We start from the raw sequence: 57,671 nt of genomic DNA on the forward strand, positions 1-57,671 counted from the left end.
CGAATACTACAACAACGACCGGATAAAACTGCGCCTAAAAGGAATGAGCCCGGTACAATACCGGACTCATAACTCAATTTTATCCTAACTTTAAACTGTCCAACTTTCGGGGTTCGGTTCATTGCTACCGGCGGTTCTTTTTTATGTGGAGTGGAGGAGTCTTATTTATAAATTCTCTTTCTGCTGTTTATGTTCTTCAACATTACCGCAAGGTTTAAGATGGCGGTAAACGACGGGATGCCCTGAAATACTGTCGATAGATAGCAGGCGGGAGGATTCGGATACGGCCACACCGAATGATTCCGATTGCCCCGTGAATAGGCTATTGATGTATCCCATGTCGTTCTCCTATATATTCAAGTTTTTCAAATATTGCGAGAGTTCCATGTTCGCAGAATAATCCACCGGACATTCGATTATGCTCGGTACATTCTGACGGAACGCCTCTCTCAACGTACGAGGCAAATCTTCGGTGCGTTCGATGCGGTAGCCCTTCAGATGCATGGATTCGGCGTACTTGACGTAATCCGGGTTCGTGAATTCCACTGCAAAACTATCGCCATAGCGTTCTTCCTGTTTCCACTTGATGAGGCCGTAACCACCATCGGTGAAGATAAGTGTCACGAACGGGATGTGTTCGCGGTAAGCCGTTTCAAGTTCCTGGCTGTTCATCATAAAGCCACCATCACCCGTTACAGCCAAGATTTTCTTCTTTGGATTCAGAAGTTTAGCCGCAATCGCCCCGGGCACAGCAATACCCATCGTGGCAAAACCATTAGAGATAATGCAAGTATTCGGATGGTAACAATTGTACTGACGAGCAATCCACATCTTGTGTGCACCCACATCCGAAATCAAGATATCATCTTCATCCATGACCAAACGGATGTCATGCAACACCTTTTGCGGTGTCGGCGGAAAAGTCGTGTCATGATCGTAACGCGAATGATCAGCATTCATCATCTGGCGAATTTGCAAAGCCCATTCGGGTTCCCAAGTGTTAGGACAAACGCTGCTAAGAGCATCCAAGGATGCAGAAATATCACCAATGATTTCTTCGTCGGGCTGATAGAATTTGTTCACATGGTTCGGCGTTTCGTCAATGTGGATAATCATCTTGTCACCATTCGGGTTCCACTTGGCGGGCGCATATTCCACGACATCATACCCCACAGCAATCACGAGATCCGCTTGTTCCATGACGATGTTCGGAAAATCCCTTTGCGGCATTCCGATGCACCCCATGAAATACTTGTTATCGCAAGACACTACGCCTTTAGCCATCATGGTACACACCACGGGAATCTTCGAGGAACAAGCAAACGCGCTTAGCGCCTCAGAAGCATGGTTACGGACGGCGGAATGCCCCACAAGAATCACCGGATGCTTTGCCGTTGCAAATACACCACCCGCAGCAAGAATCGCATCGGTGCTTGCATACACCGTATTTTCGCGATGGTGCTTTAACGGCATTTGAGCCACCTCGCCTTCTACGTCCATTGCGGCAATATTGCAAGGCAAGTCAATGTGGCACGCACCAGGCTTTTCCATTTCAGCATACTTGAAAGCAATACGAACAATCTCGTTCACCGTATCCGGGCGAACAACCTGCTTACTGCGCTTGGTAATCGGCGTAAACATGTTCACCAAATCCAAATATTGATGGCTCGTCAAGTGCATACGCTCTGTACCCACCTGCCCCGTAATTGCAATCAGCGGAGCACCATCGGAGTTCGCATCGGCAACACCTGTAACAAGGTTTGTAGCGCCAGGGCCAAGAGTCGAAAGGCAGACGCCCGCCTTCCCCGTCAAACGGCCATAGACATCAGCCATAAAAGCGGCACCCTGTTCATGACGCACCGTAATAAACTTGATTGACGATTTTTTTATCGCTTCCATCAATTCCAAAGTTTCTTCACCAGGGATTCCAAAAATGTACTTGACGCCTTCACTTTCTAAGGACTTGATCAAAACTTCAGCAGTATTCATAATTTTAAATGTCTCCGCCAATGTTTTGCAAAAATCGTGCCAAAGAGTATTTTTAACGTAAAAAAGCCAAATTTTGAAAGAAATATGGCTCTGGAGAGCATTTTTAGGGCGATTTTGGGGTTTTGGCAAATACAAAACCATCAATTATACAAATAATGGAATGCACTTTTACATAACAATTTCTGTAATATCCACAAGAAATGTAATAGATAGATTATAAAAACACGCGTTTTAAGCCTATATAAGCCTTGGCACATTTTTTGCGACTAAATGAACATGGAATGTGTAGAGACAGAAGATACTTTTATCAAATCCATTTCGGCATTATCGAAAGTGGAGTTCGAGCACCGCTGCAGGCGTTTGCATAACGTTCTTGACGAGAACGATCTTTCGTCGAGTATGGGAGGCAACCACAAGGGCACAGACCCCATCCCTCTCGTGATTACGGCCGAAGAATGGAAAACGCTAGAAGCGGGTGTGGCGCAAAGGGCTAGGCTTTTTAACGCACTCGCAAAAGACATTTATGGCGAACAAAGTCTTTGGAAAAAAGGCAAGTTGCCCGCCGCGCTATTGTTTGCGAACCCGGATTTTTTGCAGGTTGTATGGAAAGTGCACCCGGTTGGCGATGTTTTTGTGAACTTGACATCCACCGATGTGGCAAGGCTCAAAGACGGAAATTTCGTGGCGGTATCGGACCATTTGCAAGTACCCGATGGCTTGGGACGTGCGCTAGAGAACCGCATTGGCGTAAGCCGTGCATTCCCGGAACTTTTCCGTAGCATGCAAACGGAACGGTTGGCAGGATTTTTCAAGAAGCTGATGGATGGCCTAGACGCCATGCACAAGAACATAGGAGGTGAAGGTGAAACCAGCAAGGTGGTACTTTTGGCATCGAGTCCGGACAATCCGCGGCGAGCAGAAGACGCCGTAATTGCCCGTTACCTCGGGATCCCGCTTGTCGAAAACGATGACCTCGCGATTCGAAACATGCAGGTGTACATGAAGACGCTTATGGGGCTCAAGAAGATTGGGACCATATTCCGCCGAGTGGAAGATGGCATGTGCGACCCGCTGGAATTGCGAATTGACAGCGGCGAAGGGGCTGTTGGCTTAATCAGTTCCGTCCGTGCAGGGAACGTGGCGATTGCGAACTTTCTCGGGACAGGTGTTTTGGAAACGCCCGTGTTCAAGCCCTTTTTGCCTGAGATTTGCCGCGAGCTTTTGGGCGAAGAACTGCTGTTGCGCGATGTGGAAACGCTTTGGCTCGGGAATGCAGATGATGCGGAACGCGTTTTGGCAGAGCCCGAAAAATGGATTTTCAAAAAAGCATTCCGCGACGAAGGAAGCTTCAAGGAGGCAGAACCCAAGACTTATGCGACCATGACAACAACGGCTCAGCTCGCGTTGTTGCAAGCAGTTGAGAATGCGCCCGAGCAATGGGTGGCCGAAAGATCGATGGAAGTTTCGACGGTTTACGCTTACCGAGGTGAGTTCACGCCGGCGGTTTCGCTGATGCGGTTCTTTGCGGTGAATACCGCGAACGGAACTTCGGTGATGCCAGGCGGCCTCGGGATTTTGGACAACGGACTTGGTGAAAAAGACATCTGGGTGCTTTCGGAAAGGCCCGTAGCAAACTTTTCATTGCTCGCTCCTGCCGGCCAGTCAATCACGCCGTCGAGAGCTGGAGGCGACTTGCCTAGCCGTGCGGCCGAGAACTTGTTCCGGCTGGGGCGAGCATTGTCATCATCAAACATGATGGCCCGTATTGCAAGAGGAATCGCAGTGAGGCTTTCGGACGAATCCTGGATGGACATGCCGGAACTGCCGTGGATACTGAAGGCCGGGCTTACTGATGAAACGCAGTCGAGGCTTGCGCAAGATCCCGAAAACGCACTCCGTTACTTTATTTTGCGCAAGGACAACAAGAACGGCATGCAATGCGTGCTGACGGAAATTCGAGAACTCGGCATGCAGTTGCGCGACCGCATTTCGGAGGATTTATGGCTTTATCTGAACGGATTTGGCATTGCAGAAGTACCGGCAGGAACAGGTGCGGCAGCGCTGTTGCCCTACCTAAAGGAGGTCCTGTCGGACAGCGCTGCGGTGGCCGGGCTTGCAGCAGATTCCATGACGCGCGGCCACGAATGGCGCTTTTTGGAACTCGGTCGTGAAATCGAGTGCGCCATCCGCACCTTGCTACTGGTCAAAAGTCTGCTGTACACAGCCTCTACCGACGAGATGACGAACTTGCGCTTATTGCAAGCGGTGCTTGAAATCGGCGACGGACTTATGACATACCACCGCCGCTATGGCGGCCGTTTGCAAGTTGTCCCCGTCATCGACTTGCTTTTGTCAGACGAATCCAACCCGCGAAGCGTCGCCTACCAGGTGGCAAAACTGCGGAAAGCCGCAAAGCACTTACCAGGAAACGACCAGAGCGAAGCGACATTCTCGCCGCTGGACCGCGAACTGATGCGCGTGCTCGCCGAGCTCCGCCTCGCGAACATTGAACAACTTGCAGAAACTGTAGATAACAAAAGGGAGAACCTCATAAAACTCGTAGAAACACAGATAAATTCTATTGAACGGATTGCCGAAATCGTAAACAGGCTCTACTTAAGCCACGCCCCTCGCGCAGGAGTTTTCCACGCGACAACCACGGATGTGTCGGAGGTTTAAGATGCCCATTTATCAAGTTGATCACGAGACCGTTTATGATTACCGACTCCCCGTTCTTTACAGTAACCACCTCGCCCACATGCTCCCGCGAACAGTCGACCGACAGAACTGGCTCAGCCACAGCATCGAAGTGGATCCGAACCCGACAATTCAGCAAGAACGTATCGACATTTTCGGTAACAGGGTGTTGGCATTCAGCATCGAGCAGGAACACACGCACTTTAGATTCAAGACGACCGGCATCGTAGATGTTCAGGGAGAAGAACCGCCTAAACAAGGTGAAACGATGAAATGGGAAGATGTCGCAAAGCTTTTGGAACGCCCAACAAGCGACGAGACGCTAGACGCCGCGATGTACGCCTACGCCTCCCCTTTCGCCAAGTTTGACGAATCGGTTCGCAATTACGCGCTCGAAAGTTTTGAGCAGGGCCGCCCCATTTTTGACGCCGCCTACGAGCTAATGACGCGAATCTATACGGATTGCAAGTACACACCAGGAGCGACGAGAATCGGGGCGCAACCGCAGGAAATCTTACGCGGGCGAAAAGGCGTCTGCCAGGACTTTGCACACCTGATGATCGGCTGTCTGCGTTCACTGCATTTGCCATGCCGTTATGTGAGCGGTTACCTCCGCACGCACCCTTGCGAAGGGCAGCCCAAGCTTGTCGGGGCCGACGCGACCCACGCCTGGGTCAGCACTTACATTCCCGGCCACGGCTGGGTAGAACTGGACCCCACCAACAATGTGCTTGGAGGTAACGAGCACATTATACTCGCCTGGGGTAGAGACTTCGGGGACGTGAGCCCGTTAAAGGGCGTCATCACCGGAGGTGGCGAGCATACCTTGAAAGTGTCCGTAAACGTGGACCTTAGGGATGAATGAGAAGAAAACCTAAAAGCATAAGGAAACAAAACATGCGATTTGGAAATTACGACACCGAAGGCTTTTACGATGAGCTTTGCTTACCGGATGGGACTCCCCGCCCGGCCGCAGAGCCGTTGTTTACGAAAATCAACGAGCTTCCCGAAGGAGAACTGCAACGCCGCCAGACCATTGCAGAATCCGCATTTTACGATAACGGAATTACATTCGCGGTTTACGGCAACAAGGACGGTAAGGACAAAATAATCCCCTTTGACGTCATCCCGCGTATTGTAAGCGCAGCCGACTGGAAGCACCTCGAAGCGGGCCTCAAACAGCGTACAGAAGCGCTGAACTGCTTTTTGACGGACATCTACAACGACCGCAAGATTTTGCGTGACAAGGTCGTCCCCGAAAGCCTCATCAACACCTGCACCGCTTACAGAGCGCAGATGGAAGGCTTTGTGCCGCCCAAGGGAATCTGGGCGCACATTACAGGCACAGACCTTGTGCGCGATACCGACGGCACATTCTACGTGCTTGAAGACAACATGCGTTGTCCGAGTGGAGTCTCGTACGTGTTGCAGAACCGCCAAATTCTCAAGAGGACCTTCCCGCAGGTATTCTCCAACTGTTCCATTCGCCCGGTAGACGAATACTGCACCCGCCTGCGCCACGCATTGGAATACTTGGCTGATTCAACAGCATCGCCCAAGGTGGTGGTGTTGACTCCCGGTATCTACAATTCGGCGTACTACGAACATTCCTATTTGGCACAGCAGATGGGCGTGGACCTCGTGACCGGCGACGACCTCGTCGTGCAAGACAAGAAAGTCTACGCACGCACAACGCGCGGCCTCAAGCAGGTTCATGTAATTTACCGCCGTGTCGATGACGAATTCTTGGATCCGAAGGTTTTCCGCCCAGATTCTTGCCTCGGCGTGCCCGGATTGATCGAAGCGTACAAGGCAGGTAACGTAGCGCTTGCGAATGCGCCCGGTTGCGGAGTCGCTGACGACAAGGCGATTTACACCTATGTGCCGCAGATTATCAAGTACTATCTCGGCGAAGAGGCAATCATCCCGAATGTGCCGACATTCGTTTGCGAGAACCCGAAGCACATGCAGCATGTTTTGGACCACATCAAAAACATGGTCGTCAAAGCCGCCAGCGAATCCGGTGGCTACGGAATGCTCGTCGGTCCAAAATCGACAAAGGAGGAATGCGAGGCGTTCAAGAGCAAGATTATCGCGAACCCGCGTAACTACATTGCGCAGCCCATGATTTCGCTCAGCCGCGTGCCTTGCATTGTCGATGGCGGTTTCGAAGGTCGCCATGTGGATTTGCGCCCCTACATTGTGCAAGGGCGAGAGACTTACATCCTCCCCGGCGGCCTCACTCGTGTGGCGCTCCGCAAGGGTTCCATCGTGGTGAACAGTTCACAGGGCGGCGGATGCAAGGACACTTGGGTCATCGCCGAAAACGAAAAGGCTCCGGAACTCGGACAAGCTAAACTCTGGATGGAACAACAACAGCAACAACAATAGGAATTTAGAAGTAGGAAGTACAATATGTTAAGTAGAGTCGCAAATTCCATTTATTGGCTTGCCCGCTATATTGAACGTGCCGAGAACGTCGCGCGAAGCATCGATGTGAACCTCCAGCTGCAACTGGACTTGCCCGGCGAAGAACGCCCTTGGGAACCGGTGATTCAAATTGCCGGCAATGCCGATGACTTCTTCAAGAAATATGCCCATGTTTCCATTGAGAACGCGCTCATGTTCTTGACGTTCGACAAGGAAAATCCGAACAGCATCATTTCGTGCGTCGGGGCCGCCCGTGAAAACGCCCGCTGCGTCCGCGAAAGAATTTCTTCGGAACTGTGGATTGCCATCAACCAGTTTTACTTGAAACTAAACGACCCCGAAATGCCTAAAGAAGCATTGGCTGGTCCGCACGCCTTTTACAACAGCGTCAAGGAATTCAGCCAACTCACCGCAGGCATCATCCAGGGCACGATGAACCACGATGTCGCTTGGAACTTCACGCATCTCGGCACATTGCTCGAACGCGCCGACCAGACTTCGCGTATTTTGGATGTCAAGTACTACATCTTGCTCCCGAACGTGAGCATGGTAGGCATGGCGCTCGATACAGTGCAGTGGAACGCCGTTCTCAAGAGTGTCGGTGCATACGAAATGTTCCACCGCCGCAATTCGAATGTGACACCGCATAACGTCGCGGAATTTCTCCTGCTCTCCGAAGACTTTCCGCGTTCCTTGCGCTACTGCCTTGAAAAAGCGGAGCAGTGCCTTAAGAACATCGCCTACCCTGTCAAAAGCAAGGCGGAATCCATCCGCCTTTTGGGAAAGCTGCGTTCCGACATCGCCTTTACCACTATCGAAGAAATTATCGACCAAGGGCTTCACGAACATATCGAAAAAGTACAGATTCGCCTAAACGAGCTCGGCAACCAGATCTGGAAAGATTTCTTCTGCTAAAAAATTCCATTACACCTAAATAAAAAACAATGGCGGGTTTCGGCACGCCATTTCTTTTGTATATTCCGAACATGGCGTTTTCTAAGGAATATCTCAAAGATTACGAACGCAAGATTCGTGAGCTCCCTGTCGAGGAGCTCTACGATATTTTAAGCCAAATTCGCGATCATGCATTTCAGGCAGATGATTCTCCAGAACGGATCCGAATTGTCGAAAAACGCATAATCGAACTCACCGGCAACAAAGATGACATTTTGCCATTGCCACAGTATACACAAAGTCTCAATGAAAAATATCAAAACAGAATGACGCCAGGCTCTATTGTATTTAAAGTCATTGGCATAACCTTAATCTTTGCGGGTTTCTGCTTTATCGATAATCAGACAAAGCAATACACATCTTTTAACTTTATTATAAGCGGACTAGGATTTTTAACATTTGTAATAGGCTGTACATTTGATGGCCAAATAAGACTGTGCTTAAAAGAATTTACCGTCATCAGAACAAGAAAAGATCACCCAAAAGAATTTAAACTCATTACAGGCATTCTTGACTTTATCGGCTTTGGACTGATCATTTACGGTCTTTTTGCTTTTTAAATTTCTATTTTTGCAAAGCGAGCCTTTAACTCGCTTTTTGGAGCTTTTATGAAAACTTGCAGAATTTGTGGCGAAACATCCGAAGCAAAATCTTACTTTGCAAAGGAAATGATGTATTTAAACGCAGGACGTTTTGAATACTTTGAATGCCCACACTGCAAGTGTTTGCAAATCGATAGCGTTCCCGAAAACTTGAGCGAATACTACGGCCCCAATTATTACAGCTACAACAAACCCGCCGACACGGTCACCCGCGCAAAGACGCAGTACAACAAGCGCGTACTCGACGTGGGTTGTGGCGCAGGCGCATTGCTCTGCAGCATGGCGGCAACATCAGGAATCGAGAGCCTTACCGGTTGCGATCCGTTTATCGAGAACGACATCTCGTACGAAAACGGAGTTCAAATTTTCAAGAAGACAGTCCACGAAATGACGGGCGAATACGACGTCATCATGCTCAACGATTCGTTCGAGCACATGACCGATCCGCACGAAACCATGGACAGCCTCAAGCGCCTTTTGGCAAATGGCGGAACCATCAAGATGACACTCCCCATCTACCCCAATATTGCGTTTGAAAAATACAAAGAGAACTGGTACCAGCTCGACGCTCCTCGCCATATCTTTTTGCACTCCATCAACAGCCTGAAACTACTCGCCAATCAACATGGTTTCAAAATTGTGCAGATGATTTTCGACTCCAATAACTCCGCCATTTTGAGGAGCTACCTGTACACCAAAGGCATTACGTTCTGGAAACAGGATCCGAAGGATATTTTCAAGTATTTCACCAAAAGCGAGATCATCGACATCGATAAAAAAATGGCCGAGGCAAACAAAAAAGGCTACGGCGATCACGCCACAGTCTTCTTCATGCACAAGTAAAATATTTCTGCAAACATTGTATTATCACATTTTTGAAAGTGTTCCGTAAGCACGGAACATTTTTTTGTGCTATTTCGTATCAACCGATTTAACAAACATCACAATTTTCACAACACTTAAGAAAAAAAAACAATAAAATCCATCCTATATATAGAAAACCGCTATATATTCTTAATATATACGTGTGGGTTTAGAGTTTTTAAGGGATGAGATATGCAAAAAAAACTCGTGGTTTGGTCTCTCGCTTTTGCGAGTGTGTACTTTTGCGGTTGCACCGATGACAATGCGGCGGCTCCGTTCAACGATATTCCTCAAATCAGTGAAGAATCATCTTCATCTGCCGAGCAAAGTAATCACAACGATTCGAATTCATCTACTCCGGCAATAAAATCTTCTTCATCCAAAGTTCAATCCAACGAATCCTCGCAAACATCACCAAATTCAGAATCACCTAACGAAGAAACTCCAAAAACATCTTCCTCGTCCGCACCCATTTCAAGTTCAGCAATTGCACCAGCAAGCAGTTCGGTAATAGCCCAGCTTCCAGCATTTTCATCTAGTTCCTATGCTATTTCGTATGCTTCTGTAGCAAGCAGCTCTTCTACAGCAATTGTCGCATCATCTTCTAGCGGGCTAAAAGATTACGACGATAATCACAAGCCCAAGGACAGTTTCCTTCCGGCTGCTGGATTCTATTCCAACCTCACCATCAATCCGCTTTCGCCACAAAAAGGTGGTGAAATCCGTTGTACGTTCGACGGTTCATTCCCTACCGCACAATCCGAACAAATTACAGAAGCAAAAGCAATCACCGAAAATATGGTTATACGTTGTTCTGAATTTGTAAACGGACAGCCCATGGATACAACTACGCAGACGTATTTCATCAACGAAAATGTATCGATGCCGGTCGTTGCTATTACCGTTAACCACCATGACATGTTCGACTCTACAGACGGACTCTATGCAACTGGTAATGTTGGCGGTGCCGCGGGCGGTATGGGCAATTGGGGCAACATGGGTGGCGGAGGGAGCAACGTAACCGACAACAACAACCCGAAATGCACAGAACCCTGCAAGGGCGCAAACTTTTGGCGCGATGACGAACTCCCCGCTCACGTAGAATATTTCGAAAACGGAAGTTCATCCAAGAGCAAAGCTTGGGAAATTGATGCAGGTATTTCCATCATCGGAAATTGGAGTCGTTACAAGCCCAAAAAGAGCGTTGCGATTAAGATGGACAACGACATCTACGGAGACAAGGTCCTCAAATATTCCTTGTTCAAGACACGCTCTAATGCAAAAAAATTCAAGGCATTCAACTTGCGCAACAACGGTAACCGTTTCTGGAGCGACTATGTTGGCGATGCCATGATGACAGCCCTTTTAGAAGGCACCGATGTTGATTACCAGCGCAGCCGCCAAGTGGTTGTGTTCTACAACGGCGAATACTTCGGCATTCACGACATGCGCGAACGCCTCAACAGAAACTTTGTCGAAACAAATTACGGCATTGATTCCAAGTCCATCAACATGATAAAGATTACGGGAACAGGACTGGAAGCTAGCGGCACCAACGGCGCATCTACAACGGAATACCAGCAACTTTACAACGAAATCAGCAGCGCAAATTATGCAGGCGAGAACAACGCTCAATATGAGCAAGTAAAGACTAAGCTCAATGTGAACAGTTTTGCACAATACATGTTCGCTGAAATGTATTTCCATAACGGTGACTGGCCCACCAACAATGTGCGCGCCTGGGGTGGCAATGGTCATCCGTTCAAGTTCGTCGCTTTCGATACCGACCACGGCTTCGGATTTTCGCCGGGCATTAGCGGTTTCGATGTCGACAACCAGAACATGTTCGATTGGGTGCTCGGCGCAAAGCAGAACTCTACAGGAAACCAAGGCAATCAGGGCAACCAAGGAGGCATGTGGGGCGGCTTCGGTGGAGGCGGATTTGGAGGCTTTGGCGGTTTTGGCGGAGGTGGCGCAAGCGCAGGCCCCGGCACCATGCTCAGCAAACTTCTCAACAACCCAGACTTCAAGCGACTCTTCATCAACAACGCTTGCATTTTGTTGAACAGCTACTTGACATACGAAAAAGTGCAAAAGACCGTACAATCCATGATGGCCACCATTCCCTCTTCGGAACAGCAACGTGACCAACAAAGATGGCCGAGAAACCAGACTAACTTCAAGTGGGATCCGAACGGAAACAACTTGATTGCTTACGCCAAGAATCGCAGCGAAACCATCAAGAAAGAAATGGTCGAACGTTTTGACCTCGAAAACGAAGTTTCTGTAACAATTGGCGCAAGTGGAAATGGTTCCGTTCTTGTAGACAACATGAAACTTCCGAACAACAATTACCAATGCAAGTTCTTCAACAATAACGAGTTGTTGTTGACTGCAGTGGCAAGCTCTGGTGCAGTATTCACGGGATGGTCTGATGGTTCCACCGAAAATCCGCGCAAGGTTACACCAAGAGAAGGCTTGACCATCACAGCACAGTTCAAATAAAATATTTATATTCTATTCTCCTCCCCGCAAATAAGTAATGCGGGGATTTTTTATATTAAGAGCATGTCCAGAGCAGCCAAAAGACGCAGAAAAGCAATGATGATGGAGAGTCAACCTCTCCCACCCTCCGAAGAAGGGCCGATAAATCCCGCCCCAAAAAATTCACTAAGAAAGAAGGCACTAATTATTTTATTCATACTAGAGGCTTGTTTCATTATAGCATTTTTCCTTCTAAAAGCAAAAACAAATTCGTTCCATCTCGGATATTTCATCGACGAAACTTTTTTGAACAAGCTTGTAGAACGAGAGCAATACAGTACATTACTTAGAATTTCATTAGCCTTCTTTATAAGCTTTGGTTTGGGCATTATTTTACATATCTTTAAAGTATTGCCTCCAAGAAAAGACAACAAAGAACCAACTTTAAACAAATTTATTTTTGAATTTGTTATTCTAGTATTACTCGCCATTGGCGTTTCTATCCCGCAAGTTATCGAAATCCCAGCAAGATTCACGCAAAAGCCGACACTCCAAAAAGAAATCCTTATCGACAAAGATACATGGACATCGAGATCTGGGATGCATTACGACCTTATTTTCAGCAGCAAATCGAGCATAACTGTAAGCAAACGCACTTATATGGCAGCGCATACCGGAACTGAATATTATACTGTTTATCAAGGGTCATTTCTTATAGATTATTTCCCTACGGATAGATATTTTTTGAGAAAAGAATGAAGAAACTCGAAGAAATACAATTGATACAGTCATATCATTTGGTAAAGTAAAAATCAATTTCTTATTTATATTGAATAGTTATATTAGGGACATATCCCCCAAACAACAAAAATCTCCGTAACACTAGTGTTGCGGAGATTTTTTACTAAAAAATGCGCGGAGTAGTCAGATTGCTCTCATCACTATTCGGCTACGCCGATGCATACGCATCGCGGGATAGCCAGTTTGGCTGCGCTGGCTTCCCAATTGAGCATCGGGGTAGCCAGATTGGCTGCACTGGCTTCGGTTTCGCTTCGCTCACTTCCCTGCTTGCCCTTCGGGCTTCACCTTCGGTGAAGCTGATCTGGCTACCTATGATACGAAAAAAGGACCCACGAGGGGTCCTTTTTCGTATCGGGGTAGCCAGATTCGAACTGACGACATTCTGCTCCCAAAGCAGACGCTCTACCAGGCTGAGCTACACCCCGAAGTGACTGCAAATATAGCAAAGATTGCTGTAAATATGAACAAAACGACTAAAAAATTTCATCTATAACAAATTTTTTCATAAAAACTTCACTTTTGTGCACTGAAAATATTGACAATTGCCCAGTTGTGCATTATATTTATATTGTATAAATTCCAGAACCCTTTATGACGAGAGGCAAAAAATGGAAAACAACAACGAAAAACGCAAAGAAATGACGGCCAGACAAGAGGAAATCTACGAATACATTAAGAAGTATTCTAAGGAAAACCACATGCCGCCAACGGTTCGCGAAATCGGCAACCACTTCGATATTTCTTCTACGAACGGTGTGCGTTCCATTCTCGCAGCCCTCATCAAGAAAGGTTACATCAACCGCTCTCCGCGCCTCAGCCGCGGTATCGAAATTTTAAGCGACGATAAAGAATCTAACAAGGAAGTTGCAAGCAACACGATTGAAATTCCAATTGTCGGTCGAGTTGCCGCTGGTACGCCGATTCTTGCAGTACAGAATCTCGAAGGCACTGTTACGATTGATAGAGACTTCCTCGCCTGCCGTAGCGATGTTTTCGCGCTGCGCGTCAAGGGTGACTCCATGATCAACGCCGGTATTTTCGATGGCGACTTGATTTTCGCTCGTCAGCAAAAGACTGCCGATCTTGGCGAAATTGTTGTTGCACAGATCGATAACGAAGCAACGGTCAAGTACTACCACCCGAGCGCAGATCATGTTGAACTACGTCCGGCAAACCCGAAGTACAAGCCGATTATTGTGAACAACAAAAAAGACTTTTCGATTGCAGGCCGCGTCATCGGCGTGATGAGAAAGGTTAATTAATTTATTTAAATTAATCCAGAAAGACAAAAATAAAAACCGAGGTTCAACGCCTCGGCTTTTTTATTAAGTGAATGGGGCAAGCACCAACCTCTTTGGCTCGGTCGCAACGCTCCAGAATAACGACAAATTAATCGTCGAAATCGGCGAGTTCTTCTTCAGCTTCCTTCAAAGCTGCTGCGTCCGGTCCTTCGATATCATCGTCCTCCACTTCATCGAGAGAGTCACCGCCCATTGCGCCCAACTGGTATTCCACCTTGCGGGCTTCCTTGGACTGACCCAAGTGCAAAATAGCTGCACATTCTTCGCAATAGCCGAGATGCTTATCGACCCAGAATTCCGGAGACACGAGATTCTTGTTGCAACGCGTACAAATTTGCGTTGCAGCTTCACGCGTGAATGCGGCATTCTGTTCTTCAAGTTCCTTCAAGATACGTTCCGTCAATTCTTCCTGCGTTTCTTCAGCAAGAGAAATCTTGTGGCGGATTGCAGAAGTCGGCTTCTTTTCGAGGTTCTTCATTTCAGAAGTAACCTTTTTCTTGTTGGCGCGTTCTTCCTGTTCGTCAATTTCAACAAACATGATGAACTTGCAAGGCTTCTTGCCGCCTTCAAGCAAAACTGCATACGGATAATCAGACTTCACAGACGCCTTCTTCACTTCAACTTTCTCGGGAGCATCAACTTTCGGTTTTTCAGAAACTTTTTCAGGAGCCTTTTCAGCTGCTTTTTCAACAACTTCCTTAACAGGTTCCTTCACGACTTTCTTTTCGACTTCCTTTGCAACTTCTTTTTCGGGAGCCTTCTTGGGAGCTGCAGGAGCCTTAGCCACGACTGCCGGTTCAACCTTTTTTGCCGGAGCGGGTTTCTTGGAAGTTTCGGCAACAGACTTTGCAGCCGGCTTTTTTTCAGGAGCCGGAGCCGCCTTTACCGCTTTAACAGGTTCCTTTTTTGCAGGAACTTCCTTCTTTGCGACGGGCTTCTTGGCCGGAGCAGCCTTAGCAGGTGCTGCCTTTGCCGGAGCTTTTTTGGCCGGAGCGGGAGCAGCCTTGGCAGCAGGCTTCTTGGCAGGAGCAGGCTTTGCAGGAGCCTTAGCAGGTGCAGCCTTCGCCGGAGCCTTTTTTGCCGGAACAGCAGCCTTGGCAGCAGGCTTCTTGGCCGGAGCAGATTTCTTTTCAGAAGCACTCGCCTTTGCAGGCGCTTTAGATGTCGCTTTTTTGGAACTCATATTTACTTCTTTTCCACAATTGTAATGTTCAAAATCGGATCATTCGGGTCAATGCGGCATACGACGTCGTGTCCTTTAATGACCTTGCCAAACACCGTGTGCTTGCCGTCCAAATGCGGCTGCGGCAGGTGCGTAATGAAAAATTGCGAGCCACCGGTATTCGGGCCTCTGTTTGCCATCGAAATCACGCCGGTTTCATGCTTGAGATCATTCTTTTCATCGTCGATGGTGTAACCGGGACCACCCGTTCCATCGGCATTCGGGTCACCACCCTGGATCATGAATCCCTGGATGACACGGTGAAAAACAAGCCCGTTGTAAAAACCAGAATTGGCGAGATCAATAAAGTTGGCTACGGTATTGGGTGCCGCCTTGAAATTCAGGTCCACCTCAATTACCCCTTCATGAGTTTTAATCAGGGCAAGAATCTGGGTCGTCCCCGTATAATCCTTGTTAAAAACTTTACCCGCGGCAAAAGCGTTTGCGGCAAGGCACAAAGCACTGCAAATAATGAACTTTTTAAACAAAGCAATCTTCCGTTGTTATCGTTCTAAAAGAACAAATTGTTCAACTAGAATATAGTTTTTTTTTAAAGGGTTCACAGCGAGTACCAATAAACAGGCACAAGATTTCTATATTTACGCAAAAACTCTTCAACATCTTAATATGCCGCAAAACAACAATATTCGCAATTTTAGTATTATCGCCCACATCGATCACGGCAAATCCACCTTGGCCGACAGAATGATTGAATTGACCAAGACGGTCTCCAAAAACGAAATGATGAACCAGCTCCTGGACGACATGGACCTGGAACGCGAACGCGGCATTACGATTAAAGCTCACGCCATCCGCATGGTTTACGAAAAGGACGGCGAAGAATACATCTTGAACATGATCGACACGCCGGGGCATGTGGACTTCACTTACGAAGTCAGCCGTTCCCTCGCCGCTTGCGAAGGCGCCATCCTCGTGGTTGATGCTAGCCAAGGCATCGAAGCACAGACGCTTTCGAACCTCTACCTTGCAATCGAAAACGATCTCACGATTATTCCGGTTTTGAACAAAGTAGACCTTCCGGGTGCACAGCCCGACCATGTGGCACAACTCGTCGGTGACTTACTCGGCTATGATCCGGACCAAATTCCGCGCATTTCTGCAAAGACTGGCCTCAACGTAGAACAGGTGCTCGACAAGATTGTCGACGAAATCCCAGCCCCGAAGGGTGATGCAGGCAAGCCGCTCAAGGCTCTTATCTTTGACTCCGTTTACGATTCCTACCGCGGCGTGATCAACTACATCCGCATTGTCGAAGGCACGCTCAAAGCAGGTATGAAAATCCGCATGATGAAGACGGGCGGCGAATATGTCGTCACGGAAGTCGGTACATTCAGCATGCGCCGCGATCCGCGCCCGGAACTGACCGAAGGCATGGTCGGTTACGTGCTTGCAAACGTCAAGACCATCAGCGACGTGAAAATCGGTGACACGCTCACGGATGCAGCAAACCCTGCCGCAGAACCGCTCCCGGGTTACAAGGACGTGCTCCCGATGATTTACTCGGGTATCTACCCCATCGACCCGGAAGACTACAAAGATTTGCGCGAAGCCCTCGAAAAGCTCCGCCTCAACGACTCCGCCCTCTGCTGGGAACCGGAAACTTCCGAAGCGCTCGGCTTTGGCTTCCGCACGGGCTTCCTCGGACTTTTGCACATGGAAATCGTGCAAGAACGCTTGGACCGAGAATTCAACGTGGACATCATTACGACCGTGCCGAACGTGGAATACCACGTTTACATGAGCGATGGCTCCATGGTGAAAATCGAAAGCCCCTCCAAGCTCCCCGATGCAAGCCGCTACGACTATATCGAAGAGCCTTACGTGAAAGCACAAATCTTTACGCCTAAGGAATACGTGGGCGCCATGATGACGCTCTGCGAAGAAAAGCGCGGCACGTTCGAGACCATGGAATACATCGACGAAACGAAGGTCATCCTCAAGTACGACCTTCCGCTTGCCGAAATCATGTTCGACTTCTACGACCGTCTCAAGTCTTTAAGCCGCGGTTACGCTGGCCTCGACTACACGCCGAGCGAATACAAGCGCAACAACCTCGTCAAGCTCGACATTCTCTTGAACGGCGACCCGGTTGACGCTTTCTCCGTGATTATCCACCGCGACAAGGCAAACACCTACGCAAACGCCATCTGCGTAAAGCTCAAGGACCTCATTCCGCGCCAACAGTTCGACGTTGCCATCCAGGGTGCTATCGGCGGAAAGATTATCAGCCGTTCGACCGTGAAGGCTGTGCGTAAGGACGTGCTTGCCAAGTGCTACGGCGGTGACATCACCCGTAAGCGCAAACTTCTCGAAAAGCAGAAGGAAGGCAAGAAGCGCATGAAGAGCATCGGCTCTGTGGAAGTGCCGCAAAAGGCATTCCTCGCCGTGCTTTCGCTCAGCGACGATTCCACCAGCGGCAACGATTAATTGTAGTTTGTAAAGCAATGTCAGCACTCGATCGTAAAGTCAGGTCACTACAACGACGCCACTCCAGGGCGCACGTGTTTTTCTTGGTCTTTATACTCGGTGTTGTCCTTGCCATCATGATCGGCGTTCGCCATTACGTTATAGAGCCGGTTCGAGTCCAAGACAATTCCCTGTACCCCAAATTCAAAAAGAACGGTATTTTGTGGATGTGCAAGCTCCCCCGCTGCACCGAAAATATCAAGGACGGGGATTTTGTTTGGGGCATCATGCGCAACCAAGACAACATGGTACGCAGAGTTCTAGGCGTTCCTGGCGATTCCATCACCATCACGAATAACGGCAAGGTCTATACGCCTCACCGCAATTTCAAGTGGAATGGCGAAGACGCCTTTATTGAAACGCGCAGCATTTATGTTCCGCGCAAAGGCGATACGCTCTTTTTCAACAAGTTAAACGATGTGGAACAGGACTACCTGATTTCGCTTATGCACGAGCAGAACGAAAAAATCTACATCAAGTCGAGCCTTTGGCAAGGCAATCGTGAAATGCCTCTTGAACGCATAGGCTCCACCAAACTCGGGAATCGCCTTGTAAGCCTGCAAGAAATCGATTACATGCCTTGGCAAGACCGCTTCCTTGTAGAACTGCAGATATTCCTTGCAGAACCGGGAAACACACCCATCCGCATCAAGCGCGAACTGTACAACGCCAAAGACTCTTCCAAGATTTCATTCTACGTCGTCCCCGAAGACTGCTACTATCTCGTCTGTGAAAAGTCTAGCCACTGCGCCGACTCCAGAGAAATCGGCTATTTTACGCAAAACAGAATCCTTGGCCGAGCAAACAAAGTTGCAAACAAATTCCAAAAGCGAATTGACACTCGCATCGAGCAAGCCAAAAAAGCTATAAAAATGCTCCTGAAGGATTTATCCCCCAAGGATAAACCCAAACAAGACAAAAAGCCAAAGACAAAAAATAGCAAGACTACCAAAACTTAAAGTTTTGTAGTTTCCATAGAATTGTCAAGCGCAACAAATTCAGTACTTCATACAATCTACTGTTTTTAACTTTTGCCATTTCCACACACCATAAAAATGCCGGTATAAAAGTTAACTTTTCTAGCATTTCTAAAGCAAATAAGTGCCACATTTTGCAAACAATGGATTGCAAAATCACAAAAATAAAATATTTACGAAAGAAACCGACTAAAAGGAAACGAATTAAATTCCGGTTGAGCCAAAGCCACCACGATCAGCGCCATCAAGCGCGCCTTCCACAAACGTAAGCGTCGGCTGGATTTCCATAATACGGAACTGGGCAATGCGACTTCCCTTTTCGATTACCACATCGCGAGTAGCATACACAGGCATTTTCCACCAGTCGTTTGCACCGCAGTAGCTCGAATCGACCACGCCCACAGAATTCGCCTGCAAGATACCAAAATTCTTGAACGTGGAACTGCGCGGTGCAATATGCGCCTCGTAGCCTTCAGGCAACTTCATCGCAACACCTAGATGAATCAAGCGGAACTCCCCCGCCTTCAGCGTCACGGTCTCTGCCGCAGCAAGGTCAATCCAATCGGACTTGCCGCCGATATAAGTGAGTTTCGGGATAGATTCGTCGAGGTACTGAATTTTGATTGTCTTCGTGGTCATGATGCAAATATAAAAATAGTTGACAAAAAGCTGCAGTTAAAGAAAAAGCCCCCGGCTCTTTCGAGACCGAGGACTTTTTAGAGTGGTAATTTCCTTCGGAAATTACACCGCGCCCTGCCACTTCATGGCATCGGCAACCTTGAGGAAGCCAGCGATGTTTGCACCCATGACGAGGTTCTTCTTGTCGCCGTACTTGGCAGCAGCGCCAGATGCAGCAGCGTAGATGCTCTTCATGATGCCTTCGAGCTTCTTGTCCACTTCTTCGAATGTCCAAGAGAGACGTTCGGAGTTCTGAGACATTTCGAGACCAGAGGTAGCAACGCCACCAGCGTTAGCAGCCTTAGCCGGTCCAAAGAGAACGCCAGCCTTCTGGAAAGCTTCGATAGCTTCCGGAGTAGACGGCATGTTAGCACCTTCAGCAACAGCCTTCACGCCGTTAGCGATAAGAGCCTTTGCACCTTCGAGGTCGAGTTCGTTCTGAGTTGCGCACGGAAGAGCGATGTCGCACTTGACCGTCCAAACGCCCTTAGAACCTTCGTGGTATTCAGAACCCGGAACGAGCTTAGCGTATTCGCTGATACGAGCGCGCTTGTTGTTCTTGAGGTCGAGAACGACGTCGAGGTTGATGCCGTTCGGGTCGTAGATGTAGCCGTTGGAGTCAGAAACGGTCACAACCTTAGCACCGAGCTGCGTTGCCTTCTGGCAAGCGAACTGAGCAACGTTACCAGAACCGGAGATCACGACAGTCTTGCCCTGGAAGGAGTCGTTAGCGAGGTCCTTGAGCATTTCGCGAGTGAAGTAGCAGAGGCCGTAACCGGTAGCTTCGGTACGAGCGAGAGAACCACCGTAGGAGAGGCCCTTACCCGTGAGAACGCCAACCCATTCGTTGCGAATGCGCTTGTACTGACCGAACATGTAACCGATTTCGCGAGCGCCAGTACCCTGGTCACCAGCCGGCACGTCCGTGTCTGCACCGATGTGCTTGCAGAGTTCAGTCATGAAAGACTGGCAGAAGCGCATCACTTCGTTGTCGCTCTTACCCTTCGGATCGAAGTCAGAACCACCCTTGCCACCACCCATCGGGAGCGTGGTCAAGCTGTTCTTGAAAATCTGTTCGAAGCCGAGGAACTTGAGCATGGAAAGAGTAACTTCGTTACGGAGACGGATACCGCCCTTGTAAGGACCGATAGCGGAGTTGAACTGAACACGGTAGCCACGGTTGACCTGAACGTTACCCTTGTCATCGAGCCAAGGTACGCGGAAAGTGATCACGCGTTCCGGTTCGACGAGGCGGTCGATCACGCCGTTGGTTTCCCAAGACTTGTCCTGTTCGAGGACTGGGTCGAGGGATTCGAGGAATTCACGGACAGCCTGGTGGAAGAGGGCCTGATCCGGATCACGTGCGACGACCTTTTCATAAACCTTCTGAAGGTAAGCATTCTTGATTGCCATTTTATATATCTCCGTTGAGAGTTAGATTGTTAATGTTTTAACGGTTGTAAAGATAGTAAAGGGTGCTCCCAAAAAGTGAAAAAGGAGCAAAAATCTTCATTTTCTTACATTTTTGTAAGTTAGTTTTTCAGTAGTTTTAACAATTGCTTTTTTTCGCTAAAAAACGAGGGTCTACAATGCAAACACTTACATTTTTGTAAGTTTATGTATTTTGCAATTTTCAGTAAATAAAGTTTTACATTCATAATAATGTTTTTTGTTATTCGAGATGGCGATCCCGGTACAGAGACCGGGGTGACAAGGTAAAAAATAATGGATCCTATCGCTACGCTCCAGGATGACAGCAAAAAAATACCCGGCTCGGTGGCCGGGTGACATTGCAAAAAAGCCTGCGCAGTGGCAGACTTTTCAATACTAGAAATGACTGGGTGGGGCAAGCCCCAACCTCTTAGGCTCGGTTATATCCATGCAAGCATGGCTGCAACGCTCGCCTTTTGAGGTAGTCTTTCCGCCTTCGGCGTCAGGATGACGTGCGTCTACTAGATTTCCATAAAGTTTTTGAGGTCGTTCATGCGACGCTTGGCGTATTCAAGCCCCATGTTATAGGATTCGTCAAGCTCATTACGGTCTGTTGCAAAAAGATCGCAAACTTCTTTTTCCGGGCGGAAAATCAAAAGCTTGCCTGCTTTTTCGAGTTTTTCCATCTCGGCAAACATTTTTTCGTAGCGCTTGTAACGCAACATGAGCGCACGGAAAAAATCCGGATACTTGCGCTTGAACATCGGGTTCAAAATCACGCGGTACTTGCGGAAGTCCGTCACTATCTCGCCCGGATAATGCGTCGAGACCACAACGACCTTGTCGCAGCCCTTTTCAAAAGCGCGCTGGTACGGAATCGGAGAAGTCACGCAGCCATCCGCATAATGCTTGCCGTCAATCTGGGCAATCGGGAATAACATCGGGAGAGCGCTACTCGCATTCACGATATCGAGCAAACGCTTTTCGCTCATGTATTCCTGGAAAAATTCCGAACGCCCCGTTTCCAAACAGGTAAGGCCAAATTCACATTCCACACCCGAACCAAAGAACAGGTGGAAATCAAACGGCATATCGCCATACGCTGCATTGTAATGGAGCGCATAACATTCTTTCTGGATGCCATCAAAAATGCGATGAGCTTTATCCCTACCCTGCTGAATTTTAGTCGGCTGGATAATGTAGCGGAAACGGCCACGCTGGCGCGTGACAAAGTTCATGGCAGCATGGCAACCAGCACTTACTCCCGAAATATACGGGAAATAAACACCTTCATCGAGCCAAGCGTCCAAAACGCCTGCCGAAAAAATGGTCTGACGCGACCCACCCTCTAGAGCCAAGCCTATTTTCACTACTTGCTCTCCTCGGAAATTTCAGCCGGAGTTTCAGCAGCGACAGGGAGAATTGCCCCTTGCTGTCCCAAAGCGATTTGCTTCAAGTTCCAGACCTTCTGGCGGAAATATTCGCTACGTTCGGCGAGATGCTTGGAAGACGGAATGCCCTTCACGCGTTCAATCGTTTCAGGTTCGTCCACCACAATCTGCGTACGGTGACCAATCTTATAAATACCATCAATGCCGAGAGAAAGAACCGGATAACCCGTACTGCGAGCGAGGAATGCAAAACCAGTCTTGAATTCGTTCAAGAGGCCATCATAACGGCACTTGCCTTCCGGGAAAATAATAACGGAATTGCCCTTTTCGAGTTCCTTCTTGGCAAGGAGCGCCCATTCAGTATCGAGGTTAAAACGATCGCAAGGAATCACGTTCTTGAAACGCTTCAAAGCCCAGCTAAAATGCGGGTCTTCCACCTGGTCCTTGGCAACAACGATACTGCGCTTATGGAAAAACAAGGACTGTACCATCAACGGATCAAGCATACTCGTGTGGTTTGCGATAATCACCATCGGTTGCTTCAAATCAGTAGACTTGACAGACCCTAAGAACTTCATCTTGGGACGATAAACTACTAACAAGTAAGTGCGCACCCCGTAAACAACAGCGAGGAGCACTAACTTCCAGAACAAATCAGCAATTATATTTTTCGCTTTTTCAATCATCAACAATGCAATACTTCGCTTTTAGGAGATGCCCGAACAAGTCGGGCATGACATTTCAAGCAACGCCGGCCCTTCGACGACGCTCAGGGCAGGCTCCGGCCGGAATGACTCAGCCATCTAGACTACTTGCCCAAACTTTCCTTGGGGATGCTCGTAAACGTAAGAGAGCCCTTGGCGTGGACATTGCCGTTCACCTTGACAACGCAGTCAAAGCCAACGATAACTCCACCACCCTTCGTCTTGTTGACGGTGATTTCGAGCTGGTCGCCCGGAATTACCGGCTTCACGAACTTGAATCCGTCAATCTTCAAAAGAACGTACAAGTTCTTTTCGAGATCTCCGGCCGGCTTTTCGATTACGAGCGAGCAGAGCTGAGCGCAAGCTTCGCAAATGAGAACGCCCGGCATAATCGGGGTACCCGGGAAGTGGCCCATGAAGTACGGTTCGTTCACGGAGACATTCTTGATGCCCGTTGCAGATTCGTTCGGAACGAGTTCCGTGACCTTTTCGATCATCTGGAACGGCGGACGCTGGGCTATCTTTTCACTGATCTGGAAAATGTTCATCACAGGGAAAGACCTCCATCCAATACGATGACCTGACCTGTCACATAAGCGAACTGGTCAGAAGCGAGAGCAGAAACAACGTTTGCAACTTCGTCAGCAGAAGCAAAGCGCTTGAGGGGCACCTTTTCGAGGTAGCCCTTGCGGGTTTCTTCCGGAATGGCTTCGATCATTTCGGTAGCAACAAAGCCCGGAGCGACAGCGTTCACACGAATGCCGTAGCCGCCAAGTTCCTTGGCGAGCGTCTGCGTAAAGGAGTTCACGGCGCCCTTCGTGGCACTGTAAACTGCCTGACCAGCAAGAGCAAACTTGGAAGAAACAGAAGACATGTTGATAATGACACCGGACTTCTGCTTGTACATCTTGACGGCCACCTGCTGGGCGCAATAGAAGTAACCCTTCACATTCAAGTCAAAGCACTTATCGAGCGTATCCGGGTTCATCATGAGGAGGTATTCATCGCGGACGATGCCAGCATTGTTCACGAGAACGTCGATGCGGCCGTAAGCCTTGAAAACATCGCGAACCATCTGCTTGACTTCGGCAAGCACGGCAACGTTAGCCTTGTAAATCATGCCGTCGCCACCTTCGGACTTGATTTGGTCCAAAGTTTCCTGAGCAGCAGCATCAGAGCTAGAATAGTTTACGACGACCGTGTAGCCGTCACGAGCGAGGCGCAAGGCGCAAGCCTTGCCAATCCCCTTAGAAGAACCAGTAACGATTGCAACTTTCATTATAAATTCTCCTTCAAAAATTTATTTTCCGAGAACTACAGCGTTGTAAGAACCGCCCGTAGCAAAGGAAGTCACCAAAATTTTCTTGAAGCCGGATGTTGCGACCTTCTTCTTGGAAACGCTACCGTCATTTGCAACAAAATAGGCGTTTTCTTCGGTAAGTTCGCCACCGAGCATAAGAGCGGCTTCGGCTGCAGCAAGTGCGGCAGAAGCGGCACGGCCTTCACCCACGCGTTCCTTCACCTGGAAGAGCGGGAGGTTAGCAAGCTTATCTCCAAACACGCGTGCGTATGCAGCCTTTTCAATATCGTCGAGTTTCTTGAGACCGTTAGCAAAACCACAGACAGCGTCAATTTCGTTTGCAGAAACGCCCGCGTCCTTGAGGGCTGCGTTAATGGCGATATCGAGAGCTTCGTCGGAACCGGAGATGTGGCCGAACTTCACGTTCTTACGGCCATTGCCATAACCAAGAGCGTAGCAGTAAACCTTAGCACCGCGAGCATTGGCGTAATCTTCGTTTTCGATGATGATAGAAACAGAACCATCGCCAACCACAAAGCCGTTGGAGTTGGAATACGGTTCCACCACCTTATCAGCAGCGACGTTCAGCTTCTGGCAGAATTCCGTGATAATCGGGAGGTTTTCATCCGTACCCGTAGCCATCATGACCTGTTCCTGACCGTCATGAATAACGTTCATGGAGTAGCCAATGCTATCGAGCCCCGAGAGCGGGCCCGTCGTGATGGTGACGCCGTAGCCCTTGATTCCAGAAAGAATCGAAAGGTAACCACCGGCGGCATTATAAACTGTATGAGGGAACTTGAAGGCACTACCGCCAGCGTTGCCGGCTTCAGTGATGAGTTCCTGGAAATCATAAGTAGCACCGAGACCGCCTTCGCTAGTACCCACAATGATACCAATCTGCTTTGCGTTGTCTTCGGTGACTGTGAGGTTTGCATCCTTGAGGGCGCGCATGCCGGAAACAGTCTGGAGCTGTCCCAGATTATCAAGCTTGCGGTAGAAAGCCATCTTGATGCCGAGTTCCTTGTAATCGTCGTTCGTAACGGTCGAGCAAATGGAAGCAGATTCCGGAAGCTTGCCGTTCTTGATCGATTCAAGGAATGCTTCTTTGCTGTTGCCGAGCGGGCTTACAATGCCAACGCCAGTCACAGCGATTTTCTTATCCTTGGCGACCTGGCTCTGCACGTCACCCGGCTTCTTGCTGAACACGATACTTGCGTTCGTGCCACCGAAAGCAACGTTGTTGCTCATGACACATTCGAGTTCTTTTGCACGCGGAGTGTTCTGCACATAGTCCATCTGACCGACCTTAGCCTTGAGGGCTTCGGAATCTTCGGCAGTGTAGTGGAGCGTCGGGAGAACGGTGTTCGTCGTAAGAGCCTTGATGCTGAACACAGCTTCGATTGCACCCGCGGCACCGAGGCAGTGACCGGTCATCACCTTGGTCGAACTAACACTCAAGGTTGGATTTTCTTCGTCAAAGAACTTGTGGAATGCATTGATTTCGGCATTGTCGTTCTTGCCGGTACCCGTACCATGAGCATTGAGGTAACCGATGTCCGTTTTCTTGATACCAGAATTCTTGACGGCGCGGTCCATAGCTTCGAGGAGGCAAATGCCATCTTCGCGCGGGGCCGTAATGTGGTGAGCATCGCTTGTGACGCCAGCGCCGAGAATTTCGCAGTAACGCTTGGCGTTACGCTTTTCGGCATGTTCCAAAGATTCAACAATCACAATGCCAGCGCCTTCACCGAGGGTGATGCCGTTGCAGTGGTTGAACGGAGAGCAACCGTTTTCGTCCAAGGCATGGAGAGAAAGGAAGCCGGAGTACGGAACAGAAGCAAAGGAGTCGGAACCACCAGCGATAACGACATCGGCTTTACCTGCGCGGATAAGGTCGCAAGCAAGAGCGATGGAAATCGTACCGGCAGCACAAGCGTTACCCACGTTTGTCACAATGCCACCCGCATGGCAAGATTCAGCCACTTGGGAAGCGATTGCAGCAATGGGCATTTTTGGAATTTCGTTGGCATCCTTACCGCCGCAATGGTATTTTTCGATGCTGAGGACACCCCCCACGCAGCTACCGATAATGACGCTTACACGGCTACTATCAGCAAAGTCACCGAGACCAGCATCATTGAGGGCTTCTTTTGCAGCCTTGATGCAGAGCTTGGAGGCGCGGTCCTTTTCGTCCGGACATTCAATCTCATCGAGTGTATCACAGTTCACTTCGGCAGCTAAGTCTGCATAGCAGTTCTTGGTATCGAGAGAAGTGGTCTTGTGAATACCGGAGACGGAATTCAGGGCATTTTTCCAGGTTTCTTCAACATTGTTGCCTACAGCGCAAATAACGCCAAGGCCCGAAACAACACAGCGACAATTATTAGATGTCATAGATATTCCAAACAATACTCAAATAAAAAGGCTTGATTAAGCCTTGTTCTTTTCAATGAATGCAGCGATAGTATCGATGCTCTGGAAGTTTTCCTTAGCAACGCCAGTCATGGAAACGCCGAAGTTATCATCGACGAAGGAGATGATTTCAAGGGAGTCCACGGAGTCAAGACCGATTTCTTCGCCGAAAAGCGGAGTATCGTAATTCAGGACATCGCCGTCTACACCGAGATCGGACATAAAGAATGCCTTGAGTTTGCTCTTGATTTCTTCGTTAGCCATATTATTGTATCCTCTTTTGATAAAATTTTAGCACAAAGATAGAAAAATATTCTTTCGTAAATTGCCGTTTTCACAAAAAACGTACAAAATGCAGTTTTTAGGGATAAAAGGTAAACACTTATCACACCTATATTAGTTAGTGTGTTTAGGGCAAAACGCATATTGTAAACTTTTTTAAAAAGTATGTTTTCTGTAATATATAAATACCATTTACAGTAATATTATTTACTAAATTTGAGCCATGATTTCATACGTATTTCCCGGTCAGGGCTCTCAGTTCCCAGGAATGGGCAAAGATTTATTCGAGTCGAACGCCGACGTAAAGTCGATGTTCTTAAAGGCAAACGAAATTCTCGGCTTCAACATTACGGATGTAATGTTCAACGGCACCGCAGAAGACCTCAAGCAGACGAAAGTCACGCAGCCAGCAGTGTTCCTGCTCTCTGTTGCTATGGCTAAGGTCCAAGGTGGCAAGCCGGATATGGCCGCTGGGCACTCGCTCGGCGAATTCTCCGCACTTACCGCTACGGGCGCCATTACGTTCGAAGCAGGCCTCAAGCTTGTTGCAAAGCGTGCCGAAGCCATGCAGAAGGCTTGCGAACTCCGTCCGGGCACAATGGCAGCTGTTCTTGGCGGTTCTGATGAACTCGTCGAAGAAGCTTGCGCACAGGTCAAGGACGCAGCAGTTGTTCCGGCAAACTTCAACAGCCCGGGACAGGTTGTTATTTCTGGCGAAAAGGCCGGCATTGACGAAGTTGCCGCCTACCTCACCGGCAAGGTGAAGCGCGTCGTTCCGCTGCAGGTCGGTGGTGCATTCCACTCCCCGCTCATGGAAAGCGCCCGTGCAGAACTTGCAAAGGCTATCGAAGAAACTGAATTTTCGACTCCGGTCTGCCCGGTCTACCAGAACGTGGACGCCAAGCCGCACACGGATCCGAACGAAATTAAGGCAAACCTTCTCACTCAGCTCACCTCCCCCGTCCGTTGGACACAGACGGTCAAGAACATGATTGCAGACGGTGCCACAGAATTTAAGGAACTTGGCCCCGGCGAAGTCCTTACCAACCTTATCAAGCGCATTCAGAAGTAAGCGCAAACACACAGGATTACTATGTGGGATAAATCGTATTTAGAAAAGTTGAGCGAACGCAACGCCAAGGCTCAGGCCGGTGGCGGCGCCGCTCGTGTAGAAAAGCAGCATTCCCAGGGCAAGCTCACCGCTCGCGAACGCCTTGAGATCCTTTTTGACAAGGGTACATTCAAGGAAATCGGTGCTATGCGCCTTTCCCAGAGCATCGAGCTCCCGGAATCCAAGCGCATTTACGGTGACGGTGTCGTGACGGGTTACGGCAAGATCAATGGCCGCCCGGTTTACGCTTGCTCCCAGGACTTCACGGTGAGCGGCGGTTCTCTCGGTTCCGCACACGCCAAGAAGATTTGCCACGTGATGGACCTCGCCCTTGATTCCATGGTGCCGTTCATCAGCATTAACGACGGCGGTGGCGCACGTATCGAAGAAGGCGTTAGCTCCCTCGACGGTTACAGTGGCATTTTTGCCCGTAACACTTGGGCAAGCGGCGTGATTCCGCAGATTTCCGTGATTCTCGGACCGTGCGCAGGTGGTGCTTGCTACTCCCCGGCTATTACAGACTTTATTTTCATGACTGAAAAGACGAGCCAGATGTTCATCACGGGCCCGGCTGTCGTGAAGGCTGTGACTGCTGAAGTCGTGACTCCGGACCAGCTCGGTGGCGCAGGCGTTCATTCTTCCAAGTCCGGTGTTGCACACTTTGTGTATAAGGACGACAAGGAATGCCTCGAAGGCGTCCGTAACTTGCTCAAGTACCTCCCGCAGAGCAACGTCGACAAGTCCGTTGCTGAAGCCGGTACGATCGTGGACAAGTCCGCCGACATCGAAGAAATCATTCCGGACAACTTCAAGCGCGCTTACGATGTTCGCGACGTGCTCAACTGCTTTGCCGACAAGGATTCCTTCCTCGAAATTCAGCCGGAATTTGCAAAGAACGTTGTCATCGGCTTTATCCGCCTCGACGGTAACGTGATTGGCGTTGTCGCTAACCAGCCGAAGTACCTCGCCGGTTCTTTGGACGTAGACGCTAGCGATAAGGCTGCACGCTTTGTCCGCTTCTGCGACAGCTTCAACATTCCTATCCTTACGCTCGAAGACGTTCCAGGTTACATGCCGGGTACGAAGCAGGAACACAACGGCATTATCCGCCACGGCGCAAAGCTCCTCTTTGCTTACGCCGAAGCAACTGTGCCGCGCGTGACGCTCATCCTCCGCAAGGCATACGGTGGCGCTTACATCGCCATGAACAGCAAGAACCTCGGTGCAGACTGCGTGTTCGCCCTCCCGATCGCTCAGATTGCCGTGATGGGTGCTGAAGGCGCTGTCGACATTCTCCGCAGAAAGGAAATTGCCGCTTCTGCAGAACCGGCCAAGGTCCGTGAACAGTACATCGCTCAGTACGAAGAAAAGTACTTGAACCCGTACATTGCCGCTGGCAACGGATTCATTGACGAAGTCATTGAACCGAAGAGCGTTCGCGACCGCCTTGTTTCTGCGTTCGAAAACTTGAAGAACAAGAAGAAGGCTGTGCTTTGGAAGAAGCACGGAAATATTCCGCTGTAATTAGTTATTAGTCATTGGTCAATAGTCATTGGCCAATGCTAAAAGCTGTTAGAAAATGAAAGATCCCGGTTCCGTCGCAGGAATCGGGATCTTTTTTATACGAGAAATTATGGATGGGGCAAGCCCCAACCTCTTAGGCTCGGTTATATCTATGCAAGCATAGCTGCAACGCTCGCCTTTTGAGGTTGTCTTATCGGCACATCGTGCCTCCAGGATGACGAATGTTTTTCGTCAAATCCAGTAAAGGTTCGGCTAGCGCCTATTGCAAAGTTTTCACGAGGGTGTCGTGTAAAAGGCCGTTGGTAAAGATAACCTGTTCGGCGTCGACGAACTGCATGGGAGTGCCATCGATGTGCGTGGACTTGCCACCCGCTTCTTCGACGAGGAGCGCAATTGCCGCAATGTCCCACGGGTAGCTCATGGTCATTACAAAGCAATCAATGCGGCCGCAGGCCGTGAAGCAGCCTTCAATCACAGCAGAGCCCAAGCACTTCACGCGTTCGAACGTTTCGGCTTCGCGGGCAAAGTTGTGCGAATTCTGCGCATTAATTTTTGCAGCATCACCAACGTTAAAGTCTCCATTCGAAACAATGGCATGCGTTGCATTAGATTCGCGGCTCACGTGAATTTGTTTGTTATTCATGAACGCACCCATGCCTTTTGCTGCGGTGTAGAGTTCACCGAGTTTGGGCAAATTAACAACCGCCACCAGCGGTTTGCCTTCAAAATGCAAGGCAATCGAAATTCCCCACAGCGGAATGCCGCGGCTAAAATTCACCGTTCCGTCGACGGGGTCGATAATCCAACGGTAGCGCGGGTCCGAGCCTTCGATAATGCCAGCTTCTTCGGTGCGGATGGAGTGCGTCGGAAATGCCGCACGAAGCCCTTCGACAATAAGCTTTTCACTGCTGACATCGGCAATGGTCACAACGTCTTTGACGGATTTGTAGCGCACATCGCCAAGGTTGTTCTGGAGTTCAAGGCAAAGGTTGCCCGCTTTAAGAGCAAGGTCCTTTGCGACATTCAAAAAGTCTTCTGTATTCATTTCTTTCATTTTTTAAAAGGCGATCCCGGCATAAAGCCGGGATGACATTGTAAATAGAACTGCGCCAAAGGCCGCGCTCTATTTTTTATATGCGCAGCAGCGGAAGCCAATGGTCGGAGATTTGTAGAATGACGAAGCTTCTCGGTAATAGCGCTTTTCGCCTGTCAGGAACACCGGTTCCTTGCGAGACGGTTTGTACGTAAGACCATTCGCTAAAGAGTCAAGCCAAGTCTTGCCACCTTTTTGGTATTCGGAATAAAGCGAGTAATCCGTTCCAATAACCTTACCCTTGGAATCAACGACATCATAGAACTGGAGCGTATCCTTGAAGTCGCTCTTTGTCAATATTTTGTACAACGTTCTCGTCGTATCGGCGGCATAAACCGTATCGACCTGCGTACCTTCACGGTAGAGATACACCGTATCTTGCGTGTACGCCGGACGCGTATAGAACGGGAAGGCACGGTTGGTGCAGTATGCAATAGACTCGCGATCGAGGCCTTCAAAAATCTTGTAGCTAGAGCCCTTCAAAACGGCAATGGTATCTTCGGATCGACCCATCACCCACTCTTGGTACTGGCCCGGTAAATCCCTCACGCCCATCGGGTTCATGCAACCCGCATCGCGCTTAGCAATATCGGCAGCAATCGTAGAATCATTCGTGCTCACATTGCACACGCGGAAGAGATAATCAGAAGCATCGGTATCATCTTCTTCAATCACGCCGTACGAAAGCGAGCCACCCGACAAGCAAGCCAGTTCCCAATCGCGTTCACGGCAAAGAGAAACTTCAAAGCCACTTGCAGAAATAGCTTCACATGCAGCAACAGCTTCGGAATGCAATACGTTTGTCACAAATTTTCCATCTGCATCTTGATGTTCTAATCGCTCCATGCAGAACGACGTGGTGTCGGATGTAGAAACAGCCACAAAGCCAACTGGGCATTTCAGTTCATAACCGAGCTTACCCGGCGAAACAAACACCGTATCCAGCAAAGCATCAGATTTATAGCCGGAATTATCTACAGCCAAAATTCGCAGAATAATCGTATCGCCAGGAGCAACCCTGCGGATTGTGTCGCCTACAAACGAGCCTGTATCCAAGACATCCAATTTAAACGTTCCATCATCTTCTTTGATATAGTGCGCCCCAAAGCGATCCTCGGCTTCAGCATTACGCTTCCAAGACTTGTCTACTTTATTGTAATACTCGACAATGTATTTCGAGACTTTTTCATAACATTCGTGAACATGGCAGTTCTTCGGAATAACAAGTTCCGAATCAATTGTAATACCATGCTTGAACGTAATCGGGTCAACACTTCGATTCCAATAAATACGGACTCGGTTATTGCTATCCAACTTTGCATATCCCGGGAACAGAGAATCTTCCTCGACAAAAATCTTGCTCGGCATTAACGGAGCAATGGAATCCGTCGTCATAATCCCTTTCCAGTTTTTGGGATCGACCTGAACGTCCCCTTGAGAACCGCTGCGGTTGCCAACGATATCCCAAGACGAGAACCCCACCTTGTATTCATAGTTATCGGTATTGGACCTCGTGCGGAGCCCTTCGATAATCATGCGGAAATGGTTTTTCACCGGATTAGAGGCATCATACCCTTGACCATCAAAAACAACAAGGCGAAGATAATTCTTGTCCTTATCGTTTCGTTCGAGTTCCTTAACATACACGGAATCATTGGTATGGACAATCTGAGCATTGCGCTTGTAAATCGTGCCACCCGTATAATCAGTGCCTGCAGGAGATTGAACAGAAACCTTCAAGTCGCGAATATCTTCGTTCGGGCGGTCAATAGCATAAATAACGACATTATATCCGTAAATTTTGCCCGAACCGGCACCAATCATATGGAAACTCGTCTGGTCTGTGGGGCGATCCCATGAAAGCAGCACTCCATTGGACCAAACAGAATCATCAGGCACAACAATCGCAGGGTCAAAATTGTCCTTAAAATGCAAAAATAAACGCTGTACAGCACCTGGGTCGCCTCCATCCGTATATTCGCTGAACAACGCAACCTGAAGAGAATCATAACCGTCTTTGATAAACGGCGCAACCATTTTAGACACATCGATTGTGTCGTAATAACGCCCCGACTTCTTGTACTCGTGGAAATAAGTTTCCTCATTTGAGGTATCGTGAGCAAGTCGAATCTGCTTATCGCTTACCGCCTTAGAAGTGTCGTTAACAATTGTCGTATCGAACCAAAGGCACAGCCCCGCATAATCGTCAAGACGGTACGGATAGCGGTAACGGATTTTAAAACAGGAACTGCTATCTGCATCACCTGTTTCACAATCGTAAAGAACAGAATATTCCGAAATTTCCCTGTCGAACATGTATTCCGGACCTTCATCGTCATCGGAGCAGGCGAAGAGAAATAGAGCGACAAGAGATAAGAAATAAAGTTTTAATAAGCGCATAGAATTCACACTAACAATGTAGAAAAAACGCAAATAATAAAACTAGTACTTCAGCTCAAACTTTCCAATTTCATCGCGCAAAATAACGCGATCGTTCTTGATGGCGACAACTATAACTTCCCAAATCTTCTGCCCGACGCTCACGACCGCAGATTCCCCACGGAATTTGAGAATTACGACAGGATTATTACCCGGTAAAATAGCATCGAGATGGATCCGAGCAAACGCGCCCTCGTAGGATTCAGCACAATCATCGGGGAATAAAAGTTTGTTTATACAAAAAAAACCGGGCGCTTTCGCGTCCGGCTTTTAAAAGCTAACCAAAGTTATTAGGCTTCTTCAGAATAGACAGAGACCTTCTGGCGCTTTGCATCGAGGCGTTCGAACTTCACCTTGCCATCAATGAGGGAGAACAAGGTAAAGTCCTTGCCCATACCGACATTGTTGCCCTTGTGGAAGTGAGAACCGCGCTGACGAACGATGATGTTGCCAGCCTTGACGGTTTCGCCCGCATACTTCTTAACACCAAGATACTTGGCGTTACTGTCGCGGCCGTTACGTACTGAACCTTGACCTTTCTTATGTGCCATGGATTAAGCCTCCTTAGCCTTACGCAGAGAGTTCTTCTTGACCTTAGCCGGCTTCGGAAGTCCCTGAGCGATCTTTTCCTTGCGAGTGAGCGGCTTGTTCTGAGCCTTCTGCTTAGCAAGGGCAGCCACGCGAGCGCGGTTGCGGGTAATAACTTGAGGGTCTACGACTGCAGATTCAGCGCCAGAGCGGAGTTCCGTGACGAGCACCTCGGTATAGCCCTGACGATGACCGTTACGACGTTCGTAACGAGTACGACGCTTCTTCTTGAACACGATGATCGTGTCTTCCTTGCCATGGGCGAGAATTTCGACCTTGACAGAAGCATCATTCAGGACAGGGGTGCCGACTTGCACTTCTTTTCCGGAGAAAAGAAGGACGGACTTGAGCTCCAGTTCAGAACCAACAGCGGCGTCGATCAACGGGAGCTTGTAGGCCTTGCCGAGCTCGACTTTATACTGGAAACCACCTGCTTCAACAATAGAATACATTTTGTAATCCTTTTTAGGTTGCTATTGGGACCACAAATTTAGTAATAGTGCACAGAAAATCAAAGGGATGGAGCCAAAATAGTTACTAGAAATCGCACAAAAACCTTCTTTTTTAGCAAAAAAAGTAAAAATTCAAGTCAAACCACCCCCACTAGATGCCCCATTCTGATTCGGCACTGATTAGCCACACAAAAAAAAGCTTAAAACGGACAAGTTTCGGTTTCAATTTAACGAGAAAATCATGAAATTCATCCATATATATGATACAGCAATGACACACCGCAACTTCCGATCGTAAAGTCAATTTTTACAAAACTTCACAATACGTTCCAAACCCTTATATTTCATATAAATACACAATATTTCAAATAAAGAATTACAAATAAGAAAAATTTATTTCATACAAACAAACACAAAATGTGTTATAATTTATGACATAAAATTTATTCGATAAATTTCATACACACTAACAAGAAGGATAAAAAAAATGAAACACATATCGCTAATATTAGCATCATGCGTTGCAGCCACAGCAAGCGCAGCAACATTCAACGCTCAGGGAAAAATAATCGACAGCAAGGATGCCAAAAATCCAGGCATCGTAAAATTCGAAAAGAGCAAAGTTGCAGCAGCAAAGAACAACATTAACAAGTCTGCAGCACTAGCAAAAACGTATACTCCGGCATGGGTCCAAACAAGAAAAGCAACCTACAATCAAGATGCAAGAACTTACACTTTCAACGACGACAACATCAACGAAGAAGCTTACCTAAACTCAACAGACTATCTGGAACGATACGACAATATTAGAGCCAATGATTGGTCAAACAGCTATACAGATTACAACCTGCACTCCCTCCCTAACAAAACAGGCAACAACTGCAGTCGTATAAGCGGTCATTTTTCATTGGACTTTGATTATACATCAGCCACAATGACGTCAACAATGACATCTAGTAACAACGCAATTCCTTACGCTCTTGGAACATACGATAACGCATACAACTACAACATGCTTGGTAAAATGAACACTTCCGACGTTTCATGGCGTTGTCTCGGATTCGGAGCCTACAATTACACATGCGGTAAAGACATACACATTTACAACATTGTTGGAGACGATGCGGTTTCTTTTAACGGAAACAGTTGTGCAGATTCCCGAACAAAAAACTACAAGGAAGGTATCAAACATTACTACGCAATTAAATTCATAAACTTTCTTGCAGAAAACGCATATATACACTCCTACAAGGACCGAAATGGGAACAAGTTCGCCCAGCATCCCAGCGATCCGTACAATCATAACATGCACATCGGTAATGTCATTTCATCGCCGTACAAAAACCAAACATCCTACAATAAGGAAGCAGCAGCATTAGACGACTACATTTACAACAACCGAGTTATCGAATTTGCCCCTTACACAAATGAAAACGGAAGAACCGGTGCAGGCCTAGCATTAAACGCCATTACAGTTGCAGGAGCCACCGGCAAATGGTACACGGGTACCAATAGCAGCGACCAGTCAAATCAGGTAGGTCACAAAACCTTAGAAAACACCCCGACACTTCCGCTTCTCAAATACGGAAATAGCAGTTCAAAATACAATAAACCAGAAGTATACGCTGTTTCAAACGGTTTATTCACAGATGATTATAAAATCAAACACGATAACAATGAATACGAATATGAAGGTATTATAGGAGCTTGGGGTGCATCAACAGTCGCAGCAGCCATGACGGCAGACCTCCTTCAGAAGCATCCTTTCTACAAGTGGCATCCTGAAGTTGTAAAAGCACTTTGGGTCTCTGCAAAATCAAAAAAAGCAGATAACCAGGGTCAAAAACGCGCAGAAGTTTACCGTAGGGAATCTTCAAGCAAGGCTAGCACACTTACCACGTTTGACGATTTATTATACGGCAACAACTCTCGCTACTGGTACGGAAATAACACAGATTACCTGAGCAACAACAAGATTACCTTCACCGAAAGCGTTGAACCAGGTCAACATTACGCATTCGCCATCGCATGGCTCGTTCGTGGCGACTATGCTTTAAACGAATACAATTTGTCTAGCAACTTCCAATTGACAATATCATACAAACTCCCGTCCGGCAGTACAAAGACATACTCTTCTGCTGATGGAGGCATTCAGCGTCCGGCAACCTACAGATCACTCCAAGCGATTAACATTCCATCAGGAGTCACTAAAGTCACTGTCACAATCGAACGCATCAGAGACACTGGCGATCGTCTCATTTTGGGCTACAACATGCACAAGATGGCGCAGTAATAGACTTCTCTCCCAACCAAAGGAGCCGTTCTCAACCGAACGGCTCTTTTTCATTAGCAAATAAAATCAAAAAGTCCTCAAGCGCCATCACTTGTTAAAATATTTTTACATAAAATTATTAATTTATCGTAAGTTGTTACATTTCATATAAATACACACTTTTACAAAAAAAAATTACAGATAACAGAAATAAACAACACATATAAATCACACAACATTTTGTAGTTTATCCAACAGAATTTATTCAATAAATTCAAAACATCTTAACACAAAAAAAAGGATAAAAATGAAACAGATATCGCTAATATTAGCATCATGCGTTGCAGCTACAGCAAGTGCAGCTACATTTAACGCACAGGGAAAAGCAATCGATAGCAAGGACGCTAAAAATCCAGGCATCGTAAAGTTCGAAAAGAGTAAAGTTGCAGCCACAAAGAGCAACCTTAACAAATCAAAATCCTTAGCAAAGACCTACACAGTCGACCACATAGCAACACCTCTTATCGGTTTTTTCGATTCAGACGCAAACGATGGTAGATACATTACGCTAAACGACCACAATTATTACGAAAGTGATTATTTAGGCGTAATAGGCAACTACGAAAGAAACGATGCTCCTAGAAGTAGCTATAACAGCAAGAAAAAGAATTACTATAACAGCGCAGCCCCTTATCCAAGCAATAGTGGCTATGAGTGCAAAAAAGTTTCATCAATATATGCACCCGACCCATACGAAAACACATTCTATTACACATTCGCCAATATCAATGACAATAATTTTTTGACAAATCTTGGGCTTTACACATCTAGTAGCCGATGCTACAACAGCGGTTGGCAACAAAATACTTGCGGGGCAGGAGTCAACCTGTACAATGTAGTAGGAGATAATCCTATAGCATTCAATAATAATAGTTGTACAAATTCCACTTCACGCGATTACACATTAGGAATAAATCACTTTTACGCCAACAGAGTCATAAAAGCAATATTACCCGAAATTAACAATACTATACCATCAAGTCAAAGTATAATTAACGAAGGAACTGCTAGACAAAATCATCAATTCGCTGTATATAGCAAATATCCGAGCTCACCATATGCACAAAATGTTCAAGTAATCAATACAATTGCATCTTCTACAAAAGACGTCAATACATACGGTCAAGAAGCAGCAGGAATAGACGATTACATTTATTACAATCGAGTTATCGAATTCGTTCCTTACACCGAGAATGGACAAAAAACGGGCGCAGGATTATCCATGAATGCCATTAGCGTCAACGAAGCTGATGAAATAGGAATAATTCATACGTACGGAATAAACAATCCTTATCTTAAAGAATCCGATTCAAGATCAAGATACCTCAAGCCTGATATCTATCAATTATCCTATATCCGCGACGAAGGCAACTACATAAAACTAAGTAAAAACAACCAAACAGACTACAAAATAATGGGTATCGCAGATGGTTGGGGTGGTTCTACCGTTGCAGCAGCAATGACTGCAGGTTTAATTTCAAAATACCCCTTCTACAGATGGCATCCGGAAGTTGTGAAAGCTCTTTGGATTTCAGCGCAAAAAGACATGAATAATGTTAAAGATATTTATCGATTCACCGGTGGTTTCTATTCGACTGGAAGACCTGAAGCTGTGACAACAGGAGCCCACATGGCAAAAATGTACCCTTTAATAAAGGGCAACCGTTCAAGATATTGGTACGGCAACAATGGCGACTTTTTCAATGACAATAAGATTACATTCACTGAAAATGTAGAACCAGGGAAAAATTACACTCTTGCTATAGCTTGGCTTGTAAGCGGAGATTATACACTAAACGAAAAATCTTTGCAATCGAACTATAAAATGACCATTAGATACAAAAATTACTCCACTCACAGTGGCTACACCTCCCCCACAACATCTACGATAAGCCCATCCACTTACAGACTGCTCAGCGTAACTATACCTTCAACAGTAACTCAAATTGAAGTTGTTATCGAACGAGTCAAAAACACAGGTGATAGAGTCGTTCTCGGTTACAACATTCATAAAAACAACTAAAAAACAAATCATTTAAATACAAACTCACATTCCCATTCCTCGGGAATGTGTTTTTATTATTACAGCATTCGCTTAATCCATACCAATTTAAAGTTAGACACCACTAGATTTTTCACGATTCATGTTTAGAATGGCGTTTTCCACCACATTCCAAACCACAAATTCCTATTTTAGCATCGACTTCAAACATACCACTATCTACTGTCTACCTGAAATTTTCTAAATTGTCTTCGGAATTTTATAAAGGATTCTTTTAATGAGCAAAATTATAAGCCTTGATGGCGACTGGCAGATGATCTGGGACACAGAAGATACCGGCATCTCCAATCGTTGGTATGCAACGTATCCTGAAAAGACTCAGACTGTTAGCGTTCCCCACATTTGGGAAAGAGCATTTGACAAGCTTTTGATGGCACAGGACTGCGCTTTTTATTTCAAGAGATTCACGATTGACGACGAAAAGCAAGTCACGAAGCGTATTTTCCTCCGTTTTGAAAAGATTGCTACACATGCAACTATTTGGCTGAACGGTAAGCTTCTTGGCGACCACTTTGGTGCCTACACGTCCTTTGTCGTTGAAACACAAAAGGCTATCAAGCTCGGCGAAGAAAACATCCTTTGCATCCGCGTGGCAAACATGGGTGCAACAAACAGCCGCATTGACTTCGGTCGCGAGAGCAAGGAAGGCGCAAACGACCGCTACGCTCACCCAGGCGAAATGCCGGTGGGCCTCCCCTGGTCGCAGTATCCATACGGCGGTATCTGCGGTCACGTCGATTTGATTCTCGGTAATGCAGCGTTCATCTCGGACATTCACGTCGAACCGGACATGGACCAGGAACGTGTTTCTGTCGAAGCGTTCTTCAACAATCCGCGCGGTTACCAGTCCCGCCTCCGCATCCTCATGAAGAACCCGAACGGCGACGTTTACGAATTCTTCAAGGACATCAAGCTCGAAAAGGAAAATGCAACGCAGAAGTTCCTGCTCGGCATCAAGGACTGGAAGAGAGACAAGTGCGTCTGGAGTCCGGAACATCCAAACTTGTTCGCCATCGAAATGCAGCTCGAAATCAAGGGCGCAAAGGGCAAGGCTCCGGAATACACCTTCCCTGTCGTGAAGACTTTCGGTTTCCGCAAGTTCGACTGTCTCAAGGGCGACTACTACATCAACGATTCCATCGTGAAGCTCATGGGCGTGAGCTACAACCAGCAATGGAGCGAAGGTGGTCTTTGGACGGACCAGAACCCGGCTTTGGAAAAGGACTTGAACGCAGTCAAGGCAGCTGGCTTCAACGTCATCCGTTCTTGCGGCGCTCCGCTCAGCAGCACGGCTCTTGATATTTGCGACAAGATTGGTCTTTTCGTATTCCAGGAATTCCCGATCCACACGATGCGTTCTACCGCACAGGGTCTCGAAATCACGAAGAAGCTCATTAACGACATGGTGCGTGACCAGCACAACCATCCGTGTATCGCTGCCTGGATTCTCGGTTCCGAAAACGGAACATTCATGCTCCAGAACGGAAACAAGCTTTTGAACGCCATTAGCCCGATCGACACATGCCGCCCAGCTATCAGCAACTTCAACAGTATTTATCTCGACAACGAAGCAAACTTCCACAAGGACACGGGTAAGATTATCCCGGTTTCTATCGACCGCATTTCGCAGTATGCCACGATGCGTGTGAACCCGCGTGAAAATCCGAGTGCAGCTTACACGCACTACCTCGCCCACATGTTCGACAAGGAAGACTTGGAACTCATGGTTCCGGATACGGGTCTTGGCGACAGCCACTTCCAGGACGAAGAAGAACCAATTTTGAACGACATCGAAAACAAGGTTCTCGTCACGCTCAAGAACAACACGCTCTTCCCGAAGCGCGCAACCACCATTGCCGGTCCTCGCAGCATCAAGAGCCAGAAGGCTATCAAGAACGAATTTAAGTCTGTGGAAACGTTCGTTACCGACAGCAAACTTTCGATTTGGCCGAACTTCGAATCGTTCAATGCCGACGTTTATCGCATTGCGCTCAAGAGCAAGTACGACCAGATTACCGCATTCCAGAGCAACCCGCAGATTTCAGGTTTCTTCTTGGACCAGTGGGCCGACAACGGAACCGACTTTAGCGGTATCACGGACGAAAACAGAAAGTCTAAGGGCTTGCAGAATTTTGCTCGTGAAATCACGGCCCCGAGCCGCGTGCTCATCAGCGAATTGGAACACGTCGTTGCTCCGCAGAGCGAAGTCAGCTTCCAGCTTACGCTTTTGAACAACAGCCGTCTTGAAGATGTCGAAATCGAAGTGACGCTTCTTGACAGCAAGGAAAAGGTTCTCAACACGCAGAAGGTTCTCCCCGAAGAACCGGCCGACAAGAAGACCCTTACGCAGCTTGGCATTTGCACGCTCATGGCTCCGCGCAGCACGGGCTTGTACAAAATTAAGCTTACGCTCAAGGACAATGGCAAGGAAATTCACTCCAGCTTCGAAGACTTGATTGTCATCGAACAGACGGATGTGAAGGAAGCCATGAGCAAGGTTTGCTTCCTCGACAACTACGATGAATCGAGCGACGCACTTGCCGCCTTGGATGGTTCCGAACAAATTATCTTCACTGCAAACTTGAGTTCTTGGCCGGATGAAATTTTGGACAAGATCATCGATGTTACGAAGAACGGCGGCAAGACGCTGTTGCTCTCAGACATGACGACTGAAGATATTGATCTTTTGAACCAGAGTCATCACTTTGAACACAACATCGAAGCACACTGGACAACGGGAGCAAACGAATTCAGCTTGCACTATTTGCCGAAGGATTCTCCGCTCCTCGCTGTGTTCGGCGGCAACGGCGTTCTCGACCACAACTCTGCATCGGCAATGCCGGGCATTTCGTTGAACGAGCTCGCTGGAGCAAAGGTTTATGCACGTTCTGTAACGCTCAAGGATGGCGAAATCAAGACGGGTGTAGACTTGCAGCTTGTGCCGTTTGGCAATGGCCAGATTATGTTCAACCAGTTCAGCGTGATTGAAGGTTTGGAAACAAACGCACTTTCGGATGCGCTGTTCACGGCTATCGTGAACTTGCTGTAATTGGTTCGGCTTTATCACCAATTCGAGAGTCCCGCCCTAGTGCGGGACTTTTTGCATTAAGTCATGTAATACAAGAAGGCGATCCCGGCATCCCGGAACTTGTCCGGGACAGGCTCAAGCCGGGATGACAGCAAAAAAAGTTTCTATATTTTTAGTATGACACAGAATAACGTTAATTTGGAAAAATACTCTGATGAGCTCGCCAACAACGCAAAGAACGCGAGCAAGAAAATTCGTACATTGAGCGCTGAAAAGCGCGCAGCCGTGCTCGCACGTGTTGCAGAAATCCTCCGCGCAAAGAAGCCGGAAATTCTCGCCGCCAACAAGCTTGACCTCGAAGCCGCCGCCGGCAAACTCGACGATTCCAAGATGGATCGCCTGACTTTGAACGACGCCCGCATCGAATCGATGGCTAAGGGTGCCGAAGAAATCGCTGCATTTACCGACCCGCTTGGTCGCATTCTTGAATCTCGTGAACTCAAGAACGGCATCAAGATTAGCCGTGTTGCCGTGCCGATAGGTTCTGTGTTCTTTATTTTTGAAAGCCGCCCGAACGTGACGATTGATGGAGCTTGCCTTTGCTTTAAGGCTGGCAATGCCGTAATTCTCCGTGGCGGAAAAGAATCGCTCAACTCCGCAAAATGCCTCGCCGGAATTTTCCATCAGGCTCTTGAAGAAAATGGCGTCGACAAGGACGCTGTGCAACTCGTGACCGAAACGAGCCATGACCTTGTGGGCATGCTCTTGCAGCGCAACGATTGCCTCGACCTCGTGATTCCTCGCGGTGGCGAACGCTTGATCCGCACAGTCGTGGAACAGAGCAAGATTCCTGTCATCAAGCACTTCAACGGCATCTGCCATGTGTACGTGGACAAGTCTGCTGACATGGAAAAAGCTGTAAACATCTTGATTAACGCCAAGACGCAGCGCACCGGCGTGTGCAACGCCATGGAATGTGTAATCATTGACCGCCATATCGACGATGCCAACGTGAAAAAACTCATTGATTGCCTCGCCGACCGTGGCGTGGAACTCTTTGGCAACAAAGATGCTCAAAGTCACGACAGCCGCATCAAGGACATCGGCGACGACAGCAACTACCATCACGAATACCTCGCTCTCAAATCAAGCGTCAAGTTTGTCGATAACGTCGAAGAAGCCTGCGACCACATCGAAAAGAACAGCAGCCGCCACACGGAAGCTGTCGTTGCAGAAGATGCAAGCGTTCAGGACTACTTCGTTGCAAATGTCGATAGCAGCAGCGTCATGGTAAACGCCAGCACGCGCTTTGCAGACGGTGGCGAATACGGTCTCGGTGCCGAAGTGGGTATTTCCACCGACAAGCTCCATGCTCGCGGTCCGATGGGAGTCGAAAGCCTCTGCAGCTACAAGTGGATTCTCCGTGGCAACGGACAAATTAGAGGATAGAACGCCACTACGTGGCTACAGACGAGAGACGAGAGAAATGAAATTTGAAGATTTAATCAAAGAAGTAAAATTCGAAGTGGAATTCGGTGGCGTAAAACTCGCACCGGCAATCGTTCAAGATGCCGACAAAGGTGACGTACTGATGATGGCATGGATGAACGAAGAAGCACTCCGCCGCACACATGAATGTGGCGAAATGGTTTTCTGGAGCCGTAGCCGCAAGGAATACTGGCACAAGGGCGACACAAGCGGAAACGTGATGACGGTCGTCGAATGGGCTGCCGACTGCGATTCTGACGCACTGCTTTTCAAGGTGCGAATGAAGGGGCCACAGGTCGCTTGCCACACAGGCGCTCGCAGCTGCTTCTTTAAAACATGCGATAAGTAAAATTCAGCTCGGCTAAAAGCCGAGCTTTTTTATTACCAATCTCCTAAGCCCAAACCAAGGGCAAACGTATGTCGAACAGTTCCAAACTTTTTATTGTTCCCAATGCCTTCCTGCTTAAAGGAATCGAACTGAACCATATACTTAAAGCGCAATAAACAAGAAAAGGTCAAATAGCTGAAAGCGTTTCCCGGAGTTGTTGACCAGAATCGATAATCGACATTTGTTCCCAACGCAAATTCATCCGAAGATTCAGCATTTACCGCACTCTCAAAACTTGTCCTCGAATAACCTAAAAATGGTTCAACGCGAATATATCGAGAATCAAATGCGGTAAAGCCCAAATTCAAGCCATAAGTAACATCTTCCTCGCTATCGCCATCAGAAGTACCTTTAAATTCTGGCTTTAAATAAGTAATCAAGCCATAAGAATAGTAGCCGTTCAAACTGATTCTCCAAGAACGTAGCGACAATTCAATCATGAACGACGTTCCCATTTTACTATTCAAATAGTCCGTACCTTCCCCACTCAAAGTACCAAGCCACTTGTACACATACAAATTACTTCCACCCGTATAATATTTATGCGCAAACGGATCCTTGCGATACAAGCGATGTTTATTCATTATCTTTTGAACAAACGGAATTATCTGGTTCTTTAAATAAGAAGAATGTTTTGAAGAAGGATAATCTTGAACAAAATTTTGAGCCGCAATTAAAAATGCCTCGGCACAGGTCGTATCCTTGATATAATATATGTAACGAACAGAATCCGAGGAACTAGAGCGTAGGGTTTTATAACCCAACAGAATTTCGGAATAGAGCAAGGTCCTGTACAAATCTTTAGATTCCTGCTTGATGTCTGAAGAATCTACGCGAGCAATCAACGAATCCGCTATAGGCTTTTCAAACGGCGAAAGATGCCTATACAAATAGAGATTCAAGCCATCGTCTTCCCTAAAGCGCATCTCAAATTTCTTCGAGTATGCAGAATCCATGAATGCGCGCCTGCCATCCGCATAAATCGAGATTGCATCATCGAAACGCTTGAGTTCCATATTCACTAGATATTCTTCAAATATTTCCAGCGGAGCGCCAACGCGGACATTTTCCTTGAGGTAATCAAAAGCGGTCGCAGCGCGTTCATAGTCCTCATTTTTTAAGGATTCATGCAACGCCTCGCGAGCACGCAAGAATAAAGATTTCTTGGAAACCATTTGCGATTCTTGAGCCCAAAGGCTTGCCGCAAATCCAAGCATCATTACGAAAAACAAACAACGTATTTTCATAATTTACCAAAGTTCCGCACCGATGCCAAATGCAAAAGAATGCCTAACTGCGCTAAAATCCTTGCCATTGTTACAGCAATGTTCTTTAACAGAGCCTACATGCAACATGTACCTAAAGCGCAACAAGAACGAGTAAGACATATTCCCTACAGAAGAAGGCTGGGCTGCATAAAAGCGAAAATCGACATTATTGCCCAACATAAATTCAGGAACAAGCGTTGTACTTGCAAGGTGATCATACATCAAGCTAGATATACCGGCAAAAGGTTCTACACGCAAATATCTAGAATCGTAAGCGACAAAACCAAGACTGGCGCCAACCGCCCATGAGCCTTCACGTCCAAAGACATTCGCTCCCTGCGATGACATCCGCTTCAAATCAACATCGCACTTATTAAAATTATATCCGGTAATATAACCAAACGACCAGAACAAGCTCAAATCAAATCGTTTTACACGAAAATCCAAGCCAATTATAATGGGTGAATCCGTTTCATACTTTAGATAATCACTCGCCTCGCCTGTCATAAAACCAAAGCCCGTGTACAAATAAAATCCAAATCCACCCGTATAATACTTTTGTCCCCAAGGATCCTGTTTAAACTGTTTTTGCTCATCCAAATATTTTTGGTAAGGCTCAACAAACAAATCCTTCAAATACTTAGCATGATCCGAATAAGGATACTCCTCAATATATTTTTTCATTAACGCTAGGAATTCCTCAATAGATGACAATTCCTCATTATAGTTCAATACAACGATATCGTTCCCGTTCTGCGTCGTAGAGGAATGAGCGGTAACAAAATCCAAATAAACAAGAGTTTTGTGCAAAAGTTTGTACTCTTGCCTTTCTTCCGAAGCATCTATACGAACACATAATGAATCGATATTTTGTTTTTCCATTTGATTTGTTCGTAACAAATAACGATTTAACAAATCTTCAGTTTCAATACGACTTACAACAGGGCGCGTATAATTTTTATCGAAGATATCCCGATGAATTTCACCGTAGAAAATAAGAGCATCCTCAAAACGACCCAATTCGAGATTCACCAAATACTCTTCAACTTCCGAAAGCGGAGCGCCATTCTCTACATTCGTTTTCAAGTAGTCCAAAGCTTCACCGGCGCGATCCAAGTCGCGACTTTCCAAAGACTTTCGAAGAACATCTCGAGCACGGTCATACAACTCTTTCTTGGATGGCTGCGAGAAGGCAACAACACTAAACAAAAATAAAAGAAAAAGAATTCGCAACTTCATAATTTACCACAAATAAATTCCAAGTCCGAGGTTAAAGAAGAAGCTAGTCGTTTCACCCTTAACATATTTATGATCAAACTCAATATTCGAAAAGCCAAGTTTGCCTACAAGAGAAAAACTTGCAAACGCGCGATCGGCATAAAAGAGATACGCCGTAATGAACTTAAAATCTACGTTCACGGCCGCAGTAAAAGTCATCGGGCCAGAATCATTGCCATAAGCCACCCACTCGTCATCTTTCGGGCGCATTTCCATGAACGATTTACCCCAAGCAAGATAGGGACGCACTTTAAGATAGCGACTGTCAAACGCCACAAAGCCAAGCCCAAACTCATAAGTATGGCATCCCGTCATTCCATTATTGACAAGTTCACCTAAAATTGCAAAGCGCATAATTTGAGCATACAGTTCAATGTTGATAGGCAAATTTTCAGCTTCAAAACGATCCTTGTTATAAAAATTCTTGGAACCAGACGCACCACCCAATGAGATAAAGAGCGCATTCACACCGAATCCGCCAGAATACAATTTTTCCTGTATGACATTCTCTTTTTGCTCTTTACGCCTTTGCAACATGAATTCCGTAGGATCCATTCTTGAGAGAGGCAAATAAATGCAATTCTTTATCCACGGAACATCAGGATCATTCGAAGGATCTGCAATAAGCGATTCCGCCAAATGCAGAACAATCGTTCCATACTTTTCGCTCTTGTACGCTTCAGGGAGCAAGAGCAACATTTTGAGTTTATCACGTTTGCGTTTCGGGAGCTTTTTTAAGACTTCTTCATTCAGTGAATAAAATTCATTTTTAAACGCAGTGCGTTCACGCATCCGTTGTTGCAGATAAATTTCTAGACCATCTTGCGATGCGAATACAACATTTTGTTCGTAGCGTGACGTATCATAAACACCTCGATAAAATTCAACGAGATAATCAAGCAATTTATCATATTTTTGAATTTCAATATAAATCACTTCCTTTTCAATAGAGCTCAATGGAATGACCATACGAGATTCCATCGTCGAAAGCGTATCCATAAGTTTTAAGACTTGGGGATAGTCCTTGCCTTTCAAGGATTCGAGAAGATTATCACGAACCTTGTAAATCGGCTCCATATCCGACGATTCAGCCATCAGGCTCTGTTCAAATTTGCTAAGACTCGGTTGTTCCTTTTCTGTCGGAGCATTGAGCATCAGGCTTTTTTCAAATTCGTCAAAATTTTTATTCGACGAGGCCCCCGCAAATGCGACTATCGTCCATAACAATATCAAAAGGCAAAATTGTTTCATTTGTGAGCCTCTTCCGGAAGATAGTACAAGTCAACTACAGACGCAGTAGCGCCATAATACTCGCCAGTCTTTTTTACAAAAACAAAGTTGGCACCTTGTTTTCTAGCCACAGTTTTAAAGCCTTCCTCGTTACTGGATGCAGATCCAGACAACAGAAGCGTATTCACATGTTCAGCCTTTTCAGGAATTATCGGAATTATAGACGCCGGTATAATAGAGACTTCGACAGATTCATCAAGCGGCTGTCGATGCAGGGATTGCGGCGTCCCATTTTGATTTGAACCAGCGCAGCCCGCAAAAGACAATGCGAGCAATGCAATAGAAATTTTCTGCCCAACCAATCTCATTTTTTCCTTCTCAAATTTTATTCGCAATCGAGGCAAGTCCATTCGACAACGCCATCGCCATTGCCATCAAAACGTTCACGCGTATATTTTTCAATGTCGATGAGGAATCCTATTTCGCCGGCATTTTCGGTGCAGCAACCATCGCAATCGCTATCGGAGCACATGTCATAAACAACGGCGTCAATCGTCGAACCGTTCATTCGCAACCGGAACGTTTTTAACTTGTACTTCTCCCAATCCTTTTCATGAACGGCAATGATGTTGTGCTGGCTCACCCATTCTTCGGTCATTTGACCTTCAACACCGGCAAAATAGCCCGCCCATGTGCAGCCATTGTATTCGATACATTCTTCGCTACCCGGTTCCGGCCAAGACGTATACCATGTTAAATTTGCCTGATGCCAAACAGTGTCTGCGCTCAGCGCACTTGATGAAGAAAACACGCTAGATGACAATTCCGCAGAGTTCCATACCTGAGAAGCATTTTCATCCGTACAAGCGACAATTGCAAGTACACCAACAACAGCCAACAACTTCAATTTTTTCATCAATGCACGTCCATCTTTGAGAACAAGTTCAACACAACAACTCCCGAAACAATCAGGAGTAAGCCTATATAAGCCCCAATATCGGGAACCTGCTTAAAGGCTACAATTCCGATTATAGTAATAAATGCAACCCCGAGAGCAGACCAAATCGCATAAGCGACCGCAATCGGAATAGCTTTTAAGCACACGCTCAAAAAATAGAGCGCAGCTATATAGCAAACGAGCGAAGCAACCGTTGGCACAATACGTGTAAACTGTTCCGAGAATTTTAAAAGCGTAGTCCCCGCCGTTTCGCAGACAATCGCAAGCAAAAGCATCAAATAATACAATTTCGCACCTCCATCTATTACAAAATAATAAATTTCAGTAGAAATTATTCAAAAAAGAAACTATTTCATGATGCAACGTACATAAAGTTCAGATTCTTTTCCCATTTTTGTAACAACAGCATATTTTCCATTGACATCATAACAAAATGCGTTTCGAAAATTTGCATTTTCGTCTGATTGTAAAAAGAAACAAGCTTTATCCATCAAGTAAACCAAATTACCTTCAAAATTTTTGTCATATACCCCACTATCAACTTGAAAAGAAAAACTATAAATATTATCATTTTTTGAAGAATCTTGATTATTCACAAACAACGGTACTTCATAATAACGAATTTCACCAGGAATTTCACCACATATATCCCTGGTATATGAAATTTCAACTTTGCTACCTACAGAACGCATCAATTTTTCGACATCAACACTTGTAGGCAAACGATAATCACCAGAACAAACTTTTTGAGCCTTATCATAAGACATCAATGAACCAAACCAAGAACTAAATCTTTTTCAGACGAACTAGAATTACCAACTTCAACAGAATTTGCATTAAACGAGTCGCTTGCATTAGAAGATTCGCCACAAGCGACAAATAAAAAGGAAGATAATGCAAGAGTCAAGATTTTCTTATTCATGGTCGTACCTGATTCATTTAATCAATATATATTTATCGAAACACCATGTTTTATTTTACTTGTAAATTATAGACAACAACAAATCATTACACAGCAAATAATTTTCATTAAAAATTCGAACAAAAAAAAGAACCCGCAATGAACGGATTCTTTTTTAAGCTTTTTGGGGCGTCTGATTAGCAGCCGAGCTTTTCGAAGAGGTAAGCTTCGAGCTTATCGATAGCGACGAGTTCCTGCTTCATGGAGTCGCGTTCGCGAACAGTCACGTAGCCGAGCTTTGCCGGATCGGATTCACCCTCGCCAACAGTGTCGAAGTCAACAGTCACGCAGAACGGCGTGCCGAGTTCGTCCTGACGGCGGTAGCGCTTACCGATGGACTGAGTTTCGTCGTATTCGACGTTCCAACGGTTGAGGAGCTTCTGGTAAAGTTCTTCAGCCTTTTCCTTGACCTTGCCCTTCTTCACGAGCGGAAGCACGGCAACCTTGACCGGAGCAACCTTCGGATCGAAGTGGAGCACGGTACGTTCGTCGTTTTCGAGCTTTTCAACTTCGTAAGCGTTGCAGAGAAGCACGAGGAGCAAACGTTCCACACCGAGAGACGGTTCGACAACGTACGGGATGTAGCGCTTGTTCTGGACCGGGTCGATGTATTCCTGCTTGACCTTGGATTCGTTCTGGTGCTGCGTGAGGTCGTAGTTCGTACGAGAAGCAATACCCCAGAGTTCGCCCCAACCGAACGGGAATTCGTATTCGACGTCGGTGGTACCGTTGGAGTAGTGAGAAAGTTCTTCCTTGGCATGTTCGCGGAGGCGGAGTTTTTCACGCTTCACGCCGAGATCGTTCACGAGCCATTCGAAGCAGTACTTACGCCAGAAGTTGTACCAATCGAGTTCAGTACCCGGTTCGCAGAAGAATTCAAGTTCCATCTGTTCGAATTCGCGAGTACGGAAGATGAAGTTACCCGGAGTAATTTCGTTACGGAAAGACTTACCGATCTGACCGACACCGAACGGGATGCGCGGGCGGACGTTGTCAACGATGTTGCGGAAGTCCACGAAGATACCCTGAGCGGTTTCCGGACGGAGATAAACCTTGTTGCCTTCGCCTTCAATCACGCCGATTTCAGTCTGGAACATCAGGTTGAAAGCACGCGGCTTTGTCCAATCGGTCTTGCCGCAAGTCGGGCATTCGATCTTATTGTCCACCATCATCTGGTGAACTTCGTCAAAATTCTTGCCAGCGCAGCAGCCTTCGCCGAGCTTTTCTTCGAGGAGCTGGTCAGCGCGGAAACGTTCGTGGCAAGCGAGGCAGTCCACGAGCGGGTCAGAGAAGTTACCCACGTGGCCAGAAGCCTTCCAAACGCGGGGGTTCAAAAGAATAGAGCTATCGAGACCAAGCACATCGTGGCGGGAAGTCACGAACTTCTTCCACCAGAGATTCTTGATGTTGCGCTTGAGTTCCACGCCATACGGACCGTAGTCCCAAGTATTGGCGAGGCCATCGTAAATTTCGGAGCCGGGGAAAATGAAGCCGCGGCGTTTGCAGAGGGAGATGATGTCCTTGAGGGCATCCTGAACTTTCTTTGCCATTATATATCCTTTATCGGCCGAGCCCGAGGGGCGTGTTTTGGCCGGACTAGGAACCTACCTGGATGATAGGCCCTGACGGGTGCAAAGATAGTAACTTTTGCAAAAAGGCGAGCGAAGCGGGGGTGCTTGCACACCCATTTCCGAGCCCAGCAAAAGGCGTACAAAGTACGCCAAAAAGACCCCACTTGCGCAGGGTCCCGTTTATCTTAACTTTACGTTTTATCGGATATTCACGACTTTCTGAAGCGTACCGACGCGGAGCAAGTAAGAACCGCTGCGAGGTACATTCATCGAGAAATTCGCGGCATTGGCAAGACTACTGTAAATCACGCGGCCCTGCATATCGAACAAACTTACCAGCGAACCAACCTTTGCACCAGAAATTTGAAGGCTACGGCCATTAGCAACAGCAGAGAACTTCGGAGCAAACGCAATTATCGGTAAAGCGTTAGGACCAGGATTGTAGCGGGTCCACATTCTGCTATGGCAAACGAAAACAGCCTTAAGAGTAGAAACGTAATACGTCATGTTTTCGCGCTTGACGGTGCAGCTCGGCAAATCTTCTTCAGTTGCAACAGCTTCGACAACAACATCTGCGATGCTAGAAGAAGACTTTGCGCTACTGGAAGCAGGTTTAGACGATGAACTTGCCGGTTTTGCGCTAGAACTAGACTGTTTTGCGCTGCTCGAAGAATTTGCTTTAGCAGAGGAGCTCGATGCTACAGCACTGCTAGAGGCTGGTTTTGCACTAGAGCTAGAAGCAACTGCGCTACTAGAGCTTGAAACGTCATTGCGAGAACTCGAAGAGTTCGAAGCAATTTCCGCGCTAGAACAGGAAGCTACGGCGCTACTAGAAGCAGGAGCAACGCTGGAGCTAGAAGCCACGACATTACTGGACGAAACAGCAACATCACTGCTAGAAGCCGGAACTACACTAGAGCTTGATTCCACGGCGCTGCTGGACGAAGCGGCAACATCACTACTCGAAGAAACCGCAGCCGCACTAGAGCTAGATACAACATCGCTGCTAGAGCTTAAAACGTCATTGCGAGAACTCGAAGAGTTCGAAGCAATCTCCGCGCTAGAACTTGATACTTCTGCGCTACTGGACGAAACAACTTCAACATTCGAACTAGATGATGCTATAGGCACGAAATTTGCCGAAACGAGTACATCGAAATACGGCATATCAAAAGAGCAACTTCCGTCGACACGTGCGGTATCTTTAACACAATCTACAAATGTACTATCATCCTGTTTCTTGCTTACGGTGATAGATTCGGTGATATAACCATCTGATGGATTCGGCGTTACAGTCACCTTCGTTCCCGGCTTTGTACGGTCACGAGTGCGGTCGTTAAATGTAATTAAAACTCTTCCGTTATCTGTACTATTCACAACAAGTGAATAACGTAACGATTCATACGAAGCCTTCACATATACATCATGATCAGGCATCAAGAAACGCGTTTCTTCTTTCGTTGTAGTAGAAACACGCTGCTGATTCGGAAACATGCCGTATTCATCATAGACAGTAAAGCCCTTAAAGACTTTTCCGTCGGGAACAATCGGCGTCACGTCGAGCCATGTACCCGCAGCAGCCTGAGTTACAGCCGTTTGATTCAACAAAACGTTGAATGACTGTTCTTCATTGCTTCCTACTTTATTAATTTTGTATTCTTGAGCGTACACGCTTACAGCAAACGCAAGCGTAGCCCCCAAACCAAGGCAGATATTTTTCCTCATACTCACTCATCCTATTTTGTGCCTTTAAATTTAGTATATAATTTTTAAAGTGATTAAGATCACAATTAACGAAAGATTACAAATAAGTAATTTGTATACAAATAAAAACATCAATAAATTCAAAACAACATAAATAAAGCCATTGAGATTTTCATAACAGCATAAGAGAAAGTAAACAACGCATTACATAAACATCTTATAGAATACGCACTTCAAAAACAGTTCACCGCCAAAGGGCGATTAATTTTTGATATATTATTAAAGCAACTTACGATCTACTATATATATGGAAGAACCAAGAAAAAAAGGCATCAATCCCGTCGAAAACAAGAAAGAACAGGAACGCTGTATTCTAGTGGGTATCGCCACTCCCAAGATTCGTTCTTGGCTTGCTGGCGAACAGCTCGCAGAGCTGGGGCGACTTGCAGAAACCGCAGGCGCTATTGTCACCAGGAGTTTTTTACAAAGAGTTCAGAACTTTAGCCCAGCAACGCTCATTGGCGAAGGCAAGGTGAATGAAGTCAAGCGAGCCCTCGAAGAAGACAATGCCAAGATGGTCGTCTTTGACGATGACCTCTCGGGATCACAAGTGCGCAATCTCGAAGAACGCATGCCCGGCATCAAGGTTCTCGACCGCACCGGTCTTATCCTCGATATTTTCGCAAAACACGCAGTGACTGCGGAAAGCCGCCTGATGGTCGAAGTCGCGCAATTGCAGTACATGATGCCGCGTCTCACCGGTGCGTGGACGCACCTTTGCCGCCAGCACAATGGCGGCATCGGCACCAAGGGGCCGGGCGAGACGCAACTCGAAACAGACCGCCGCATGATCCGCAAGCGCATCCAGGAACTCAAGAAAAAGCTTGAGAAAATCGAAGATGCACGCGAACAGCAAGCCGACAAACGCACAGACATTTTTCAAGTCGGCATTGTCGGTTACACGAACGCAGGCAAATCTACGCTAACAAACCGTTTGACAGGTGCTGACGTCTACGTTGAAGACAAACTCTTTGCAACGCTCGATAGCACCACGCGAAAGCTTTATCTCGATGGTGAAAATATCATCCTCTCCGATACCGTCGGATTTATCCGCAAGCTCCCCCACAACTTGATAGAAACGTTCAAGAGCACGCTCGGCGTTGCCGCCCATGCGGACTGCATCTTGGAAGTCGTTGACGGAAGCGCCCCGGATTACCGCGACCATCTGGAAGTCACACACAAGACGCTCGAAAGCATTATCGACAAAGACACGCCGCGCCTTCGCGTTTTCAACAAGGTCGAAATCGCCGACGAAGCACGCCGCACGGAACTTTTACAGAACTATCCTGACGCCATCCAAATTAGCGCCAAGGAGAACATCGGCATGGAACGCTTACGCGCAGCATTCAAGGAACAACTTGAACGCTGGCACGAAAAACGCGCCGCCGCCGAAGAAAAAGAAAAGGAAGTTGCAGAACTGCCGTGGCCGCCGGAGGAATAATGAATAAACAAGAACTTAAAGAAAAATATGGCAAGAAGCGCATTCCGCATGAATGGCGCAAAACGGACTGGTTCACCACCCTCGTCGTGACATTTTTCGGCTCGGGAATGAGTCCAAAGGCACCCGGCACCATGGGAAGTCTCGCCGCCGCAATTGTCGCCTACCCCATGGCATTTTTTTTCCAATCGCACTTAGGACAAGATGAAGTTCTCTACATCGGCGGCGATAATTTTGGCATTTTCATTAGCCTGACCTTCCTTGCTGCCGCATTATTCGTCTTTTTCGCAGCCATTCCATTTGTGAAAAAAGCCATGAAAGATACCGGCACCGAAGACCCTGGCTGGATCGTGATTGACGAAGTCTGCGGGATTTTCATGGCACTAGCTTTCGTTCCGTGCGATGTCATTATACACAGCCCTTGGATTCTCGCGCTTGCATTTGTATTGTTCCGCTTTTTCGACATTCTCAAACCGCTCGGCATCCATAAAATGGAAAAACTCCCCGGAGCTTGGGGAGTTATGGCAGACGATTTGCTCGGCGGAATCTATGCAGGCATTCTGCTTAGTCTAACCTTAACATTAATTGTTTTATTCAGCTAAAAAAGGTGATGCCCGCTCGGAGGCGGCGGGCATGACAAACTATCGGCTAAAAAATTATTCAAATATTTTGTTGTACAAGCTCGGGGCGAACTTCTGCATGTACCCGAGCACAAAAATCACGGAAATGATAATCGGCAAGCCCCACTTGAAGTAAAGGCGAAGTATGGCGTACTTCGGGAACTTCATGCCCTTGCCCGCATCTGCTTCGGCAAAGAAATTGTCTTGTCCCCAGCCGTAACGCGAGTTGCAGAACAGAACAAACACGAGCGATCCCAGCGGCAACAACGTATTAGAAACGAGGAAGTCTTCCAAATCCAAAACGCAGCTGCCTGGTCCAAACGGTTCAAAGCCCGAAAGCACATTAAAGCCAAGTGCACACGGGAGCGACAGAATCACGACCGCGACAAAATTCCACTTCACCGCCTTCTTGCGTTCTACATTGCACACGTCCATCCAGTAAGCGACAATGTTCTCGAAAACAGCCACAAGCGTCGAAAGTGCCGCAAAAGACATAAACAAGAAGAACGCTGCACCGCAAACACGGCCCGCCGGCATCTGGGCAAACACATTCGGGAGCGTTGCGAAAATGAGGCCCGGACCTGCATCCGGCTTGAGTCCAAACGCAAAGCAAGACGGGATAATGATAAGGCCCGCAATCAAGGCGACACCCGTATCGAGCACGCAAATGTGGGCCGCTTCGGTCAAGAGCGAATGTTTCTTCTTGATGTAGCTACCGAAAATACTCATGGAACCAATGCCAAGGCTCAATGTAAAGAACGACTGGCCAAGAGCCGCAAACACAACCTCGCCAATCCCCGCTTCCTTAAGCTTTGCAAAATCCGGCAACAAGTAGAACTTGAGACCTTCACCAGCCCCCGGGAGCGTGAGCACGCGAACCATCAAGATGACCATAATGACAAGGAGCGCAGACATCATCGTTTTCGTGATGCGTTCCACACCGCGCTGGAGCCCAAGCGCCACAATCGAAAGCCCTGCAAAAGTAGCCACCACCATCCAGAACGAGAGCAGCGGACCATTGCCAAGCATATTCGTAAATTCAGCACCAACTTCGGCAGGCGACAAATTCATAAGATCGCCCATCGTCACCATGCGATAGAAGTAATAGAGCATCCACCCTGTCACCGTCGTGTAGAACATCATCAAGAGGTAGTTACCCGCAATCATCGGGACGCCTGCATAATGCCACTTGTGCCCCGGCTTTTCAAGGATAGCAAACGAACGACCCACACCGCGCTGAGACGAGCGACCCACAGAAAATTCCATCACGAGAATCGGGAACCCAAAAATCAACAGGAAGAAGAGGTAAATCAAAACGAAAGCGGCACCGCCGTACTGCCCCGTAATAAACGGGAAGCGCCACACGTTGCCAAGTCCAATGGCACATCCAGCTGCAATCAAGATAAAACCTAGACGGGACTTAAAGTTTTCTCTTTCTGTCATCATTCACCTCATGCTCAAATCTAGAATTTGATGGGATACAGCAAATACCAGTGGAACTCAGGATACACCTGGATGGTCGGCGCCGGGAATTTAAAATAGTTCAACGCCTTGACAATCGTACGTGCCAAACGACTCTGCGGACGGAATGCCTCCAAGTCATAATCGAGAGCGATATAGACTTCACGATGTGGATGCGGTTCCTTGGTAAACACCTTCTCGTCAATGCTAAGCCCAACAGCAAGAGCAAGCCAACTCGGATAATACTTGCGAGCAGCCTCCGGCAGCATCCTATACGGCTTAAACGAAACCCAGTACGTATGGTTCACATAGTCATCCGTAAAAACGCCACCTGAGGTATGGCTTTCCTTATCATAATAAGCATTGGAATTAATCCAGTAGCTCCACTTCAAATCGATATATTTAAAGACAGGCACATAACGTTCTGCCATCGGCAAGAATCCGCCAAGCCCGCCCGAGAGCACATCGAAAATGCTAAAGCCCCACTTAGGAGCAAAACCATCCTTGATATCAATTGCAATATGGGTCGCCAAAGCCGAAAGCCCTGCAAACAAATACGACTGGAATTCAGAAGTTCCCGCCCATCTATACCCTTCGTAAAAGAACTCACCCAGAGCTACGCCCGCAGCAAAATGTCCGAACTTGTCGAGATTTAACGCATAGTCAAAATCGTTTTCCCAATGAAAACCGCGCTCATCATTGTCCCACCAGCCTTTTTCAAAGACTAACCCGTAGGCAGCCCCATAAGCAATCAAGGTGAGCGAAGCAACGCCAAAAAGCTTTCCCGCTTCGATATGGGGTTTAATGTCTGTCGAATCTTCGCTGCGGTAATCCCAGGTGGAATCACGCCACGTAAGCGGATCCCCCGGAGACGACAAAGCTGCCGCCGGGAATACCAGCGACAGCATAAGCAAAAACGCACAAATTTTAGCGTTTATTTTACGAGAAGCGAAAGAGCCAAAAGCAAAACTATTGGCCTTACGCATTAATTCCTCGCAAAAATAATAACTCCATTTTGGCCTCCGAAGCCAAAGCCGTTGCTCATAGCGTAGTCAATCTTCTGATTTTCAGCACCATTAGCGCAGACGTTGAGATGAATTTCCGGATCCTGTTCGAACACGTTGAGTGTACCATGAACCTTCTGATTCATAACAGACATGATGGTCACTACGGATTCGAGAGCACCTGCAGCACCCAGGCAGTGGCCGAGCATGGACTTGGACGAATTGACCTTGAGGTTTTCGAGAGCCGATGCAGAGGACTGCTTGAAGAGCGTTTCGATGGCAGAGCATTCTGCAATGTCACCGAGCGGTGTGGATGTACCGTGCGTATTAATATAGCTAATATCTTTAGCTTCGATACCTGCTTCCTTCATGGCATTGGCCATTGCGAGCATAACACCCTTGCCATCCGGACGCGGAGCAGAGATGTGGTGAGCGTCAGAGCTTGCACCTACGCCAGCAATACGAGCGAGAATCTTTGCGCCACGAGCCTTAGCATGAGATTCGCTTTCGAGAACGAGGACAGCTGCACCTTCACCAATCACGAAACCGTCACGATCCTTGTCGAACGGGCGGGAAGCAAGTTCCGGAGCATCGTTACGCTTAC

Annotated in this window: 50 protein-coding genes and 1 tRNA gene (1 of these 51 running past the window's edge); 21 read left to right on the top strand and 30 right to left on the bottom strand. The window is 47.3% G+C overall.

What is annotated here, in order from left to right; genetic code table 11:
- On the top strand, positions 1-88 hold an 88-nt coding region (locus tag BUA34_RS16250; RefSeq protein ID WP_139255906.1), incomplete at its 5' end, for an IS3 family transposase.
- 77 nt (positions 89-165) lie between these two features.
- Here BUA34_RS16250 and BUA34_RS15860 read toward each other — a convergent pair.
- Both BUA34_RS15860 and BUA34_RS06895 read right to left on the bottom strand, forming a co-directional pair.
- Positions 166-339 (bottom strand): hypothetical protein, encoded by a 174-nt coding sequence (locus tag BUA34_RS15860; protein WP_175545427.1) that lies wholly within the window; start codon positions 337-339, stop codon positions 166-168.
- Between the two features lie 9 nt (positions 340-348).
- Positions 349-1,989, bottom strand: coding sequence for an acetolactate synthase large subunit (locus BUA34_RS06895; protein WP_072828288.1), 1,641 nt, complete (start codon positions 1,987-1,989; stop codon positions 349-351).
- Positions 1,990-2,259: 270 nt separating this feature from the next.
- On the opposite strand from BUA34_RS06895, the gene BUA34_RS06900 reads away from it, so the two are divergent.
- From BUA34_RS06900 to BUA34_RS06935, 8 genes are all read left to right on the top strand, one after another.
- Complete coding sequence (locus BUA34_RS06900; protein ID WP_254794364.1) at positions 2,260-4,668, top strand: circularly permuted type 2 ATP-grasp protein; 2,409 nt, start codon at positions 2,260-2,262, stop codon at positions 4,666-4,668.
- Position 4,669: 1 nt separating this feature from the next.
- Positions 4,670-5,551, top strand: coding sequence for a transglutaminase family protein (locus tag BUA34_RS06905; protein ID WP_072828013.1), 882 nt, complete (start codon positions 4,670-4,672; stop codon positions 5,549-5,551).
- A gap of 32 nt (positions 5,552-5,583) precedes the next feature.
- A complete protein-coding gene (locus tag BUA34_RS06910) occupies positions 5,584-7,077 on the top strand; it encodes a circularly permuted type 2 ATP-grasp protein (RefSeq protein ID WP_072828014.1) in 1,494 nt (497 codons plus the stop codon).
- Positions 7,078-7,101: 24 nt separating this feature from the next.
- Positions 7,102-8,031, top strand: coding sequence for an alpha-E domain-containing protein (locus BUA34_RS06915; protein ID WP_072828015.1), 930 nt, complete (start codon positions 7,102-7,104; stop codon positions 8,029-8,031).
- 71 nt (positions 8,032-8,102) lie between these two features.
- Complete coding sequence (locus BUA34_RS06920; protein ID WP_072828290.1) at positions 8,103-8,630, top strand: hypothetical protein; 528 nt, start codon at positions 8,103-8,105, stop codon at positions 8,628-8,630.
- Positions 8,631-8,678: 48 nt separating this feature from the next.
- Positions 8,679-9,515 (top strand): class I SAM-dependent methyltransferase, encoded by an 837-nt coding sequence (locus BUA34_RS06925; protein ID WP_072828016.1) that lies wholly within the window; start codon positions 8,679-8,681, stop codon positions 9,513-9,515.
- Positions 9,516-9,728: 213 nt separating this feature from the next.
- On the top strand, positions 9,729-12,041 hold the full coding sequence (locus tag BUA34_RS06930) for a CotH kinase family protein (RefSeq protein ID WP_072828017.1): 2,313 nt from the start codon (positions 9,729-9,731) through the stop codon (positions 12,039-12,041).
- A 63-nt stretch (positions 12,042-12,104) separates the two neighbouring features.
- Complete coding sequence (locus BUA34_RS06935) at positions 12,105-12,779, top strand: hypothetical protein (RefSeq protein ID WP_072828018.1); 675 nt, start codon at positions 12,105-12,107, stop codon at positions 12,777-12,779.
- A gap of 393 nt (positions 12,780-13,172) precedes the next feature.
- Here the strand turns inward: BUA34_RS06935 and BUA34_RS06940 are convergent.
- Positions 13,173-13,246 (bottom strand) — tRNA-Pro (locus BUA34_RS06940).
- A 183-nt stretch (positions 13,247-13,429) separates the two neighbouring features.
- Between BUA34_RS06940 and lexA the strand changes: the two genes are divergently transcribed.
- On the top strand, positions 13,430-14,083 hold the full coding sequence (gene lexA, locus BUA34_RS06945) for a transcriptional repressor LexA (RefSeq protein WP_072828019.1): 654 nt from the start codon (positions 13,430-13,432) through the stop codon (positions 14,081-14,083).
- A gap of 127 nt (positions 14,084-14,210) precedes the next feature.
- Here lexA and BUA34_RS15865 read toward each other — a convergent pair whose 3' ends face one another.
- Both BUA34_RS15865 and BUA34_RS06960 read right to left on the bottom strand, forming a co-directional pair.
- A complete protein-coding gene (locus tag BUA34_RS15865; RefSeq protein ID WP_175545428.1) occupies positions 14,211-15,305 on the bottom strand; it encodes a hypothetical protein in 1,095 nt (364 codons plus the stop codon).
- 2 nt (positions 15,306-15,307) lie between these two features.
- Positions 15,308-15,832 (bottom strand): peptidylprolyl isomerase, encoded by a 525-nt coding sequence (locus BUA34_RS06960; protein ID WP_072828022.1) that lies wholly within the window; start codon positions 15,830-15,832, stop codon positions 15,308-15,310.
- Between the two features lie 139 nt (positions 15,833-15,971).
- Between BUA34_RS06960 and lepA the strand changes: the two genes are divergently transcribed.
- Together lepA and BUA34_RS06970 are read left to right on the top strand one after the other, a co-directional pair.
- Positions 15,972-17,792, top strand: coding sequence for a translation elongation factor 4 (gene lepA, locus BUA34_RS06965; protein WP_072828023.1), 1,821 nt, complete (start codon positions 15,972-15,974; stop codon positions 17,790-17,792).
- 17 nt (positions 17,793-17,809) lie between these two features.
- Positions 17,810-18,790, top strand: a complete 981-nt coding sequence (locus BUA34_RS06970) for a S26 family signal peptidase (protein ID WP_072828024.1) — start codon at positions 17,810-17,812, stop codon at positions 18,788-18,790.
- A 222-nt stretch (positions 18,791-19,012) separates the two neighbouring features.
- Here BUA34_RS06970 and BUA34_RS06975 read toward each other — a convergent pair whose 3' ends face one another.
- From BUA34_RS06975 to BUA34_RS07010, 8 genes are all read right to left on the bottom strand, one after another.
- Entirely contained in the window at positions 19,013-19,447 is a 435-nt protein-coding gene (locus tag BUA34_RS06975) for a dUTP diphosphatase (RefSeq protein WP_072828025.1), read from the bottom strand.
- Positions 19,448-19,549: 102 nt separating this feature from the next.
- Positions 19,550-20,899: an NADP-specific glutamate dehydrogenase gene (gene gdhA / locus BUA34_RS06980; protein ID WP_072828026.1), complete on the bottom strand. Its 1,350-nt coding sequence runs from the start codon at positions 20,897-20,899 to the stop codon at positions 19,550-19,552.
- Between the two features lie 539 nt (positions 20,900-21,438).
- A complete protein-coding gene (locus tag BUA34_RS06985) occupies positions 21,439-22,287 on the bottom strand; it encodes a patatin-like phospholipase family protein (protein ID WP_072828027.1) in 849 nt (282 codons plus the stop codon).
- Entirely contained in the window at positions 22,287-22,994 is a 708-nt protein-coding gene (locus BUA34_RS06990) for a lysophospholipid acyltransferase family protein (RefSeq protein WP_072828028.1), read from the bottom strand. Before BUA34_RS06990 ends, BUA34_RS06985 begins: the two co-directional genes overlap by 1 nt.
- 122 nt (positions 22,995-23,116) lie before the next feature.
- Positions 23,117-23,560: a 3-hydroxyacyl-ACP dehydratase FabZ gene (gene fabZ / locus BUA34_RS06995; RefSeq protein WP_072828029.1), complete on the bottom strand. Its 444-nt coding sequence runs from the start codon at positions 23,558-23,560 to the stop codon at positions 23,117-23,119.
- Positions 23,560-24,291: an SDR family NAD(P)-dependent oxidoreductase gene (locus BUA34_RS07000; protein ID WP_072828030.1), complete on the bottom strand. Its 732-nt coding sequence runs from the start codon at positions 24,289-24,291 to the stop codon at positions 23,560-23,562. Before BUA34_RS07000 ends, fabZ begins: the two co-directional genes overlap by 1 nt.
- A gap of 21 nt (positions 24,292-24,312) precedes the next feature.
- A complete protein-coding gene (locus BUA34_RS07005; RefSeq protein WP_072828031.1) occupies positions 24,313-26,709 on the bottom strand; it encodes a beta-ketoacyl-[acyl-carrier-protein] synthase family protein in 2,397 nt (798 codons plus the stop codon).
- Between the two features lie 36 nt (positions 26,710-26,745).
- Positions 26,746-26,991, bottom strand: coding sequence for an acyl carrier protein (locus BUA34_RS07010; protein ID WP_014544921.1), 246 nt, complete (start codon positions 26,989-26,991; stop codon positions 26,746-26,748).
- 241 nt (positions 26,992-27,232) lie between these two features.
- Here BUA34_RS07010 and fabD point away from each other — a divergent pair, with 241 nt between their 5' ends.
- Together fabD and BUA34_RS07020 are read left to right on the top strand one after the other, a co-directional pair.
- The gene (gene fabD, locus BUA34_RS07015; RefSeq protein WP_072828032.1) at positions 27,233-28,081 is read left to right on the top strand and encodes an ACP S-malonyltransferase; all 849 of its coding nucleotides are present in this window, start codon (positions 27,233-27,235) and stop codon (positions 28,079-28,081) included.
- A 21-nt stretch (positions 28,082-28,102) separates the two neighbouring features.
- Positions 28,103-29,644: an acyl-CoA carboxylase subunit beta gene (locus tag BUA34_RS07020; protein ID WP_072828033.1), complete on the top strand. Its 1,542-nt coding sequence runs from the start codon at positions 28,103-28,105 to the stop codon at positions 29,642-29,644.
- Between the two features lie 259 nt (positions 29,645-29,903).
- Here the strand turns inward: BUA34_RS07020 and BUA34_RS07025 are convergent, their stop codons facing one another.
- The 4 genes from BUA34_RS07025 to rplU form a co-directional block, all read right to left on the bottom strand.
- Complete coding sequence (locus tag BUA34_RS07025; protein WP_072828034.1) at positions 29,904-30,698, bottom strand: inositol monophosphatase family protein; 795 nt, start codon at positions 30,696-30,698, stop codon at positions 29,904-29,906.
- A gap of 69 nt (positions 30,699-30,767) precedes the next feature.
- On the bottom strand, positions 30,768-33,137 hold the full coding sequence (locus BUA34_RS07030) for a hypothetical protein (RefSeq protein WP_254794365.1): 2,370 nt from the start codon (positions 33,135-33,137) through the stop codon (positions 30,768-30,770).
- Positions 33,138-33,466: 329 nt separating this feature from the next.
- Positions 33,467-33,727, bottom strand: a complete 261-nt coding sequence (gene rpmA, locus BUA34_RS07035) for a 50S ribosomal protein L27 (protein ID WP_072828035.1) — start codon at positions 33,725-33,727, stop codon at positions 33,467-33,469.
- A gap of 3 nt (positions 33,728-33,730) precedes the next feature.
- Positions 33,731-34,216: a 50S ribosomal protein L21 gene (rplU, locus tag BUA34_RS07040; protein ID WP_072828036.1), complete on the bottom strand. Its 486-nt coding sequence runs from the start codon at positions 34,214-34,216 to the stop codon at positions 33,731-33,733.
- A gap of 487 nt (positions 34,217-34,703) precedes the next feature.
- On the opposite strand from rplU, the gene BUA34_RS07045 reads away from it, so the two are divergent.
- From BUA34_RS07045 to hisI, 5 genes are all read left to right on the top strand, one after another.
- Positions 34,704-36,509: a hypothetical protein gene (locus tag BUA34_RS07045; RefSeq protein WP_072828037.1), complete on the top strand. Its 1,806-nt coding sequence runs from the start codon at positions 34,704-34,706 to the stop codon at positions 36,507-36,509.
- Positions 36,510-36,795: 286 nt separating this feature from the next.
- Positions 36,796-38,571 (top strand): hypothetical protein, encoded by a 1,776-nt coding sequence (locus BUA34_RS07050; RefSeq protein ID WP_072828038.1) that lies wholly within the window; start codon positions 36,796-36,798, stop codon positions 38,569-38,571.
- A 256-nt stretch (positions 38,572-38,827) separates the two neighbouring features.
- A complete protein-coding gene (locus BUA34_RS07055; RefSeq protein WP_072828039.1) occupies positions 38,828-41,659 on the top strand; it encodes a glycoside hydrolase family 2 protein in 2,832 nt (943 codons plus the stop codon).
- A gap of 156 nt (positions 41,660-41,815) precedes the next feature.
- Positions 41,816-43,087, top strand: a complete 1,272-nt coding sequence (locus BUA34_RS07060) for a glutamate-5-semialdehyde dehydrogenase (protein ID WP_072828040.1) — start codon at positions 41,816-41,818, stop codon at positions 43,085-43,087.
- Positions 43,088-43,124: 37 nt separating this feature from the next.
- Positions 43,125-43,475: a phosphoribosyl-AMP cyclohydrolase gene (gene hisI, locus BUA34_RS07065; protein ID WP_014545150.1), complete on the top strand. Its 351-nt coding sequence runs from the start codon at positions 43,125-43,127 to the stop codon at positions 43,473-43,475.
- A gap of 32 nt (positions 43,476-43,507) precedes the next feature.
- Here hisI and BUA34_RS07070 read toward each other — a convergent pair whose 3' ends face one another.
- The 10 genes from BUA34_RS07070 to BUA34_RS07110 form a co-directional block, all read right to left on the bottom strand.
- The gene (locus BUA34_RS07070) at positions 43,508-44,761 is read right to left on the bottom strand and encodes a hypothetical protein (protein ID WP_254794366.1); all 1,254 of its coding nucleotides are present in this window, start codon (positions 44,759-44,761) and stop codon (positions 43,508-43,510) included.
- 3 nt (positions 44,762-44,764) lie between these two features.
- Positions 44,765-45,877: a hypothetical protein gene (locus BUA34_RS07075; RefSeq protein WP_254794367.1), complete on the bottom strand. Its 1,113-nt coding sequence runs from the start codon at positions 45,875-45,877 to the stop codon at positions 44,765-44,767.
- Between the two features lie 147 nt (positions 45,878-46,024).
- Positions 46,025-47,311, bottom strand: coding sequence for a hypothetical protein (locus tag BUA34_RS07080; RefSeq protein WP_072828043.1), 1,287 nt, complete (start codon positions 47,309-47,311; stop codon positions 46,025-46,027).
- Positions 47,308-47,658 (bottom strand): hypothetical protein, encoded by a 351-nt coding sequence (locus BUA34_RS07085; RefSeq protein ID WP_072828292.1) that lies wholly within the window; start codon positions 47,656-47,658, stop codon positions 47,308-47,310. Before BUA34_RS07085 ends, BUA34_RS07080 begins: the two co-directional genes overlap by 4 nt.
- A gap of 17 nt (positions 47,659-47,675) precedes the next feature.
- On the bottom strand, positions 47,676-48,206 hold the full coding sequence (locus BUA34_RS07090) for a hypothetical protein (protein WP_072828044.1): 531 nt from the start codon (positions 48,204-48,206) through the stop codon (positions 47,676-47,678).
- Positions 48,206-48,535 carry a DMT family transporter gene (locus BUA34_RS07095; protein ID WP_254794368.1) on the bottom strand — a complete coding sequence of 110 codons (330 nt, stop codon included), beginning with the start codon at positions 48,533-48,535 and terminating at the stop codon, positions 48,206-48,208. The genes BUA34_RS07090 and BUA34_RS07095 overlap by 1 nt, the downstream gene beginning before the upstream one ends.
- 60 nt (positions 48,536-48,595) lie before the next feature.
- The gene (locus BUA34_RS07100) at positions 48,596-49,015 is read right to left on the bottom strand and encodes a hypothetical protein (RefSeq protein WP_072828046.1); all 420 of its coding nucleotides are present in this window, start codon (positions 49,013-49,015) and stop codon (positions 48,596-48,598) included.
- Positions 49,015-49,170 (bottom strand): hypothetical protein, encoded by a 156-nt coding sequence (locus BUA34_RS15870; RefSeq protein WP_175545429.1) that lies wholly within the window; start codon positions 49,168-49,170, stop codon positions 49,015-49,017. The genes BUA34_RS07100 and BUA34_RS15870 overlap by 1 nt, the downstream gene beginning before the upstream one ends.
- Before the next feature lie 176 nt (positions 49,171-49,346).
- On the bottom strand, positions 49,347-50,759 hold the full coding sequence (locus BUA34_RS07105; RefSeq protein ID WP_014545160.1) for a glycine--tRNA ligase: 1,413 nt from the start codon (positions 50,757-50,759) through the stop codon (positions 49,347-49,349).
- A 219-nt stretch (positions 50,760-50,978) separates the two neighbouring features.
- Positions 50,979-52,505, bottom strand: a complete 1,527-nt coding sequence (locus BUA34_RS07110; protein ID WP_072828047.1) for an InlB B-repeat-containing protein — start codon at positions 52,503-52,505, stop codon at positions 50,979-50,981.
- A 286-nt stretch (positions 52,506-52,791) separates the two neighbouring features.
- Here BUA34_RS07110 and hflX point away from each other — a divergent pair, with 286 nt between their 5' ends.
- Positions 52,792-53,985, top strand: coding sequence for a GTPase HflX (hflX, locus tag BUA34_RS07115; protein ID WP_072828048.1), 1,194 nt, complete (start codon positions 52,792-52,794; stop codon positions 53,983-53,985).
- Positions 53,985-54,584 carry a phosphatidylglycerophosphatase A family protein gene (locus tag BUA34_RS07120; protein WP_072828049.1) on the top strand — a complete coding sequence of 200 codons (600 nt, stop codon included), beginning with the start codon at positions 53,985-53,987 and terminating at the stop codon, positions 54,582-54,584. The genes hflX and BUA34_RS07120 overlap by 1 nt, the downstream gene beginning before the upstream one ends.
- 54 nt (positions 54,585-54,638) lie before the next feature.
- Here the strand turns inward: BUA34_RS07120 and BUA34_RS07125 are convergent, their stop codons facing one another.
- The 3 genes in view from BUA34_RS07125 to fabF are tightly spaced (at most 20 nt apart) and all read right to left on the bottom strand, a layout consistent with a single transcriptional unit that may run on beyond the window.
- Complete coding sequence (locus BUA34_RS07125; RefSeq protein WP_072828050.1) at positions 54,639-56,045, bottom strand: sodium-dependent transporter; 1,407 nt, start codon at positions 56,043-56,045, stop codon at positions 54,639-54,641.
- A gap of 20 nt (positions 56,046-56,065) precedes the next feature.
- Positions 56,066-57,049, bottom strand: a complete 984-nt coding sequence (locus BUA34_RS07130; RefSeq protein WP_072828051.1) for a YfiM family lipoprotein — start codon at positions 57,047-57,049, stop codon at positions 56,066-56,068.
- Positions 57,049-57,671, bottom strand: partial view of a beta-ketoacyl-ACP synthase II gene (fabF, locus tag BUA34_RS07135; RefSeq protein WP_072828052.1) — the 3' portion only. Its footprint extends 622 nt past the window's final position; 623 of the gene's 1,245 nt are visible here — the last part of the coding sequence; its start codon lies beyond the right edge, outside the window; it ends in the stop codon at positions 57,049-57,051. The genes BUA34_RS07130 and fabF overlap by 1 nt, the downstream gene beginning before the upstream one ends.

It is taken from the genome of Fibrobacter sp. UWB12, from assembly GCF_900142485.1.
GTDB lineage: Bacteria > Fibrobacterota > Fibrobacteria > Fibrobacterales > Fibrobacteraceae > Fibrobacter.

Excerpts from the sequence above, each read along its gene's own strand:
- hisI (WP_014545150.1), top strand. The coding sequence starts at position 43,125 with ATGAAATTTGAAGATTTAATCAAAGAAGTAAAATTCGAAGTGGAATTC.
- lepA (WP_072828023.1), top strand. The coding sequence starts at position 15,972 with ATGCCGCAAAACAACAATATTCGCAATTTTAGTATTATCGCCCACATC.
- BUA34_RS07020 (WP_072828033.1), top strand. The coding sequence starts at position 28,103 with ATGTGGGATAAATCGTATTTAGAAAAGTTGAGCGAACGCAACGCCAAG.
- BUA34_RS07125 (WP_072828050.1), bottom strand. The coding sequence starts at position 56,045 with ATGACAGAAAGAGAAAACTTTAAGTCCCGTCTAGGTTTTATCTTGATT.
- BUA34_RS07070 (WP_254794366.1), bottom strand. The coding sequence starts at position 44,761 with ATGAAAATACGTTGTTTGTTTTTCGTAATGATGCTTGGATTTGCGGCA.
- hflX (WP_072828048.1), top strand. The coding sequence starts at position 52,792 with ATGGAAGAACCAAGAAAAAAAGGCATCAATCCCGTCGAAAACAAGAAA.
- BUA34_RS07080 (WP_072828043.1), bottom strand. The coding sequence starts at position 47,311 with ATGAAACAATTTTGCCTTTTGATATTGTTATGGACGATAGTCGCATTT.
- BUA34_RS06915 (WP_072828015.1), top strand. The coding sequence starts at position 7,102 with ATGTTAAGTAGAGTCGCAAATTCCATTTATTGGCTTGCCCGCTATATT.
- BUA34_RS15870 (WP_175545429.1), bottom strand. The coding sequence starts at position 49,170 with ATGAATAAGAAAATCTTGACTCTTGCATTATCTTCCTTTTTATTTGTC.
- rpmA (WP_072828035.1), bottom strand. The coding sequence starts at position 33,727 with ATGGCACATAAGAAAGGTCAAGGTTCAGTACGTAACGGCCGCGACAGT.
- BUA34_RS06920 (WP_072828290.1), top strand. The coding sequence starts at position 8,103 with ATGGCGTTTTCTAAGGAATATCTCAAAGATTACGAACGCAAGATTCGT.
- BUA34_RS06910 (WP_072828014.1), top strand. The coding sequence starts at position 5,584 with ATGCGATTTGGAAATTACGACACCGAAGGCTTTTACGATGAGCTTTGC.
- BUA34_RS07100 (WP_072828046.1), bottom strand. The coding sequence starts at position 49,015 with ATGTCTTATGATAAGGCTCAAAAAGTTTGTTCTGGTGATTATCGTTTG.
- BUA34_RS07050 (WP_072828038.1), top strand. The coding sequence starts at position 36,796 with ATGAAACAGATATCGCTAATATTAGCATCATGCGTTGCAGCTACAGCA.
- BUA34_RS07130 (WP_072828051.1), bottom strand. The coding sequence starts at position 57,049 with ATGCGTAAGGCCAATAGTTTTGCTTTTGGCTCTTTCGCTTCTCGTAAA.
- BUA34_RS15865 (WP_175545428.1), bottom strand. The coding sequence starts at position 15,305 with ATGAGTTCCAAAAAAGCGACATCTAAAGCGCCTGCAAAGGCGAGTGCT.
- gdhA (WP_072828026.1), bottom strand. The coding sequence starts at position 20,899 with ATGGCAATCAAGAATGCTTACCTTCAGAAGGTTTATGAAAAGGTCGTC.
- BUA34_RS07000 (WP_072828030.1), bottom strand. The coding sequence starts at position 24,291 with ATGAAAGTTGCAATCGTTACTGGTTCTTCTAAGGGGATTGGCAAGGCT.
- rplU (WP_072828036.1), bottom strand. The coding sequence starts at position 34,216 with ATGTATTCTATTGTTGAAGCAGGTGGTTTCCAGTATAAAGTCGAGCTC.
- BUA34_RS06895 (WP_072828288.1), bottom strand. The coding sequence starts at position 1,989 with ATGAATACTGCTGAAGTTTTGATCAAGTCCTTAGAAAGTGAAGGCGTC.
- BUA34_RS06930 (WP_072828017.1), top strand. The coding sequence starts at position 9,729 with ATGCAAAAAAAACTCGTGGTTTGGTCTCTCGCTTTTGCGAGTGTGTAC.
- BUA34_RS15860 (WP_175545427.1), bottom strand. The coding sequence starts at position 339 with ATGGGATACATCAATAGCCTATTCACGGGGCAATCGGAATCATTCGGT.
- BUA34_RS07105 (WP_014545160.1), bottom strand. The coding sequence starts at position 50,759 with ATGGCAAAGAAAGTTCAGGATGCCCTCAAGGACATCATCTCCCTCTGC.
- BUA34_RS07120 (WP_072828049.1), top strand. The coding sequence starts at position 53,985 with ATGAATAAACAAGAACTTAAAGAAAAATATGGCAAGAAGCGCATTCCG.
- fabD (WP_072828032.1), top strand. The coding sequence starts at position 27,233 with ATGATTTCATACGTATTTCCCGGTCAGGGCTCTCAGTTCCCAGGAATG.
- lexA (WP_072828019.1), top strand. The coding sequence starts at position 13,430 with ATGGAAAACAACAACGAAAAACGCAAAGAAATGACGGCCAGACAAGAG.
- BUA34_RS06925 (WP_072828016.1), top strand. The coding sequence starts at position 8,679 with ATGAAAACTTGCAGAATTTGTGGCGAAACATCCGAAGCAAAATCTTAC.
- BUA34_RS06935 (WP_072828018.1), top strand. The coding sequence starts at position 12,105 with ATGTCCAGAGCAGCCAAAAGACGCAGAAAAGCAATGATGATGGAGAGT.
- BUA34_RS06990 (WP_072828028.1), bottom strand. The coding sequence starts at position 22,994 with ATGATTGAAAAAGCGAAAAATATAATTGCTGATTTGTTCTGGAAGTTA.
- BUA34_RS06905 (WP_072828013.1), top strand. The coding sequence starts at position 4,670 with ATGCCCATTTATCAAGTTGATCACGAGACCGTTTATGATTACCGACTC.
- BUA34_RS06975 (WP_072828025.1), bottom strand. The coding sequence starts at position 19,447 with ATGACCACGAAGACAATCAAAATTCAGTACCTCGACGAATCTATCCCG.
- BUA34_RS07005 (WP_072828031.1), bottom strand. The coding sequence starts at position 26,709 with ATGACATCTAATAATTGTCGCTGTGTTGTTTCGGGCCTTGGCGTTATT.
- fabZ (WP_072828029.1), bottom strand. The coding sequence starts at position 23,560 with ATGAACATTTTCCAGATCAGTGAAAAGATAGCCCAGCGTCCGCCGTTC.
- BUA34_RS07030 (WP_254794365.1), bottom strand. The coding sequence starts at position 33,137 with ATGCGCTTATTAAAACTTTATTTCTTATCTCTTGTCGCTCTATTTCTC.
- BUA34_RS07025 (WP_072828034.1), bottom strand. The coding sequence starts at position 30,698 with ATGAAAGAAATGAATACAGAAGACTTTTTGAATGTCGCAAAGGACCTT.
- BUA34_RS07110 (WP_072828047.1), bottom strand. The coding sequence starts at position 52,505 with ATGAGGAAAAATATCTGCCTTGGTTTGGGGGCTACGCTTGCGTTTGCT.
- BUA34_RS06970 (WP_072828024.1), top strand. The coding sequence starts at position 17,810 with ATGTCAGCACTCGATCGTAAAGTCAGGTCACTACAACGACGCCACTCC.
- BUA34_RS07010 (WP_014544921.1), bottom strand. The coding sequence starts at position 26,991 with ATGGCTAACGAAGAAATCAAGAGCAAACTCAAGGCATTCTTTATGTCC.
- BUA34_RS07060 (WP_072828040.1), top strand. The coding sequence starts at position 41,816 with ATGACACAGAATAACGTTAATTTGGAAAAATACTCTGATGAGCTCGCC.
- BUA34_RS07085 (WP_072828292.1), bottom strand. The coding sequence starts at position 47,658 with ATGAGATTGGTTGGGCAGAAAATTTCTATTGCATTGCTCGCATTGTCT.
- BUA34_RS07055 (WP_072828039.1), top strand. The coding sequence starts at position 38,828 with ATGAGCAAAATTATAAGCCTTGATGGCGACTGGCAGATGATCTGGGAC.
- BUA34_RS07090 (WP_072828044.1), bottom strand. The coding sequence starts at position 48,206 with ATGAAAAAATTGAAGTTGTTGGCTGTTGTTGGTGTACTTGCAATTGTC.
- BUA34_RS06900 (WP_254794364.1), top strand. The coding sequence starts at position 2,260 with ATGAACATGGAATGTGTAGAGACAGAAGATACTTTTATCAAATCCATT.
- BUA34_RS07045 (WP_072828037.1), top strand. The coding sequence starts at position 34,704 with ATGAAACACATATCGCTAATATTAGCATCATGCGTTGCAGCCACAGCA.